The sequence below is a fragment of the Paenirhizobium naphthalenivorans genome (assembly GCF_007992095.1).
Taxonomy (GTDB): domain Bacteria; phylum Pseudomonadota; class Alphaproteobacteria; order Rhizobiales; family Rhizobiaceae; genus Allorhizobium; species Allorhizobium naphthalenivorans.
This window is the reverse complement of the sequence record NZ_BJZP01000014.1, coordinates 1-56057: the sequence shown is the minus strand read 5'-3', so window position 1 is coordinate 56057 and position 56057 is coordinate 1. Positions and strand designations below refer to the sequence as shown.

Sequence of the window (56057 nt, the reverse complement as noted above, 5' to 3'; positions counted from 1 at the left end):
GCTCGAGGTCGACGCGCCCGCGCTCATTGAGCACGACGGCGAGCGCATCGGCGGCCGAGGTGATAACCGGCGGCGCCGGCGGAGCGATAACGCGGTCGGTGAAGACCGGGCCGGGCTTGGCCGTGTCGGTGTCAAGATCGTAGTTCTCGATCGAGGCGACGAGCCAGCAATCGGGGTCGTCCACAAAAGGCTGGATATTGGGACGCCTATGCGTCTCACGGATTTCGCCGGTCTCGTCATCCTCGCTGATGGAGACGGTCGTGTGATTGATCGGGCCGAAATCGCGCACGAAGCTCGACCAGGCGATGCGGAGGCGAACCTGTGCATCTTTCCACGGCCGGTCCTGCTCCTGGCACTTCAAGACCTCGCGCACGGCGTCGCGGATGGGGATCAGCTTGCTGATGATGCGGACGTGCTTTTCGGGGATACCGTCGGCGCTGCGGCCCTTGCGCACCTTCACCGCGATCGGTTCGCCGTCGATCACCTGCTTCAGGCCTTGCGCCCGGTCGAAGAAATAGCTGCCTTCCCGGACATGGCGGTCGGACGGCAAATCAACGATGACGCTGTCGCCAGCATCATCTAGGTCGAAATCGATCGCGGTCGGCTCGCCGTCATAGAGGGCTTCCGGAAGGAGAAGCATGGCGGAAGCGAGCGCGGCTTCCAAATCGACGCCAGGCTTCGGCAGGCAGGTATACGTTTCGCCGAAGGGGCCGGATGTTAGAGCATGCGTGCCGAGCACGAAATCCGGATGGCGGGCGAACCAGCGATTGACGCGGATGGCGCCCTCGTCGGCAGTGGCGGGCCGCACCTCGTCGGTGTCGAGCCAGGACATATCGCCCTCGGGTTCGGCAACCTTGCGCTTCCGGAAAAAGAGGACGTCAACCACAACATCCGTGCCGGCGTCCGGCCGGAAACTGCCTTCAGGCAGGCGAATCGCCGCGATCAGATCGGCCGATTTGGCGATGTGTTCGCGCGCGGAAAAATCCGCCTTATCAAAAGTGCCGGAGCTGGTGACGAAGGCGGCGAAGGCGCCCGGCTTCAACAGGTCGATCGAACGCGCGATGAAATAGTCGTGCAGGCGAAAGCCTTGCGAGCGATAGGCCCGGTCGGAGCGGACGGTGCGATCGGAGAACGGCGGATTGCCGATCACGAGGTCGAAGCTCGCAGGCAGCTCCGTGCGCGCGAAATCGCCGACGACGATTCGTGCCCGCGGCTGTAACAGGCGCACGATGCGGGCCGTGACCGGATCGAGCTCGACGCCGGTGACTTGCGATGCCTCGCGCAATGCCTCTGGCATCAATGCCGGAAACAACCCCGTGCCTACGCCCGGCTCGAGCACGCGGCCGCCGCGCCAGCCGAGACGCCGGAGCCCAGCCCATATCGCGCGGATGATGAATTGCGGCGTGAAATGCGCATACTGCGTGCAGCGCGAGAGCGAGGCGTACTCGCTCTCGCTGACGGCGTCCTGCAGGTCGGCGCCGAGCGTCTCCCAGTTTTTGCGGAACTCGGCTTCGCCCGGCCGGCGAAACATGCCATTGGCAAGATCGCTCGAACCGAAGCCGATGAATTTGATCAGCCGTGCCTGCTCTTCCGCGGTTGCGGGCCGGTCCTCTGCCTCGATCTCAGCGGCCAGACGGATCGCGTCGATATTGTCGCGAGCCCGGTCCTTCCAGTTCACTGCCAGGCCCCGTTCGCCATCGAGCACGAAATTGACGCCGCGTGCGCGAGCAGACTGAGTTCGTTGCGCCGATGGTGTTCTCCGCATGGCCGGGGCCGGCTGGGTCGGATCGGGATCGTCGTCGTCATCGTTGGCCGGAAAATCTCCCGCGAAGGCGGTGACGCCGAGGCCCAGGCCAGACGAAAGCGCGGTGTTGCCGAAAAGGTCGAAGGTGAAGGGGTCGTTGCTCATGGCGTTCTCCAATGAAAGAACTCAAGGGGCATAACACCACCATTTCGCGGCTTTTCCTTGGGTTCGGTTTCGTTTTGACCGGCAATCGCGCGATCGGCAAAGTCCTTCTTTCCGCCGGACAGTTTCTTTGCCGTCCTGCGGTTCTGAACCATTCTCCAATTCGTGACCCTAACACCGGTCTGTTTCCGACTTCGGTCACACAGTGGCATTCGGCTCCCGGTTTCCCATTCTCCTTTAAGAGCGCAACCCAGGCCTGCCGGGTTCGCTAGCTTGCCATCAGGACAACCGGGATATCGTCGACACGCCTTCAGTGGTGCTGGCGCCGCGCAGCTCATAAGCGCGCTGGTCACGCAGGATCTGGAAGGCGATCGTCAAAAGCTTGCGCGCGATCGCGACGCGCGCCTTGTTGGTTCCTCTGAGCTTCAGGTGCTCATATTGGGCACGAAGCTGCGGATCGCTGGCGACAGCCGGAGCAACCGCCTCGACGAAAGCCCAGCGCAGCCACTTGTTGCCCTGCTTGATGATCTTGCCGTGATAGGTCTTGCCGCCGGAGGAATAGGTCGAGGGCACAAGACCGGCATAGGCGGCCAGCTTCTTCGGGCTACGGAAGCGGTCAATGTCGTCGATCTCTGCATCGATCAGCCTTGCAAAGAACTCGCCGACGCCGGGGATCGTCTTCAACAGCTTCACATTGGCATTCGCCTTGGTCATCGCCCGGATCGTCGCCTCCGACTGCTTGATCCGGCCATCAATGTCGCCGATGAAGTCGAGGCCCCGGTCGATCTGGATGCGGTCGATCTCCGAGACGTTGACCTGCGCCAGCTGGATGCGGCCGGCCTTACCGAACAGGTCACCGAGCTTCTTCAGCTGTGCCGTCTGCTCCGGATAACGGTCGAACACCGTGACGATCCGGTTCTTCGTCATCGTGCGCAGCCTGACGTAAAACATCCGCTCGCGTAGCGCGACGCGCAGCTCACGGGCCTTGTCGGTCGGTGCCCAGGCTTCCGGCACCAGGTCGGCTCTGAGCAGATGCGCCAGCACCGTCGCATCGATCTTGTCGGTCTTGATCTTGGCGTCGGCAATCGCCTTGACCTTGAGGGGATGGGCGAGAACGACATCATCACAAATGTCGTCGAGCCAGTCGTACATAACCATCCAGTTGCGCGTCGCCTCAACCACGGCATGTGAGTTCTCGCGGTAGCGTTCGAGAAACCCGCCAAGCGACTGGCGATCGTTCTTCACCCGACCGGATCTCAGCGTCTTGCCGCAGCTGTCCTGGACCACCAGGTGGCTGTAGGATTTGTGGTAGTCGACGCCAATATGGTAATCATAAGAGGCAGTCATGCTTCCAACTCCCTTGTTGAGATTTGCAAAACCCCAACAGGATAAGCCGAAAGGCCGGAAGTGTGACTGTCCCTCGATCATCGCCTGCATCTCAGTGATCCGTTCTCTCAGCGGGCGCGGCCTCTTTCATGCCACCTCCTTTTGAGCAGGCGCGCGCCATCGACCCCGCCGAAAGCTTGGGCGAAGACGGGCGGCGCAGGTTGTGGGATGGGTAGCGGGTGGCGCGGCCGCCGGATCAGCGGCGCATCAGGCCAAGCGACATGCTGGTGTCGGTCATCTCGATCCTGAGATGCGTGGCTGAGGGTGAGGCCGCCATCAGCCGTTCGAGCTCGACGGCGTCGAGGAAGTCAACGCCGTCGTCGCCCCCGAAATGCTGGCGCTTGTAGTGCCAGTAGTCCGGATTGGTGGACGGATCGCACTCTTCGGCGTAGCAGACGAGAGGCTTCCGCCCCGCGGCAAGGGTTCCATTGGAGCAAAGGTAGACACCCTCGTCGCCGACGAGCCAAAGCCCGGGTTTCTCGTCCTTTCCGGGGTAAAGGCCGTAGTGGGGATTGCGAAAGCCGCCGTTTGTGGCAGCGTCGGAGATCCCGCGCGCGATAATCTCGCGCACCTTTTCGAGAGGAAAGGTGAACATGACCGCACCGACCTCCCTCACGCTGCGATCGCGTCAGGCAGATAGCGCAGATGCACCGGCAGCTTCCCAGCGATCTGTGCATCGGTGAGCTGGTCGAGAAGGTCGAAATCACGATGTCCGCCCGCAGCGAAATTCATGACGAGCCGCTTGCCTCGCTGCGGGCCGGGATACCGCCAATCGGCATAGGCCCGATACTGGTCATGGGTGGCCGACCAGATGTGCTCGAGCCGCTCTTCGCGGGTCATTGCCCGGACAGGCCGCGATTCCCGTTCGACGATCGTATCCCGCATTTGCGCCGGCGAGCCCCTGTCGGAGAGGTCGCAATAGCCGTGGAAGTAACGAAACTGCCCATCGATCTTCAGGGAGAAGAAGACGCTGGTGACGTTGCCGGTGAGGAATTCGCGCAGGGCGAACATGTCGCCAGGCATCCAGAGCGGCGGCAGCACCTCGAACATGTAATCGTGCCCGGCCTGGTTGATTTCGAACCACTCACCGCGATAAAGCGCAGTGGCATCGTCCTGGAATCTGCTCGGACGCTTGGCATGGCGATCGAACATGCGGAACATCTGCCGACGATCGGCGATGCCTTGATAAACCTTGCGGATGGATAGAAGGGTCATGGGTGAGCTCCTTGTCACGCCCGTCGGGCTGGAGCGCGGCTCATCCTCTCGATGTCGCCATCTTCTCTTCAGCCCTTCCTGACCCCTCCTCCGCGGCCGCATCTCCGTTCGGCCGGGTCAAGGGCCGGCTTGAGCCGGGCGAAGCGTTACCCTTGACGCGGCCGGCGAGCATGCGGCAGGCCGCTTCTCCCTTCCCTCCTTTTCCTTTCCTCCACCCCCTTTGCCCTCCATGCGTCATTCCAGTCCTCGGCAGGCGGCTTGAGCCGTACCCAGTCGCAGCCGACGACCTGGGCGATCTCGCGCAGCCGATCGGCAAAAGCCTCCCCTTGCGGATTGTCGTCGGTCGCGGCCACAAGCTGGGCATCGGCGCGCGCGGCGAGTACCCGCACCGCGGTCTCGGTCGACGGCGACCACCCTCCACCGGTGCTGAGATAGAGGCTGCCCTCCCGCAGGCCTTCGAAGGAGGCGAGGCTCATGGCGTCGATTGCCGCTTCGGTGACGCAGAGCCGCACAGCGTCGGGCGTACCAAGACGAAAGAGCGCCTTCGCGCCCCCCGTCGAAAAACCGCGCCAGTCGGGACCTCTCTCTTCCCAGCCGGTGACGGCGCCGTCGTCGTCGACATGGGCCGCCCACATGCTGCCATATGGCCCTTCGCGCAAGCGGTCTTGTCGGATCGCCGCCTGCAGGACGCTCTCAGGGAGACATCGCTCGCCGGCAAGATAGCGCCAGGTCGCCGAACCCCGCCACGGCTTGCGTCGGATCTGCCAGCGTTCCGCCAGTGATGTGTCTCGTTCCCGATCGCGTGCGGGTCGTGTCCAGGCCGGCTCGACGGGGGTGAAGCCGACAAGTTCGGCCGCGCACGCGAGCGCCTCTGTGAAATCGAAGCCGTGAAGGTTCCGGATGAGCGAGAACACGTCACCCTTGGCGTCCGACAGCGGATCGAACCAGCCCTTGCCGTCATGGATCACGATGACGATGTCGTCGCCGCGCCGATATTTCACGGCCCGCCGGGTGCTCTCTTTCAGGTCGACTGTGTATCCGGCCTTTTCCAGGACGGCCGCGCAGAAAACGCGGCTTTTGAGCTCCTCTACTTCTTTCTTCTCCATCATACTTTCCGGCGCTTTTTGCGGCCGCCCTTCCTTTGTCTTCCTTCTGCCCGCACCTTGCGGGGCGGCTTCCGGACGCCACGAAGAGCGAAGACGGCAAGGGCGCGGCTCGCAAGGTGCCAATTTGCACCTTGGCAACGGCCGCTTGCGGCCAGCCGCGGCGCCGCTTCCCTTGCCGTCTGCCGCTCGCCAGTGGCACCTCCGGAGGCAAAAAGCCGGCTCAATGAGCCGGCCCGTACTCGAAGGGATCGAATTCGGTGATGGTCTCGACCTCGCCGTCTTCGATCTCGTCGCTCGGCAGAACTCCGAATTCGTCGCCGGAACGGAAGAGCGTGACGGGGACCATGAGGGTGCGGGCAAGGTGGAAAGCGTGGGTTCGTGCGAGGGAAAGATCGGTCGACATCTGAGGGCTCCATCTTCGGAGCGGGCCAATCCCGCTCGATGGCTCCGTCAGTGTCCGGCCCCGGTCGAGATCACCGCGAAGGCGAAGCCGTAGCGGCCGCACGCTTGCGTAGCGGACCCCCTGCGGGTTGATCGTGGAAGATCCGGGGCCGGACCAGGAAGCCATCACCAGAGAGCGGGAATTGGACTGCTCCCTTGGAGCCCTTTCGTCCGATCAGCCGTTACCGGAAATCCGTGGTTTTCATCTTGCCCGCAAACCAGGACCAGTCGCCCTCTGAGAAGCGAGAAGTTGAAATGCTTGCCATGGCTGCGACGGCGGAATTCGGAGGCCGACGCGAGTCAATAATAGGATGGGAAGGTCGACCTCGGCACGCTCGACGGTGAAAGGGGGCCGCCGAGTTCGCGAGGTTGAAGGCGCCAGCGCAGCTCCACCATCTCAACAACGCCGGCGTCGCGCTTTATGTTGGGACGGCGATCGTCGATCGATGCGTCGGAATCGAAATCTGACGCTCATCATCTTCGAACACAAAATAGAACTTGGCCGCGAGGCAAAGGCGATCGAGACGGAGGACCGATGTGCAATGACTATCGACTGAAGGTGGATGTCGCTTCGATCGGGGAGGAATTCGCCGATCTGAAGATCAAGATCCGTTTTGGCGAAGGCGCCCCGAACATCGAGGCGCGCGACGACATCAAAATCACCGATGCCGCGCCGATCATCCGCACGGTCGATGGCGTGCGCGGCGAAGGCGACCTGGTGCAGCGGCGGTGGAGCTGGCCGGGTAAGAACAAGCGCCCGGTCTACAATTTCCGGTCGGAGGGCCGCGAATTTTCCTCCAACCGCTGCCTGATCGTCGCCGACGGCTTCTACGAGTTCACCGATCCCGCCGAGAAGGGAAAGAAGCGGAAGGACAAGTGGCTGTTCACCAAGCGCCACGAGCCAATCTTCTGCATCGCCGGCATCTGGCGCGAGACGGAAGATGTGGGCGAGGCCTTCACCCTGCTGACCATGGAGCCCGGGCCCGACATCGCGCCATACCATGATCGGCAGATCGTCATCCTCGAACGCGATGCCTGGGCCGACTGGCTCGATCCGTCTGTGCCGGCGCAATCGCTGATCCGTCCGCTGCCGGCAGGTACGCTCATGGTTGAACAGATTGGGTAAAGCTGCGAGGTTTAGCTTTTTTGCTGACAAAACATGGAGGTCGGCGGGGAGAACTTAGGGTGCTGTACGCTTGGATTGATGGAGTTAAACGTCCGCCAGCTTTTAAGGGCGAGCACACAACGTGTCGCGATTGCGGTGGATCACTGACAGCAGTTATCCCGGTCGAAAACGTTCGACACTGGCGGCATAAGGCCGGCGACTGTGATCCCTGGAGCGAGCCTGAAGGCGCCTGGCACCTTGGGTGGAAAGAGAAGTTCGATATCGCCTGCCGCGAAATCGGCTTGGTCGATTCGGCGACCGGCGAGCGTCATCGGGCGGACGTCCTATGCGGGATGGGCACGAACCGCGCGACGGTGTTGGAATTGCAGCACTCATCAATCTCCGAGGACGAGCGTAACGCGCGCGAGGCGTTCTATCGCCAGGCGCATCGCATGTTCTGGCTTATCCACATTCATAGCGAGACTTCGTTCCTGGCCCACAATTTCGGCATGTCGATGGACTTCCAATCCAGGACGCATGTGCTAGACGGCAAGAAGTTCGCGGTGATGCGCTGGGTCGGCCGCAGCCAGCAGTTCATTGAAAAGTGGAAACGCGCGAAGGCTCACGTCTTCTTCGATTGGTCTGGCCATATATTCTACCTCGCCAGCAACGAAGTTTCGCAGCGCCTGGGCGGGCAGCTCAAGCGAGGACATTTTGCGCTATGTCATCTCACCAGCGAGGAGTTTCTGCGCGCCGTGCATTGGCACGACTGAAATCGGCGCTCGATCTCACGTCTTGGGCGGCCGGGTCCAGCCTTCGTTGAGTTTCTCAAGCACCTTTTCCAGCCAGTTTTCGTACCAGTACCAGGTGTTCGCGACCTTCACGCCATAGCCCTTGCCGGGGTTGCGCGCGTCGAGCTGCTGGGTGAGCTTCGTGTGATCGTACATATTGAATCCGGCGTATCCCGCCGCCTGCGCCTTCGCGACGATTTCACCGGGTAGGAATTTCGGACGCTCGACCTCCTTCAACAGAACGCGCTCGACGGCCTCTGCTTCCGGTGAGCCGGGCTTGATGAATTCGACCGCGAGATCCGCCTTGCTGGGTTTGCTCGCGATCTTGGGAACGAAGGCGACGCGGAAGCGGAATTTCGGATCTTTCTGCTCCTCCTCTGAGAGGGCCGCGTGGAAGTTGTCCATCACCGTCGCGATATGCGTCGGCAGGTCGGTCGCGATCAGGCTTTGCCGTTGGACACCGTCGAACGTCACGAATTGCAACGCGATCGGAAGCCGCTTCTCCAGGGCGAATTCGCGTCCGAAGAGGTCCTTGATGGCGTCGTTGAAGTTGATGCAGCAGGCCTGAAGCTTAGCGCTGAGGGCATCATCGATCCTGTTGGTGGATCGATGCTCGATCTCGTTCCTGATCTCGATCAGGAACTTGAGATTGTTGACAACGCCGCTCTGGAGGGGACAGGCGCCGGTGGTGATGCACTGGCTCAGTTCCCAATATCTCTCGGCTCCGGATGGCGTGCGCTCAACTACGCCGGCTTTCTTGTGGCGGTAGTCGATGCCCTCGCGCTTGTAATAGGCATGCAGCAGGTAGGTCCACGCGATGATCGCGGTGACGATGAAGAGTTCGGCCCTGAAGTGGAGGCCAGCGCTATTGAATGTGTGAACGGCCGCAATCATGGCTTCACGCGCTTTGACCAGCAGCTCGTCGCCTTGGAGATGAAGGCCGGTAGCGGGATCAATATTTGGCCAACTGTCGAGGAAGGTATCCAGCTCATCGTCGGACGCGGCCTTAATGGCCTTGTGCTTCGTGCCATCCTTTATCTCGGAGATGCGCGCATTGTTGATCGAACGGGTAGGCCGGGAGAAATATGCCTGGATATCCTGGGGCACGTATTTGCGGGATAACATCGCTTTCACGATCGCGACCTCCCACTTTTCAAGCGTATTCCCTGGTCGTCTCGCCAATTTCGTGCCCCTACTTTGTCTGCGCCGTTCGGGATGTCCCGGTTCTAGTCGTTGCCGTAGTCTGGCTCGTATTCCATTTCGCGCTCCTGCTGGTCCTCATGGACGTAGCTGAGGCCGGAGGCATCGATTTCATCGCTTCCCATCAGCGTCAGGTCGCACGTTGGGCAGCGGAACTCTTCGCCGAGAAACTCGCGGTCGACGATTTCCCAGATGGCGTGCTCGTCGCGCTCCTCGCTGATGTCCTCACCGGACTGCTCGCCGGTCATGAAAGCGCGGCATTTGCAGGCGGGGCAGCTCTCCACCCAGATCTCGTCGTAGCGACCCTTGAAAATTCCTGCCTGATGTTGTGGCTCGCGCAATTCGGCTTCGGCTGCGAGGCGCTCTCGTTCGGCTCTTTTCAACGCCTCGAACTGCTCCCTGGCGGCTTCGACGCGAAGTTTGACCGCCGCTTCGAGGGCCTTGGCGGCTTCGTCGAGCAATTGACGGGGCGCCTTTGCGTCCGCTGCGCCAAGCCACTGCTCCAGGGACGATCCCATCTGGTGCAGGATCGTATCGCATGCATGCCAATAGCGCGCCTCCCAGGCGTCAAGACGCATGGTCCGGAATGGAAGGTCGGCCGAGTGGAGCTCGGCGTTCCGACGTTCGGCGATGTCCTGGCAGAACTTTTGGACCGTCTTGTCGAAGCGAGGGACGAGATGTGCGAGGCGCTCGAACAAGGTCTTGGCGGCGATCGTCTTGACGTCGGTGGTGACGTTGATGCCGGCGGCGACGAACATCGACTGCCAGTGGGTCGGATCGACCACGAGGCTCGGATGCTTCCGGGCGAGCGCTGCCTTGCCGAGCAGCTCGAGCGCGAGCGAGGCCCAGAGCTGATACTCGTCGAGATCGCTGGCGCCTTTCCGCGCGAGGGCACGGCCGATGTAGACCTTCGACTTCGCATGAAGCGCGTCGCCGTTGATTGCGATGAAGACGTCTTCAGGCATCGATGAGAATCCTCGCTAGGCGTCGGCCGGACCCTCGGTCCGACGGGCTGCGCCCGTGCAGGACGCGCCAGTTGTCAATGATGAGGATGTCGCCCTGGCGCCAATGATGCGCCTCCGCAGGGGCGCTGGCGACCCGGTCTCCGACAAGCTTCAGGGCTTGCTTGCCGCGCTCGTCCAAGGCTTCAAGACAGCCGGGATCGTAGCGCAAGAAGGCTCCGCCCGGCGACAGGATCGTCGCGTAGAAGGAGCGCCGACCCGTGCGGACGAGGACCGGAGCGTTTTCGAGAAGGTCAAGGTCCTCGCGCGAAAAGCCGAGCGTTCGCCAGTCGAGGAGCATTGTCGCTGCAGCCGGCGATCCGCGATCGATACACCCGAGAAGGAGATAACGGCAGGGTCTGGTGCGATGGCTGAGTTCCGTATGGAACGGCAAGGCGCCCAGGCCGTAGCGCGCGCTCAAGGATCGAGGATGTGCATCATCGGCTGCACGCGGCTGGACGACCTCTTCGAGCGAGCCTGCACGGCCCGGAACGCGCGAGCCGAGCCGATCACCGAGCCGGCCCAACTCGCAGACGATCGAATCGAAGTCTGCGCCCTCGCTCCTGTGACGCGACCAGCCGCGCTCCGCCAGCGAGCCGAAAATCGGTCCGGGATCGGAGACGGCAATGTCGCGTATAGCCATCTCGCTGTCCTATCGGTCGAGGCGGACACGAAGACGCCGAGCGCGCTCGCGAAAAGCAGCTTCGCCACCTTCGAGGATGTCGCAAACCGCCTTGCGGATCGCCGCGTTCTCCAGCCCGCCCGCCGCATAGCTGATCGGCGGCAGACCGCCCGAGGGATGCGGTCCTGCTTCGGCGACGATGATCTGATCGGCGTCGGTATTGATGACGAGGTTGGCGTTGTGCGTGACCATGATCACCTGGCGCTTCGCCTTCGCGGCGATGAAGAGCGCGACAAGCTCGTCGAAGACGGACTTGGGATCGAGATTCTCTTCAGGCTGGTCGATGATCAGCGGCCGATCGTCGGAGTCGTCGAGCGCCAGATAGAGCAATAGAAGCACAATGCCTCGCGTGCCGGGCGAGAGCTTGCGGATGTCGACCCCGTCATAGGAAATCTCGTACCGAACGGTGATGTGGTCGGTGCTGAAAAGCCAGTGAGCGAACTGCTTCGACCAAGTCCGGAATTCGGCCTGCTGCGTCGGCGCGTAAGGCGCATGCGACAGCAGGTCCCGCAAATATTTCGCCATGAAGGCGGTCATTGCCGCCTGCACCTCGGCCGCCGTTCCGGTCTCCCATGCGGGCTTGAGCGCTTCCGTGGCCGCGGCGATGAGCGAGCCGCGCCCATAGAAGGGGCCGGTCTTGCGTCGGTCGAGAAGTTCTTCCTCCGCGACGGCGCCCCAAGCCTGGACATCGGCGATCCTGCGGACAGAGAAGCTGAGCTTCTTCAGCGTGCCCGAGGATGCCGCAAGACGTGCCATCAGGGGCGCATAAAGGCCGGCCAGGGCATTCTGTTCGTTGATGATTGCCTCGAACACCCGGCCGTAGGTGTCATCGCGCTCGGTCTGCAGGTCCTTCCGTCGCGCGGCGGCGCCCTGCGCATCGGTAAGGCGGGTTGTCAAGATTTGAAGGGCGGAGTTCTCCTGCGCAATGCGTCCGGTCAGTGCCGCATATTGCTCGCGCACCAGCTTGTCAGCACTGAACAACGCTTCCAGGCGCGTCATCTCTGCGGCGATCGGCGCAAGCGGTAGCGCCAAGACGTCGGCAGTGTCGGCGATCAGTGGGACGCTCGGATCGCCAGGCAGTGGCGGGACGCCGTTGAGCTTGCCAACCTCGCCGTCGGCCCAGGTGATGTAGGCCGTGAGGCTCTTATCGACGTCCCCTTTGTAAATCAGCAGGAAGTCGTCCCACTGCTTGGCGTCGAGGCCGCTATTGGTGTGTCGCGCCTGTGCCTGGCGGAGCATCTCAGGGGCGCCCGTCGCCCGCATGCTGCGGACCTCGTCTTGCAACGCGACGAAGGTGCGGCGTTGATTCCCCAGGTTCTGTATTTTGTTCCTGAGTTTTTGCGCTGCCTCGCTGAGTTGGGTGTGGCGGGCAACCTGCGCCTCGGTGCCCTTGACGACGAGCTTCGCCCGATCGGCGGTATAGTCGGCGATAAGCTTGTTCTTCTGCCCGACCTGGGTGGTCAGCGAGGCGACGAGGCTCTCTTTTTCGAACTCGGTCGCGATGCGATCCGAGATGTCGGAAATCGCCTCGGCCTCGCGCTCGCGCGCCTGCTGAAACCGTGACGTCTGCTGGTCGCGCAGCTCGGCGAAGTCGAGCGCCCATTCGCGATCGTCTTGCGAGTGGGACTCGAAGATCACGCGCTCGATTTCCTCGACCAAGCCGTCAGAGACGCCTTTTGCCGAGCAAAGCTCCTCGACGAATTGCTGGGACAAATAGCGGGCTCGTGGAAACGACATATGGCCGTTGGCGTCGGCGCCATCGAGCGCGCGCGTGACCGTCGCGCCTCCGCCCCAGGTCAGCGTTGTCGTCGCGTCCCCGATCAGCCGGCGCGCACGCGCCAGGAAGGAAGGGCTGATGTTCTCGTCCGCGTCCCACCCCGAGGGTGTGATCGCATCACAGCCCGCAGCGATGACGTCCGCCAGAGCGGTCTTTCCTGAGCCCCGTGGGCCGATGATGGCGACTAAGCCCGGGTTGAGCGGGATTTCCGGTGTGGTTGCCCAATCCGCGTCGTCGATCCTGACATGCGAGAGGACCTGAGATGGCATTGCCGAGCGCGGCGGCTGTTCGCCGACATAGGCGCGACCGTCCGGGTCGATGCATGCCTGCCGGAGAGTATCGAACTCGAGTGCGCCCTTGATCCACGAGAAGCGGTTCTCGACGGGCTGGCCCACGGACTTCTGGTCATGGGAGTCACTACCATGGAGACATGGCTTGCACCCGTCGTAGCGCGAACGCAGTTCCTCGATCGTCACACCGCGTTGGCCGAGCCAGAACTCACGCTGCGCCGGGCTGCTCGAAAAGATGATGTGCGCGAACTTTTCGATTTCCTGACGCATCGTCGCGTCGGCGGCCTGCCGCAGGCCGGACGTGCCGTCTCCAGCGCCGCCGGCGACAGCGATCAGGATGTTCTTTTTCGCCCATTCGCTCTCATGGATGACTTTGCGCAATTGGTCGAAGTTGACCTTGAATTGGGTCGCGCCATGCCGGAGCGCTGCCCCATCGTCTGTGATCGTTGTGTCGGAGCGCTTGCCGAGCTTGATCAGCTCCTCGCGCGTGCAATCGAAGCGATCGTTATGGGCGCCGAATTGCAGCCGTTTAAGGATGCGCTTGACCTCGTTGACATGATCGGGGTCCTCGGGGCTCACCAAGAGATGGATGTTCACGAAGCCGGACTTTGCAGCCACGTCGAGCCGCAGCTCGATGTTCGGGAACAGCAGCTTCACGCCGGGCAACCGGCCGGCGGCCTTGTGCTTGAGGAATTGCTCGTAGGTGTCGGTGACGTAATAGTCGGTAACGGCGATCGCTTCGATCGTTGGCGTCAGCCCTTCGAGCGACGTGAGATATTCACCCCAGGGATCGGCCGCACCGAACTGGTTGTTGAGGATGGTGCCAGGCGCATGAATATGCGGCTCCCAACGGTGCCATTCCGAACCGCGACTGATCATACGCTCCCTGGTGTCCTTCCTTCTGTTGCCCTGCTCCGTCACCGTGATGCAACTGCACGGTAGCGCAGCGCCGTGCATTCTATCGTAGGAATATTTCCTGAAACTAGCGCCGCGCAATATATTGTCGCCGTCCACTGTCTTCTCCGCGGAAAACAACACGGTGGCTGGCGGAAGTATAAGCGAGGCGGCGGACGCGCCGACTAATGAAAATTTCGCGCCTTCACCTTGATGGTGTCGATGTGCAGGTCGGGAATGTGGATCTCGCCAGTACGCAGATTCTTCGGCGGCAGATCGCGCGGATCGGAACCGGAGCCGCCATTGCGGACCTGGTCGCCCCGGCCGTGCGGGAGCGGAAACGCCGCATCGCGGCTGCCGACGCTGGCGAGGTCGGCCGAGAGGTCCGTGATGCGCTGGGCGACCAGGTGAACGACGTCGCCCTCGCGTTGGATACGGCCGCGCACCGCCATCATGCTGGCCGACAGAACCGCTCGGCGGTTCGCCTCGAACACCTTTGCCCAGACCACGAGATTGGCGATGCCGGTCTCATCCTCCAGCGTGATGAACATCACGCCTTTCGCGCTGCCCGGGCGTTGGCGGACGAGAACGATGCCCGCCGCCTCCAGCCAATGCCCGTCGCGCGTCGTCATCGCCTCGGCGCAGGTGACGATCCGCCGGCGGCGGAGATCCTCGCGGAGGAAGCTCAGGGGATGGGTCCGGAGCGTCAGACCGACATGGCCATAGTCCTCGACGACTTCGCTGCCCGCCGTCATCGGCCGCAGCACGATGGCGGGCTCGCTCACCTCGGGCACGATCTCCGCCTCGCGGGCGGACGCGGCCGCGAACAGTGGAAGCGGCTCGTCGCGCAGCGCCTTGATCGCCCATAACGCCTCGCGGCGGGCGAGAGCGAGGGCAGGGCGGAAGGTGTCGGCCTCGGCGAGTTGGACCAAGGCCGCTGATGGCACGCCCGCGCGTCGCCAGAGATCGTCAATCGAGGCGAAGGCCTAGTCGGCCCGCGCGGCGACGATCGCGGCCGCATGTACATTGGCAAGGCCTTTGACCATGCGCAGACCGAGGCGCACCGCGAAGCGGCCGTCGTCGTCGGTTGGTTCCAACGTGCAGTCCCAGCGTGAGGCGTTGGCGCAGACGGGCCGAATCTCGACAGCGTGGTCACGCGCGTCGCGCACGATCTGCGCCGGCGCGTAGAAACCCATGGGCTGTGAATTGAGAAGGGCCGCGCAAAAAACGTCGGGATGCCAGCATTTGAGCCAAGCCGACGCGTAGGCGATCAGCGCGAAGGAGGCGGCGTGGCTTTCCGGAAATCCGTAAGAGCCGAAGCCTTCGAGCTGCTTGAAGGTCTGCTCGGCAAAGTCCGGCGCGTAGCCGTTCGCTACCATGCCGTCGATCAGCTTTGCCTTGAAGGAGGAGACGCCGCCCGTATGTTTGAATGTGGCCATCGACTTGCGCAGCATGTCGGCTTCGCCGGGCGTGAAGCCGGCGCATTCGATGGCGACGCGCATCGCCTGCTCCTGAAAGAGTGGCACGCCGAGCGTTTTGCCCAGCACCTTCTCCAGCTCGGGCTTGGGATAGTGGACCGGCTCCAGCCCTTCCCGGCACCGCAGATAAGGATGCACCATGTCGCCCTGGATCGGGCCCGGCCGCACGATCGCGACCTGAACGACGAGGTCGTAATAGGTCCGGGGCTTCAGCCTCGGCAGCATCGACATCTGCGCGCGTGACTCGATTTGAAAGGTGCCGAGCGTGTCGGCCTTGCGGATCATCGCATAGGTGCGAGGATCTTCGGCCGGGATGGTGGCGAGGTCGAGCGCGACGCCCTTGTGCTCGGCGAGGAGGTCCAGGCCCTTCTTCATGCAGGTCAGCATGCCGAGCGCCAGCACGTCGACTTTCATGAAGCGCAGGGCGTCGATGTCGTCCTTGTCCCATTCAATAACTTGCCGATCGGCCATCGCCGCCGGCTCGATGGGCACGAGATCATCGAGCCGGTCATGGGTGAGCACGAAACCGCCGGGATGCTGGGAAAGATGACGCGGTGCGCCGTGAAGCTGGCGCGCAAGGTCGAGCGTCAGGCGCAGGCGCCGATCGGCGGTGTTGAGGTTGAGCTGCTCGGCCTGAGCTTCCGAGACGCCTTCCTCGGACCAGCCCCAGACTTGGCCGGAGAGCGTCTTGATGAGGTCTTCCGGCAGCCCAAGCGCCTTCCCGACATCACGCAGCGCGCCTTTGGTGCGATAGCGAATGACGGTCGAACACAGTGCCGAACGGTCGCGGCCATAGGTCTCGAACACCCACTGCATGACGATCTCGCGCCGCTCATGCTCGAAATCGACATCGATGTCCGGCGGCTCCCGGCGCTCCTCCGAGACGAAGCGCTCGAACAGGAGATCGTTGCGGCCGGGATCGATCGAGGTGATACCGAGGACATAGCAGACGGCCGAGTTCGCCGCCGAGCCGCGGCCCTGACAGAGGATGTCTCGCGAACGGGCGAAGCGCACGATCGAGTTCACCGTCAGGAAATATGGGGCGTAGTCGAGCTTCTCGATCAGCCGCAACTCATGACGCAACGTTGAGACGACATGATCGGGCACGCCTTCAGGATAGCGCTGCGCAGCACCCTCCCAGGTCAGCTTCTCCAGCGTCTGTTGCGGCGTCAGCGACGGGTCGTCGCGTTCCTCGGGATACTGGTACTTCAGCTCGTCGAGGGAGAAGCGGCAACGGGACGCAATCTCAACGGTGCGCGCCAAGGCCTCGGGGTAACGGGCAAACAGCCGGTGCATTTCCTCGGGCGGCTTCAGATAGCGGTCGGCGTGGCGCTCGCGCCGCTCGCCCAGTTGGGGCCGGCGACGGCGGCAAAGATGGAGCGGCTCGGCATTTTGACCGGAGCGGACCTGAAGGCGAAGCCGCTGGCGTTCCTGCAGGAGCATTTCGGCAAGGCCGGTGCCTGGTATTACAGGATTGCGCGCGGGATCGACGATCGCCCCGTCCAGCCCGATCGACCGCGAAAGTCGGTCGGAGCGGAGGACACCTTCGCCGTCGACATACACGATCTTCAGGCCGCGCGTGCCGAAGTGACGCCGCTCGTCGATAAGGTCTGGCGCCACTGCGAGGCGAAGAACCTGCTCGGCCGGACGGTCACGCTGAAGATCAAGTTTGCCGACTTCCGGCAGATCACCCGTAGCCGGACCGTGGGCACGTCGCTGCGTGCAGCATCCGACGTGGAAAGCATCGCGTGCAGCTTGCTCGAGCCGCTATTTCCGACCGAGAAGGGAATTCGCCTGATCGGTGTGACGATCTCGTCCTTTGATGAAGACCGGGAGATCGGTCAGGACCAGCTTAGCCTTATCTAGAGGCCGAGTGCGGCCATCCAGGCCTGCACCTGACCGAAGGCATCCCGCTGCCACTGCTCCGGGGTCCTATCACCGATGGCCGGCGTTCCCTCGACGAACTGGCGGACCCACACCGGTCCGATCATGTCTTCGGCAGAGAATTTCTCGGCAATTCCCAGATAGCCCTCGCGCGCCTCCTTGATCTCAAGCAGAGGGCGGCAGAGCTCCGCCAGCGCCTCGGGCCCGCCTTCGTAGTTGCGAATGCAGTAGTAGACGTCATAGGCGTCCTTGCGTTTCTTCCGCCGCAGAAGCGCCTGTCCCTTCATGGCAAGCAGGGCCGGGATGGAAGCGACCGCGATCTCGACGCGGTTGCGGCCGCCGCCGGGCATTACTCCTTCAACTGCCGTCAGCTGGTGGAAGCGAATTGCGAGCTCGGCGCCGGATGCACGCTGGACCGCGAACTCCGACAGGATCGGCGGAATGTTCTTCTCGATCTCAGCATCGCGCGGCATCAGAAAGTCGACGATCACCTCGATAGGCGGGCCGCCATCCGCGGCCTCGACCGTACGCACAAGCTGAAAGCGTTTGTGGTCGGCGCTTTGCGCGTATCCGTTTTTCATCAAGGCATCGACGAGCCGAACATACTCGCCATCGCCGAGCGCTTCCGCATTGAGCGTCAAATCCACGTCGATCGTGCCGACATGCCGCATGTCGTCGGCCTGAAGGAGCAGCCAAGGAACCGCGCCGCCGACAACGGCAAATTTGCCCTCGAAGCTGCCAAGGATCTGGCCAATCTCGAGGAGCGCGGATTTGACCGCTTCGGTGACGCGATCGGTATAGTCGGCAGCAGATTGTGGGTCAGGCGCTAATGCCATTTTAGCAGCTTCTCTCTCAGATGATCGGCGGCCTCTCGCCCTCGATCGTCGAGCTGCGAAAGGTCTAGATACGTCAGAACCGGTGACGACACGGGTGGGGCGCCGGGAATCTCCACGCGCTCCTTCAGGATAGCTGGATCATCGGGCTCGATAATCTCGACATTGGCGCCGCTTTTGGTTGACTTCAACTTGAGTGTTTCGATCAGCTCCGGCACCACGGAGGTATCGGCGTAGAGTGTCGTGGTATTGCCGCGCATGTAGGGCGCAAGCCACTGCGCGGCCGAAAGCCCGCCAAGCATGGCATGCCCTTCGGTTTGCGGCCTCCACAATGCCTCACGCAGCGTCTCTTCCCACTGCCGCCCATGGAGAATGCTGTACCAGGACGTTCGCTTGCCCCGGACCGGCTCATAGGAATCACGCCATGCGTCGAGCAGAGCGTCGGGCGCAGTCAGGTGGAGACCCTCCTCACCGACGGTCCCCCATTCACGATCGCGCAGGGCTGAACGGACGTTACTGACGTGGCCAAGGCTGACGTCCGATGCCTCCGCAAGCTCGGTCACTCTCCAGGTCCGCGCCGGATCGCGCAGAAGCGTGCGTAGAACCTGGCCAGCCTTTGGCGAGAACACGGCGCGATAGTTGCGGGCGGCCGGCTTCGGGCGCTCTGCCGTTTCCCGTTCAATGAAGACGCCGTCGAACGCGATGCGGCAGTTGCCGGCCAGGTCGAGCCACCCCATTCCGGCCCCCGCGCAGATCTCGCGCGATTCGGGCGAAAGCCACGAGGCAGCAACGAGCGGAACCATGCTCTCGTGAAGGGCCTTGTTTTCGCTCCTGGCTATGTAGAGGGATAGCGTATCGATGGCCTGTCTGATCTGTCGCGGGTATGCCGGCTCCTTCACCTCGCAGACCAATGTGACTTCGTGATTGTGGATACGAACTTGGGCCAGCACATCGGGGCGCTGCGCTCGCATGGAGCCGTTCGTCCGCAACTCTGCCTCTGCCACGATCGAGCGGATTTCGAGCGAAGGAATCCTTTCCAATTGCTGGCGCAGGGCGCCCGCAAGCTGGAGTTCGATCTCTTTCATTCGTTCATAGGCTTTCATTGGCTAGTGAAATAACTCGTTCTGGTGAAATTGGCAAGGCATTTCACCAGAACGCAGGCTTTCACTGAATAGTGAAAGAGCCAATCTTATTGAAAGAGGAGCCTGGTACGTCATGTCGCGAAGGTCAGGGATCGCCGCTTTGCGCGGCACAGCGTCACAAATCATGTTGCGATCTCCGCGCTACACTCGGACTTTCTGACATGATTTATTGATCTGCTGGGCCCCTGGCCTCTCAGGTTCGTCGCAAATAAAGGCTTTCCGGCGCGTGGGTGCCCGCGACCGAGGTCAAAGACGTCGCTGTTGTTCTCGAAATGGAGAGAACACCGCGATCATCCCGCTCCGCGTCATTCGAGGGAAACCGCCCTTCAACAAAGGCATTCTGCCCGTCGAGATCGAGGTCTGCCCAGAATCCGTCGGTCGCGACAAACAACGTCTGATCCCGCAGGTCGATCATCGTCAGATCGGGAGCGATGAAGCTCCGAGAGCGGAAACTTCGTGTGAGAACGTGCCGAGCGTCCGACTTCGCGAGAACGTCGTGCGGAACAGCCGTGAGCGCATTCGCGAGCGTATGAGGCTGCAAGAGCCATGATATCCGTCCATCGGCATCGCGATGGCCAAGCAGGCAATCGCCTGCGTGCAGCACGATAGCAGGCAGCGCGGCTGCCGCATACACCAAGACATAGCTTGCCGAGTCCTTCTTGAAGTCCGCGGCAAGGACGGCATGTGTCATGCGAAGCTGTTCAGTCACGGTCTCGGCGGTGATCTCGGCGACCGTGGTCACGAACCAGTCGACCACGCGCCGCGCAATTTCGCGCGCAAACAGACCGCTGGCCGATCCTGCCGTCGATCCATCGAGAACGATTGACAGGATTGAATCGCCGCGAATGCCGATACCAACGTGGTCGCGATTGTCCGCGGTTCTCGTTCCCTGCTGACAGTGCCATTGGATCGCGAACGCCATGTCAGCGACCGTCCAACCGGCTGATCTCGACGAGGCGCTCGTAGACGATGTCGGCACGGCCTGCAGGTCCCCGAACATTTCCTTGAAGGAAATGCTCGAAGTTGGGATCTGCCAGCAGGCCCGTTATCTGCTCGGCGATATAGATTCGGATCTCGGGATCAGCCGCAGCGATCTCCTCCACGAGCTCCTCGCGGCCGTCAACGAGCAAGAGGATGTCCTCCGTGTCGCGACTGCCGATGAGGTCGCCTCCGCCACGGCCGCGATAGGCCTCCAGTTTCGTCGCGACGAAGAGAGGAGGCGTGAGGTGCCGGATCTCGAGCGCTTTCTCCAGCATTGCCGGGACCGCCGTCTCAACCCCTTTGGCATACCAGCGATTGCTGAAGCCGAGGATCGTCGCATCGTCCGGCATGAAGTCGACCTTGAGCTCGCCAAGCCTCATGCGGCAGATGACATTGTCGTCCGCTGCCTCTGCGAAACCGCGCTCTCGTAGCCGATCCATCAGTTCCGCCCATTCCGCAAAACCGGCGAGATCCACGATCAAGTCGACATCGTCGGTCGCCCTGACGCCTTCCAATGTGATCGGATCGGTAATGTAGAGAGCGGTCGTACAGCCACCGACAAAGACGAGGCGCGCCCGAAGCTCGTCGCCGAGCGCCACGGCGACGGCCTTCAGCATTTCCTTCAATTGGCCCTGTACCGTCATCCCAACCTCTCCGTCAGCAGGTTGGCGGCTACACTAGCTTCGCGTTGATTGCCGATGCGGATGGCGTCGGTGAGCGCGAGATAGGCGTACAGGCGCTCGTCCTTTTCCGCGGCTTCCGGGACCGTTTTGAAGAGCGGCTCGATCGATTGCCCCATTTCCTGGCCACGCGCATAGGCCCACACACTGATGAGGCTGCCGGCGCTATGAAGGGATTCCCGAAGCACAGGCGCGGCAAATGCAGTAGGTACACCGCGCTGCATTGGGCCTGGCTTGGCGGGAAAGACGAACTTCAGACCATGGACGATGAACTCGCGGAGCTGGCGCCGGTTCGGCTTCGGCCGCCCGAACTTCCTATCCTTGATGGCAAGGCCTGAACCGAGACTGCGCTTGATCGAAGCACTGACCTCGGTCTTGCTGATTCCGAGCGCCGCCTCGAGGCCGCGCACGGAATAGGGATCTTCTCCCGTCGCCACGCCATGCCGTGCGGGTTGCTGACCGATCTCTTGCTCGCCGTCCTCCAAGCTCGCCAGCTTGAGCAGGACGACCACATCCTGGCTCTTCATCATCGAAAGCGCTCCTGTCCTCTGTCCTCTGTCCTCTGTCCTCTGTCCTCTGACCAAGGACAGGTAAACATGTGGTTCATTGCAATGTCAACGCCGTGAACTCGGACCTGCGATCGAGGAGCGTAAAATCCCTCAATTCGTCATCGCGTGGCTCGAATATCATCGCAGCATCTCACCCGTCCTTGGTCCCAGGACACCGGACACGCAGACGTGACAAATTTCATCCTCGAAAAGTGCGTCCACCTCAAATTAAACCCCAGGCGCGGAAACTACCTCGCCCCGTCACTTCACGGACGCCAAGCTCGGCGACGAGATTGAGAGCTGCTCGATGGCTCACCTTCAATTCCTTGGTAATCATCGACGAGGACACGATCGGCCGCGCAATGAAAAGTTCGATGACGCCGGGCAAGCTACTCGACGAGCGTTTTCCTTGCAGCTTTGGTTCGAAGCGGTCCGCACCTGGCCGAGCCGGATGATCTCCTTCATCACCAGATCGGCGCCTAGGGCTATCGCTTCCCGAGAACGTCGCCAAGCGTCTGGATGTAGCCCGCCTGTCCGTTCCTGCAACCTGCCCTCCCGCTCGCCGCGCGCAAGTGAGGTAATAAGGTCGGCCAGGGTGCAGAAGTAGACGCTCTTTCCGGCTGTGATTAGGCATGGAATAAGAGGGACGATCGGCCTCCATAAAGAGGGCGTTTTGCGGAAGGGGGCGAAGTCCTACGCTCTCATGATCGTCATGGATGTGAGGAAGGTGCCTTCGCCGAGTTTACATCGACAACCTGACCGGTGTGCCGCGAGGCGATCTGACCACGATTGATCATGCTTACAGCCACGTCGACGCACTATATGGACGTAGCCAAGAACCAAGCGTCAAGGCTTCATGGCTGTTGAAGAAGGTCTCGAACTCAAACATGTGCCGATCGCCATTGAGGTCTTGCAGCAGGACTTCGCTCCGGCCGAGAAACCCGCCCCTCTGTGCTCCACAATAGCCGACGATGGCAGCAAACAGATCGATCTCGCGCAAGGCACCAAAGCGTTCACGAAAGGGGGGCGATTCAACACAATAGCGGCAGGGATTTGCCGCGTCGAAATCGGCCTTTCGGCGTGTGGGATGCGGATGTCCGGTCACAAGGGCAACGATCGGTCGACCGCCATGCGCCTGTTCGACGAACCGCCAAAGCGTTGACGTCATAGTATTGCCGAAGCTCTTGCTAAGGCTTTTTACAAGCTCCAAGCTCGGCGCCGAGGAGATGGCCTCCTCAGCAAAGCGATCGGACAGAAAGAGCAATTGCCCGGCCGCGAAGTTCGCCTCGGCTTCCATGACTGCGTGGCAGGAAGGCGTGAGGGTTTGCTCGGTATCGCCCAACATCATCCCCGCATGCCAGGGAATGATATCGTGACCGATCTCGTGCGCCTCATTCCAGCGGTGCTTGAGCGGTGGGAGATCCTTGTCGAGAAGGATGCGCTTCTGATCGGGAAGATAGAGAGCCTTGAGGCTGAGGGTCTGTACGGCCTCGCGCAGGATTGTCGGGCGCTTGAGGACCTGCAGGCCAGCGACCTTCATGCGTGAGAACATCTCTCGCAGGAGACTGTCGTCGGTCGTGCTGTAGTAGCCTCGATCGAGTTTCAGGAGATCGCGAACGATGCGCAGGTCTATGGGCGGCGCGGGGTTGCCAAGACCGCGCAGGACCTTGGCAACCTGTCCGTTGATGTCGGCGATAGTGCGATGTCCGAGACTGACGTTCTTCACTTCACTCGCTTGGGCTGCTGCTCGCTCAGAACGGCGACGAACGCCTCCAGAGCCGAGCTTTCCTCGGGGGTCAGTTTATGCACGGCCTCGGAGCGCGCGGCAAAACGCACCGCTTCCTGACGGAAGCCAGCATCGTTCGCTGCGGCCAATCCCGCAAGCTGCATGAGCCGCTGCTGGGAAACCTCGAAGGTCTCCGCCAGCTTGAACACCGTGCGTGGTTCCGGGACGTAATGAAGATCGTCCTCGATCACCAGAAGCTCGCTGGCATCGAGGTCCGCGACCTGGGCCAGCCGCTCCATCGAGAAACCGCAACGCCGGCGCATCAGATTCACGAACCGGCCAAACGCAATGCGGGTTTCCTCGACGACCGCCGCCGACGCGCCGGCAGGGCGCTCCTCCGGCATCGGATCGAACGCGAGCAAGCCGGCGCCGATGACGGCGTCGCCTTCACGACGTGCCCGAGCCATCCACCACTCTTTGCTCCGTTCCAGTTTCATCGTCCTTCCTCCTTTTCGAAGAATGCGCGAGCCTGCTCGACGGTCATCTCGAAATATCTCAAATTCTGACAGGCAGGATCCGGCCCGAGGTCGGTCATGCCGGTCTTGCGGTAGAAGGCGTCGGCTTGAGGCAGGGAATGCAGGCCGATCCGCCCCTTGAACCCTTCTTCGTGACTCAGCGCGACGGCGGCCGTGAGCAGCACGGTCCCGACGCCGCGCAGACGAGGAGCCGCCCCGAGTTCGGAGCGATTCCAGGGCGCGACCTCGAGATACTCGACATAAACGAGAGGCTTGCCCTTCTGGCTCGGCTCCTGGCAGGCCCTCGTCAGGTCGAGTTGCGCGAGCCCTTGGGTGATCCCCTGCGCGATAACGCTGAACCCGGGAAAGGCCAGCATACCCTGCACGCGAGCAATCTTCTTCGGCCAGTTCCAATGCAAGCTCTGAGGCCAATCCGCGCGCGGCACCTGCCGTGCGACCAGATCCTGGATCGCTGCGAGTATCGCGGGAATCCAGTGTTTTGCCCAATCATCGGTCTGCGCCTGCTCGATGGCATCCCGCAGTTCGGCTTCGACGCCGTCACCCGTTGACACGTCGAGAAGATAGACCTTCGATACCTCGACCGTCATAGAAGCATCAGCTCCGCCTTTTCCTTGGTCGCGTCATTCTCGAACAGGAGCTTTTCACCCCTTTCGACCCTAGCATCGATCGTCTGGTAAAGGCGCAAGGCCTGCCGGAGCACGGCGGTCTTGGTGATGTCCTTCCGGGCCGAAAGATCGTCCAGAACACGCATCTCGGCGTCGGTGAGGTTCAGCGTCATGGTTCGCTTCGCCGTCATCTCATCCTCCGTCGTTATATGCAACATATAGAGAATCAAGGGGAATTTGTCAACGAGAAATAGCTATTGCTACACCTCTTGAATAGCTATTTTTTAGCTACTATATCCATGCGACAGCTGGGCCCAAGGCGCCCGGAAACAGGAGCGGGATATGGGGCGACAGCACGTCGATCATAATGAGATCGCCGCCTTCGCGCAGGACAAGGTGAACCTGCCGAAGGACAAGGCGGATGAATACCGGGCCCAAGCCCGGCGGCTTCGCGAGAAGCTCGAGGGTTATCTGTCTGAGCACCCCGACTTCACGCTCAGGAAGATGATGCTCTCCGGCAGCCTGGCGAAAGGCACGGCGCTTCGTTCGCTCAACGATATCGATGTCGCCTGCTACATCAGCGGCGCGGCGGCGCCGAAGGACGTCAAGGCGCTGCTCGATTATCTGGCCGAACGGCTGCGCAAGGCATTCCCGAACTTCAGCCCGGACCAGGTCCAGCCGCAGACCTACTCGGTCACTGTCTCCTTCCGGGGCAGCGGGCTCGATGTCGACGTGGTGCCGATCCTCTATGACGGCGACGCGCAGTGGTACGGGAACCTCGTCAGCCAGGATGACGGCTCGTTCCTGAAGACGAGCATTCCTTTGCACTTGGAGTTCGCGGGCAAGCGCAAGCGTGCCCAGGAGAAGCATTTTGCACAGGTGGTGCGTCTCGCGAAATTCTGGTCAAGGCGCATGAAGCAGGAGCGCGATGGCTTCCGCTTCAAGTCCTTCATGATCGAGATGATCCTCGCCAAGCTTTGCGATGACGGGCTGGATTTCTCCGACTATCCGGAGGCGCTACAGCATTTCTTCACCTATATCGCCCGCACCGATTTCCGGGAGAAGATCGTTTTCGGAGACTACTATCCCGCCTCTTCGGTCGGAACATTCACCGACCCGGTCCAGATCGTCGACCCGGTGAACGCCGTCAACAACGTCGCGCGTCTCTACACGGCCGCGAATGCCGATTCGATCGTCGAGGCCGCCCTCGATGCTGGCGACGCCATCGACGCAGCGCTCGCCGCTCCCAACAAGCAGTTGACCGTCGCCTATTGGCAAAAGGTCTTCGGCTCTTCGTTCCAGGTATGAGGTCGCCCATGTCCACGAGCTACAGCTACACGGAAACCGCAACCTTCACGGTCACCCATGCGCGGCACATGGCCGCCAAGGTCGCGGCCGATCTCAAGCGCATGCAGCGCTTTTACGGCAGCCCTTCAGATGAGCGCATCGAGCAGTTTGAGGCCGAGGTCACCGAGTTGATCCGGGCCGGCTATCTCGGCACGGTCACCTATGGCTTTCAGAGGAACGGCAACTGGATCGAGCCGACGCTGCGCTACACCGCGAAGGATCTCGCCGGCGCCTCTGCGAATGACGACGATCCCGGCCGCGTTCGCCACAACGCCAATGTCAGCGGTGCGGTTTTCAAGAGCTACCTCACCTACAGCGCGGCCTGGAGCCAGCTCACGCAAGCGGAGCGCGACGCCTTCGAGAAGACGCTCCCGATTTCGCGTGGCGGAGCGGCAGAACCTGGCATCACCGGCTATCTCGCCAGCGACCGGACCTATTCGTCTGGTGGCAAGGCCCTCGATCGCGCGACCGTGAGGAGCTTCTGATGAATACGAAGCCGACACTGGACGAACTCTTCGAACGGCGCATCACATATCCCGACTTCGACCCGCAGGCTCGGCTCGCGCGGTTGATCGGCCTAGATGATCAGAAGAGCCGTCTGGCGAAAATTCTCGGTCTGCTCGTTAACCCGGCGGGCCTTGCAGCCTGGGCGCGCCAGCATCATCCCGATGCTGACGCTCTTCTCGACACGGTGTTGCGGCGTCCGCCGCTTGTTGTTCTCGCCGGCGACGTCGGCTCGGGAAAGACGGAGCTTGCCGAGACGATCGGCGACGCCGTCGCTCGGCAGGAGAAGATCGATATCACGCTCCTGCCGCTCAGTCTCTCGACCCGCGGCCAGGGGCGTGTGGGCGAGATGACGCAACTCATCTCTGCCGCCTTCGACTACACCGTGGCAGAGGCGAGCAAGCTAAAATCCGCCTCGGGCAAAGCTCGTGGCGCCGTCATTCTGCTCGTCGATGAGGCGGATGCCCTCGCCCAATCGCGCGAGGCAGCGCAGATGCATCATGAGGACAAGGCGGGCGTGAATGCCTTTATCCGGGGCATCGACCGTATTGCCAACGCGAAACTGCCAGCGGCGGTTCTCATGTGCACCAACCGCATCAGCGCGCTCGACCCGGCGGTGCGCCGCAGGGCGGCCGACGTGCTGACTTTCGCGCGTCCTGGCGACGAGCAGCGCCGATTCGTCCTCGCCGCCCGCCTGCAGCCGATCGGCCTCGCTCGCCAGCAGATCGACGCGCTGGTGGCAGCAACCGGACCACAGCGCGGCGGCCGCGACTATGGTTTCACCTTTTCTGACCTGACCCAAAGGCTTCTCCCTGCGATCGTGCTCGACGCCTATCCGTCGAAACCGATCGATGGTGCTCGCGCCGTGGAGATCGCCCGAACCATGGTTCCAACACCGCCCTTCCGGGACGGCGAAGCGGCGGCGTGAGGTGAAGGCATGACACAGGCCGTAACTGTCCGGCGCGACGGCGACACCTTCCAGGCCCGGCTTTTCTGGTGGCACGCCGCTCGCCTGCTGGATCCGCTAAGCCCCGTCATGAAAGTCGGGTTCGAGAGCGGGCCAAAGAGCTTCGATGACATCTGGGTCGAGTATGACCCCGTTCGCTGCGCTTCCGATCAGTATGGTGAGCCGCTGCTGCGCGAACACATGCAGTGCAAATGGCACGTGACGCCCGACAACTACGGCTACGCTCATCTCGTCGATCCGGAGTTCATCAACGCCAATGCCCGCTCATTGCTGCAGCGGGCACGAGAGGCGCAGCTCAGCTATGCTCCATCCGGGAGCGGCGTGCGCTTCAAGCTGGTGACGAACTGGCGACTCGATCGCGCCGACCCATTGCGCCAGATGGTCGGAATGCGTTCAGGCGCTGTGCGTCTCGATCGCCTTTATGGCTCCGTCACCGACAACAGCAAGGCGGGCTCCGTGCGCAAGGCATGGCGGGAGCATCTCGGTATCGACGAGGCGGAGCTGCGCATCCTGGCGCGCACGCTCGCGTTCGGCGAGGCAACCGACACCCTGGATGGCCTCCGTGATCAGCTCGACATTCTGTTCGGATTGGTGGGCCTGCAACGCATCCCGGCGAACCAGAGCGCGTTTCCCTATGACGACATCATCTTCCAGTGGATGGCACAGGGACGCCTCGAATTTGATCGCGCAAGCTTCCGCGCGGTTTGCGCTCGGGAGGATATTCTTGGATCGACACAGAGCGGGCCCAGGGTCTATGGCGTCAAATCCTTTGAGCACGCCTTCGACAGGCTCGAGGAACGCTGCCACCTCGTCCTCGACCTGATCCCGTCCTTCGACGAGCGTTATATCCGTAGCGACGCGGACTGGGAGGCGAAGCTCTATCCCGAATTGAGAGCCTTCCTCCTTGCTGCGGCGAAGGATCAGCCGCGCCTACGGCTCGCCCTCGATGCACACGCTACGCTCGCCTTTGCCGCGGGATCGGTGATCAACATCAAGTCGGGGCGTCAGGTCGAGCTGGAGCAGCGAGGGACTGGCCGTCGCATCTGGTCGGCCGACGACTCGATCCCGGATCCCGAATGGCCTACCCTCGATTCAGAGATCGTCGAATTGCGGCCGGACGAACCGGACCTTGCCGTAGCGATCGGGCTGACGCATGACGTGGCGGCCGATGTCCGGCGTTTTTGCGAAACCACGCTCTCGACAGTCGGCCGGCTCCTCATCCTCAAACCCAGAACGGGGCCAGGCGCGCAATCGGTGAGGTGCGGACGGCACGCATTTGAGCTCGCGGATGCGGCAAGCGGAGCGGTGCGCGATGCAAAGGCGGGCGGCAGCGGATTGGCGCATCTCTTCGTTGCGGCGCCGAACGCCTTCACCTTTTTCCTCGGCCAGCGCCAGACGGCGCTCGGCACGGTTCGGCTCTACGAATTTGATTTCGACGGGGCGCGCGGACGATCCTACGCGGCCGCCCTCACCTTGCCCATGTCGAAGCCGAACAGCGGAATGCTGACTGTGCAGCCACAGTAGAGCGGGAGAAACCAAACAGGCGCCGATCGGCTCTGACACGTCCGGGTCCCGCCATAGCCTTCCGCGGCATCGAATCGATGCCCCGCGGGCTCTACAACTACCACACGCCCCACGCCCGAAAGCTTCCCCGCCCCGTCACTTCCCGGACGCCAAGTTCGGCGACCAGATCGAGCGCAGCGCGATGGCTCACTTTCAGTTGTTTCACGATCATCGATGACGAGACGATCGGCCGGGTTAAAAGCAAATCCACGACACCGGGAAGGCTGCTTGACGACCGCTTTCCTTGCAGCTTTCGCTCGAGGCGATCCCGCGCCTGGCCGAGCCGAATGATCTCCTTCATCCCCAACGCTGCTCCCTCCGCCATGGCCTCAAGCCCGGCGAGCAGTCGCGACGTCCGGTCCCGAGACCGGCGCCGTTCGCGCGAAATAGTCTTCAGGCCAAAATTGAGGCCGAACAGGTGCGATGCGAGCTTGCCGCGCGCGCGAAGATAGGAACTCACGAGCTGCGCACCGAGCCAATGTTGTCTTTGCAGCGGTTCCAGAATTTCCCACGCATCCCAAAGGATCGCAGCGCCGAGCGTCGGCGGCATTGCCGCAACCTGCTGCATGACGGCTTTCCATTCCGAAAGCCGGCCGCCTTCGTCCCAGTCCGGATCCCGGATGATCAGTTCACCGACTGCCAACGACCCTGCCTTGTGTTCCCGGTCCTTCCCCGCGGCAGCGAGCGTGCGAGCCGAACGGTCAAGAAGCGCGTCGATTTCGGCCATCTCCGCAGCGAAGGCATCATGGTCCTCATCCAACGCCGCCTCTGCGAACGACGCCCGCGCGCCCTCCCCTAACCCCTCGCACCCGGGCGGGATAGAAGCCCGGCTAATCAGGTTTTCGATCCCCGATGGGTTGGTCGCCCAATCCGCCTCCGCCCCGGCTATGCGCCGCCGTGTCCGGAGGATAGAATGCGCGATGGTGATGTCGTGCGTTGGAGCCCGAACATCCCGCTCAGCATCGTGGAGAACCAGGTCTTCGACGTGCACGAGCTCGCCGGCGATCCACATGCTGGCGGCGGCGTCATGGAAGTGTGCCCGCTCGATGAACCCCGGTCCGACTGGGCTGCGCCGTACAATTTCATCGAGGCGCGCCAGTTGATCCTCGGCGTGAGCGACCGCCGGAAAAAGGGTCGCCAGAGGCAAATCACCTATTTCATAGGCCATTGTTATATCTCGGTAAATTGTTTGATCCTGAAGCTATCATAGCATTAGCTTCAACCGTCTGTGATACAATTTTCGCCCGCATTATATATAGAGCGGACTGACGCTCCGGACTGTACAACGGGCCCGCCGGCGGGCCTTGCAGCGCCCAAAAACGTTGTTTTTCAACGCATTTTCAAGCCAAGGCGACCGCGAACTCACCTCAAGAGACGTTTACAAATGATCAGTTATCCGTATCTTCTATAATTGGAAAACCATCCCGATTCAGCTTGATGGTAATGAACATTTCAATTACAATGTGGAGCAATCTCAACGTAAGGAACTTCCAATGACGTCACTAGCCGTAACAATGAAAGGGCAGGTCACGCTGAAGCGGGATCTCCTGCAGCATCTGGGCATCAAGCCCGGAGAACGGATCGACTTCGACAAGCTCCCGGGGGGTGAGCTTCGGGTAAAGGCGGCCCGGCCAACCGGGACCATTGATAATTTCATCGGCCGGCATGCTGGTAAGGTCAAAAAGCCGCTGACGATCGAAGAAATGAACGAGATTGCCGCTTCTGGTTGGGCGGGAGACGAATGAAAATCTCCGTCGATACGAATGTCCTGGTTCGCGCCGTTTTGCAGGACGATGCAAAGCAAGCGGAGACTGCCAGCAAACTGCTGAAAGAGGCATCACTGATCGCGGTTTCCTTGCCCTGCCTATGCGAACTCGTTTGGATACTGCGCCGCGGCGCCAAGCTGCCAAAAGCAGATGTAGCCGTAACAATTCGCGACTTGCTGGATGCAGGCAATGTCGTCATGAACCGTCCTGCGGTTGAAGCCGGGCTTGCCATCCTCGAAGCCGGCGGTGATTTTGCGGATGGTATCATGGCCTATGAGGGCAATTGGCTGGGCGGCGAAACGTTTGTCTCGTTTGATAAGCAGGCCGTCGAACTGTTGACGGAACAAGGACAAGCAGCGCGGCTCGTGTCCTGAACGACCAGATATTCCGGCTTAGAGAGCTTTGCGAAGCTGGTTCAACGGAAGCTCAGGCCTGCCTATCCTACAGAGCACGCGCCGAGGGGAATATGTCGCCATTTTTCGATTTCATTGACACGTTTTCGCGAAATGTCGCTCACGTCGTCATATCGGGTCTGCTCGATCTTCAAACGAGACCGGCATGAAACAGGTGAGGGGCCAGCTTATCGGCTACGCACGAGTCTCCACTGAAGAGCAGGCGACAGAGGCTCAGGAGATCGAGCTCCGCTCGGCCGGCTGTGACGTCATCGTCCAAGAGCACGGTTCCGGCGCATCGCGGGCGCGTCCTGCCCTTGCCAAGCTGCTACGAGAGATCAGCGCCGGCGACACGCTCGTGGTCGTGCGGCTCGACCGTCTCGCGCGCTCCGTCAGCCATCTGCTCGAAGTAATCGAGGATCTGACGGCGAAGAATGCGCATTTTCGTTCGCTGCGCGATCCGATCGATACGGCCACGCCGCAGGGAATGTTTTCGCTCCAGGTGCTCGGCGCCGTGGCGCAGCTCGAACGCGCGCTGATCTCCGAGCGAACCAAGGCAGGCATCAAGGCCGCAAAAGCGAAGGGCCGGCTGCCCGGCAACCCCGGCATCCGGGAAAAGCGCCCCGAGGCGCTGGCCAAAATGACCGCGGTGCAGAAAGCGGCTTACGGCGATCGCATCCAGGCTTCCGCCAACCAATGGCTTCCAACGGTTCGGCGCATGCGACCGGATCATACCTGGGACGACATCGCCCGAGTGCTCAAGCAGCGCGGCCTCGACTGGACGCCGGAACGCCTTCGTCGCGCCGTGAAGTGGATGGTCGCGCAGCGCATGGCCGATCCGGCTCTGCTTCGCAAGTCCCCTCCCCGTCTGCCCGAGGATCGGTTGATGACGCTGGTCGCCGGCATTCATTCGTCGAACCCGGACCTGACGCTGCGCGAAATCGCGGGGCAGCTCGAAAGGTTGCACGAGCGAACCCCGCGCGGTGGCTCGAAATGGTCGCCCTCTTCCGTGAAGAACCTGATCGACCGTGCCCGCCGATCGGGACTGATTTCCAGCACCGGATAGCCGCACGGCCTTCATCGCGATTTCGGCCTCTGCAGGCTCTTCAACAGCGAATCCGACACCTGCAGCCGATCTCCGGCTTCGGCCGCATCATTCGATCGGCCCCTATCCAGGGTGTCCGCCGCCTTCTGCGCATCAAGCTTAGCCCGAAGCAAGGCCATGACCATCGGCCAGGTCGAGAACTTCCCATCTCTGGCGCGGTCTGTCAGGCTGCGCAAATAGCCACCGGCGTTGTTGATCTGGCCGGCCCTCTGGTAGATCCCGGCCAGCGTAATCGCGGCATGCTGCTCGCCGATGACCTCGCAAGCTTCCCGCCAGGCGCTCGGGCTGATCCCCAGCATCGGCCGGGCGACCTCCGCCGCGGCCAGCAAGTCGCGCCAGTGCCGGATTACCCCTCCTTGCGCCAGCTCGCGGATTTCCGGGCAGGCATCCAGCACGATCCCCAATGGTAGATCCCGCCTCGGCAGGCTCCGCACGTTGTCGGTTTCGGCAGCGTTGCCGCCCGCTTCATCTTCTTTTCCAAAGCTGTATTCAGATTCAGATATAGAGTCTGGATTTGAATTCTGTATGTGACGTCCGAAATGGGACTCATTGGCGTCCAGATTCTGTGTTTTTGCAAAAGATTCCAATACGTCTCGAATTTCCGAGCATAACCCATGGAGGTCCATGCAAACCTCCTCGACGGTCTGTCTGGGTGCAGACCGCGGAAGGCGGCCGACGATAGCCTGATAGCTCTGCTGCACCCTGCCCCAGTTGCCGGGAACACGCTCCTCAATGCCAACGTCGATAAGCTTGACAATATCCCGACGCAGGAGAGTCAATTGCTCCTTGGCGACCCGGAAAGCCTTCTTCTCGTCCCGAACAGCCTCAGCCAGATCCTTAAACTCTTCCGCGCGGGCGACGATCGGGGAGAGGTCGAAGCCATAAGCCTGCTCAATCTCTCCGCTCCTACCCTTGCGGGCGAAGCGCTTCCCGTTGGGGCTGTCGCGGCGGATGATAAGACCGCAGTCGACCAGCACTGCGAGATGTCGGCGTAGCGTCGTTGCCGGCATGCCGTTCGCCCGCGCCATAAGCTGCTCGTTCGACGGCCAGACGACAAGCTCAGCGTCGCCTGCAAGGGTTGTTTCCGGATGGAAGGTGAGCAGCGCGTTGAGGATCGCCAGCCCACGATCTGTAGCGCCAATAAGTTCCCGCGCCTCTCGGATATCCTTGAACACGTGCCATTTGTGGGCCGCGGTGTCCGGCTTGATCGCTTTCGCTGCCATCTGCCTAGAAATCTGGCTAAGCGTCATCGGCCGCCGCCCAAAGGGCGTCGCTACAATAGTCTCTCTCATACCTTCGCCTTTGAGCGAGGGGCAAAACGAAATGCACCGCAGTCAACGATGTTCGGATTTGACAGCCGAATCAGAGAGGGCTATTGTCTCTTTGCTACAAGGAACAAGGCTCTCGGATGGTTCGCCGCTCGGGGGCCTTTCTTTTTACCTTTCTTCGCTTCCGCTCCTCTTTCCACACCGATCGGGCGGATCGGCAACGCATTAAACCTTGGCAGCTGCCAAGGTTTATGAATCTCGTGTCGTTTTGTACCGCTCCACCAGCGCAGGCAATTCGCTCTGCATGAAGTCGGCAAACCCGGGCGCAACGGACGGATTGAATGTTATCTTTACTTCCGTCGGCTTGAAGCTGGCTATTCCAAGCTTGCGGCCGCTATCATCTGCGACCGTCACCGTTTCCGCCTTTCTGCGCGTCTTTGCAGCAGCGGCGTTCAATGCCAGAACAAACCGATCATCGGATTTTGAAACCTTGGCAGCTGCCAAGGTTTCTCGAACTCGGGCGATAGCATCTCCATCCGAGCAGGATTTTGCCAATGCGGTCCAGCGTGTACGCCCAGCTTTCGGTGCTCGCCCGATTGCCCTCATCACATCTTCCGGCACGGCTCGGCAAACCGATCTGAACCTCGCCAGTTCGGGATCATCAACCGCCAGAGCCGCCCGGATATCGCGTGCCTTTACACCAGCGGAGTCCATTCCAGTGACGAATAGTGCCTTCTCTGCCCAGCTAAGGTCTTGGCGCGCAGAATTCTCTATGCCTTGGGCAATAACGAGTTGACGGTCGTCGAGACTTTCGATCTTCGCTCTAACCTTCAGCCCCAGCTCCCGCGCGGCACGCAGTCGCCGGTGACCATAGCTCACCTGATATCGAGCCGGATCTGCGGGATGCCGCCGCACCAGGATGGGCATTACCTGCCCTTCAGAGGCAATAAGCGCCTTGAACGCTTCGAATTCCGCATCGTCGTCGTCATTTAGGCGGTCAGGAAAAGGCGAGGGATCGACCGTTTCCGGATCAAGCTCCACCTCGCCGCTGGCCGCGACGAGCGCCTTGAGTTCATCTCTCTCTTCCCGCAACTCTGCAAGCGTGCGCTGCGTGGCCCCAATCACCCCTGCAACACGCGACGACGATGTCGTCGCCTCGCCTGCGGCGTTCGGGGCCTCTGCCTCATTTTGCTGTGGCGTGTAAGACGCGAAGCTTGCGAGGATCGATTTTCGGCCCGTTTGCTTGCTCATGGCCTACCCCAGCTTCGCTCGATCAGCTCGACAATTCGTTGATTGACAGCGTCAATCGATTCCCGCGCCCGCTTAACAGTGTTAGCGCCAATGTTCCCCGGTTCGAGTTCATAGAGCGTCCGCTTCGCTAGACCCGCAGTCTCAACCGCGCTGCTTTCCACGGCGGTCGGTGTCAGTACGTCATCCCCGAACAGGCTGCGCATCATTCCGACGACGTGCACTTGTGACTGGTCGTTAGGATCGTGACGAGTAACGAGATAGCGAAGGAAGTCCTGTTGCATCTTTGCGCCGGCATCTCGAATGACACCGATCAGGTCCCCCATCATCAATAGAAACTGGCTCATCGACATCACGTCCAGCATTGCGGGATGCACGGTAACGATAAGCCCGGTGGCCGCATAGATTGCCCCAAGCGTGAGGAAGCCGAGGGAAGGGGGGGTATCCAGCACTACGATATCGTAATCGTTTTCCACCTCGGCGATTGCAAGCCGAAGGCGCTCAAAGAAGATTTCGCCGGTTCCAATTCGTCGATCGGCAAGAGCCCGCGGCGTTTCGTGCTCGTATTCCATAACCTCAATATTGCCGGGAATTAGATCAATCCCGGAGAAGTATGTTGGCCGAATGATGTCGCGCATCGCCCGACGGTCTCCGTCGTACCGCAACGCTCCATAAATCGTCTCATTGTCGCCGACATCCATTTCTGGCTGCGCGCCAAACATAGCTGAAAGAGATGCTTGCGGATCCAGGTCAATGGCTAAAACCCTGAAGCCGTGCAGCGCGAGATAGTGCGCAAGGTGCGCACTCGTTGTTGTTTTCGCGCTACCCCCTTTGAAATTTGCGACAGCCAACACCTGCAAGTGCTCGCCACTCCGTCGGCGCGGTAAGAATCTGCGGGCGTCGGATGGCCGAGCCTCTGCGAATATCTCGCGTAGCTCATTGATCTGTTCTAAAGTGTAGGCACGATGGTTGTTCTCAAGTCGCGCCGGGACAGGACCCTTACCCTCTATTGACATAGTCCGCAGCGTCGACTCTGGAATGTTCGTGAGCTTGGAGACTTCATTCGTGAGGAAGTACCGAAGCTGTTTCTGCGCGTTGGGTGGATACATTTGCTCGCGCCGCGCTTGCAATTCGCCTGACAGGGTCCTCGCGTGACGAATGATCTTGTCGGCCGGATCCTCACTGATCTGTGCTCTAGCTAGATTCGACATTGTTGCTACTAGACCTTCCTGACGGCCAATGGCCGATCTAATGCCCTTTTGCCGTCAAGGATAACGCATGATTCCAGCCACGCGTCCAGCGGTTTAAGGTTAACGAAAGGTTAATGCGTCTGAACCAAATACTCTCATAACGCATATTTACCTATATGAACCAGCATCTTAGCGCCATTGGCGAGGCTAGCCGGGCCGGGCCCGAAATGCAGATCTGCATATCTCATCCACACATTCATTGATCTCCTCCGCCGCAATAGATGCTGATTCTGCAGAATCACTGAGGTGCAAATCTGCACATAGCCACACGTGAGTCGTGATGGTCTTGGTATGCGCAGTTCGATTCTCATGGAGTGGATCATGCGCATACTTGCCGTCTCTCCCGACCTCTACCAGAGGCATTCCAGCTTACTCACACAGATGCGCCGCCTTCGCGCGACCGTCTTTGGATCACGTCTGGGCTGGGACGTGACGATCTCAGCCGGCGAGGAGCGAGATCAGTATGACGAGGTCAGTCCGACCTATGTCCTGGCAGTCGACGCGACCGACCGGATCGCCGGCTGCGCCCGCCTACTTCCTGCGTCCGGTCCGACCATGCTCGATCAAACCTTTCCCGGACTGCTGGCCAACGGCTCGCTTGATGCGCACCCAGGGATGGTCGAGAGCTCACGCTTCTGCGTCGATACTTCCCTTGAAGCTGGCAGGGGAGGGGGCCAGTTGCATCTGGCGACGCTCACGATGTTCGCGGGCATCATCGAGTGGTCGATAGCGAACGGCTACACCGAAATCGTCACCGCCACAGACCTTCGCTTCGAACGCATCCTGAACCGCGCCGGATGGCCGATGAAGCGGCTCGGCGAACCTGCCGCGATCGGCAACACGATGGCGGTAGCCGGAAGCCTTCCGGCTGACCACGCGAGCTTCGAGCGTGTCTGCCCGGCAGGCTACCATTCGGCGATCACACGAAGCGACACCGCTTCGATCAGGAGTGCGGCGTGACCCAGCTCCGCTCCCATCCCCGCCTGGTCCGCAAGCTGCAGGATGCCCTCGGAGACGAACTCTGCGTCGCCCTCGACGATGCGAGCGTTGTCGAGATCATGCTGAACCCTGACGGACGGCTGTTCATCGAGCGACTTGGCCATGGCGTAGCTCCGGCCGGAGGAATGACCCGGGCCGCGGCGGAAGTCGTCATCGGCAGTGTCGCCCATTCGCTTCAGTCCGAGGCCGACCACGAGCAGCCGATCATATCCGGGGAGCTGCCGATCGGCGGCCACCGGTTCGAGGGTCTTCTTCCCCCGGTGGTCTCTGCGCCGACCTTCACGATCCGCCGTCGCGCGTCGCGCCTCATTCCACTCGACGACTATGTGAAGAACAAGGTGATGACCGAAGCGCAGGCCTCGGTCATCAGGAGCGCGATCTCGTCACGCATGAACATCGTCATCTCGGGCGGCACAGGTTCCGGCAAGACGACGCTCGCGAACTCCGTCATCGCGGAGATCGTCGAGACCGCGCCGGAGGATCGTATGGTGATCCTGGAGGATACCGCCGAGATCCAATGCGCGGCCGAAAACGCGGTCTCTCTCCATACGAGCGACAGCGTCGACATGGCACGACTCCTTAAGAGCACCATGCGTTTGCGTCCGGACAGGATCATTGTCGGCGAAGTCCGCGACGGCGCCGCCCTCACACTACTCAAAGCGTGGAACACCGGCCACCCCGGCGGTGTCACGACCGTGCATTCCAACACGGCGATGTCCGCCTTGCGTCGCCTCGAACAGCTCACGGCGGAAGCCAGCCAGCAGCCCATGCGCGAGGTGATCGGCGAAGCCGTCGACCTCGTCGTCTCCATCGAGCGGACCGGCCGCGGCCGGCGTGTCCGCGACGTGATCCATGTCGAAGGCTTCAAGGGCTCGACGTACCAGACTGAACACTATGCCCAGATCGATGAGGATAGTCATGCAGCGTAAGCATCATCACGCAGTGGCCGGCGGCGCGGTTGCTCTGCTGGCATTGATCGCCATGGCCCCGCCGGCACTTGCATCATCGGGTGGCGGCGGCCTGCCCTGGGAGTCGCCGCTGCAACAGATCCAGCAATCGATCACGGGTCCTGTCGCCGGCTTCATTGCGCTCGCTGCCGTCGCGATCGCGGGCGGGATGCTGATCTTCGGCGGTGAGCTCAACGACTTTGCCAGACGGCTTTGCTACATCGCACTCGTCGGCGGCGTTCTGCTGGGTGCAACCCAGATCGTCGGCCTGTTCGGAGCAACCGGTGCGACGATCAGCAGCCTCGAGCCACAGATGCGCGACAGTCTGACAAAGCAGGTTGGGTTCGCGCAGAGGCAAGGGGAGGGGGCTCATGGCTGAGTCCGGCTCCGCTCTCATTCGCTCGCGCATCCATCGCGCACTGTCGCGGCCCAATCTGCTGATGGGCGCGGATCGGGAACTTGTGCTGCTGAGCGGGCTGGCGGCCGTCATTCTGATCTTCGTCGTCCTTACCTGGTATGCAGCGATTTTCGGAGTGGCGCTCTGGCTCGTCGCCGTCGCCGCCCTTCGAATGATGGCGAAAGCCGATCCCCTGATGCGCCGCGTTTACCTCCGGCATGTCTCATACAAATCCTTGTACAGGGCCACATCGACGCCCTGGCGGCGCTATTGAGGGCGGCGCAATGGTAGCTTTGAAGCCTTTCCGGCATTCCGGCCCTTCGTTTGCCGATCTCGTTCCTTATGCCGCTCTCGTCGACAACGGCATCATGCTCCTGAAGGACGGTAGCCTCATAGCCGGCTGGTATTTTGCCGGTCCGGATAGCGAGAGTTCGACCGACGCCGAGCGCAACGAGATCAGCCGCCAGATCAACGCAATCCTGGCACGCCTCGGCTCCGGCTGGATGATCCAGGTCGAGGCAGCACGCGTTCCGACGACCGACTATCCGGCCGAAGCGGACTGCCACTTCCCGGATCCCGTCACGCGCGCGATCGACGCCGAGCGACGGGCACATTTCGAGCGGGAGAGCGGGCATTTCGAAAGCCGGCAGGCTCTGATCCTGACATGGCGGCCGCCGGAGCGTCGGCGTTCGGGGCTGACGCGATACGTCTATTCGGATGCCGGCAGTCGCTCCACGACCTATGCCGACAGCGCACTCGACGCCTTCCGCACATCTATCCGCGAGGTCGAACAGTATCTCGCCAATGTCGTCTCCGTCCGCCGGATGCTGACGCAGGAGACGGAGGACCGCGGCGGCTTTCGGATCGCGCGATACGACGAACTCTTCCAATTCATCCGCTTCTGCATCACGGGCGAAAACCATCCAATTCGCCTCCCCGAAATCCCGATGTATCTCGACTGGCTGGTCACGGCCGAACTGCAGCATGGCCTGACGCCGACTGTCGAAAACCGCTTCCTTGGCGTCGTGGCGATCGACGGCCTGCCGGCGGAGAGCTGGCCAGGAATTCTCAACGCGCTCGACCTCATGCCACTGACCTATCGCTGGTCGAGCCGCTTCGTCTTTCTCGATGAACAGGAAGCGCGGGCGAGGCTCGAGCGCACGCGCAAGAAATGGCAGCAAAAGGTGCGGCCGTTCTTCGATCAGCTCTTCCAGACGCAAAGTCGTTCGCTCGACCAGGACGCGATGATGATGGTGGCGGAAACCGAGGATGCCATCGCGCAAGCGGCCTCCCAACTCGTCGCCTATGGCTACTACACGCCGGTCATCGTCCTCTTCGACGAGCAACCACGCCTGCAGGAAAAATGCGAGGCAATCCGCCGGCTGATCCAGGCGGAAGGTTTTGGCGCTCGGATCGAGACGCTCAATGCAACGGATGCCTTTCTCGGCAGCCTGCCGGGTGTCTCCTACGCCAATATCCGCGAGCCGCTGATCAATACCCGCAATCTCGCCGATCTCGTGCCGCTCAATTCCGTCTGGTCGGGAAGTCCGACAGCGCCTTGCCCGTTTTACCCGCCCGGTTCGCCACCGCTCATGCAGGTCGCAAGCGGCTCGACTCCGTTCCGGCTGAACCTCCATGTCGACGACGTTGGCCATACGTTGGTCTTCGGCCCGACCGGGTCCGGCAAGTCGACGCTTCTTTCGCTGATCGCGGCGCAGTTCCGCCGTTACAGGGACGCGCAGATCTTCGCCTTTGATAAGGGACGGTCGATGCTGCCGTTGACCTTGGCCGTTGGCGGCGACCACTACGAGATTGGCGGCGACGCGACGATAGACGGGGAGGGGACGTCACCGCGGCTGGCCTTCTGCCCGCTGGCGGAACTCTCGAGCGACGGCGATCGCGCCTGGGCGGCAGAGTGGCTGGAAACGCTTGTGGCTTTGCAGGGTGTCACGGTGACCCCGGATCATCGCAACGCCATCTCGCGGCAGATCGCTCTGATGGCGGAGTCCCGTGGGCGATCGCTGTCGGACTTCGTGAGCGGCGTGCAGATGCGCGAAATCAAGGATGCGCTCCATCACTACACGGTCGACGGACCGATGGGTCAGCTTCTCGACGCGGAAGAGGACGGGCTGACGCTCGGCGCCTTCCAGTGCTTCGAAGTGGAAGAGCTGATGAACATGGGCGAGCGCAATCTCGTGCCGGTCCTCACCTATCTGTTCCGCCGTGTCGAGAAGCGACTCACCGGGAACCCAAGCCTCATCATTCTCGACGAAGCCTGGCTGATGCTCGGCCATCCGCTGTTCCGCGACAAGATCCGAGAATGGCTGAAGGTGCTGCGCAAGGCCAATTGTGCGGTGGTGCTCGCCACCCAATCGATCTCAGACGCGGAGCGTTCCGGCATCATCGATGTGCTGAAGGAGAGCTGCCCGACAAAAATCTGCCTGCCGAATGGGGCGGCGCGGGAGCCTGGCACGCGGGAGTTCTACGAGCGGATCGGCTTCAACCAACGGCAGATCGAGATCGTCGCGACGGCTCTTCCGAAGCGGGAATATTACGTCGCGTCGCCCGACGGCCGCCGCCTCTTCGACATGGCGCTCGGGCCTGTCGCGCTCTCCTTCGTCGGGGCATCCGGCAAGGAGGATCTGAAACGCATTCGGACGCTTCGGTCCGAACACGGCGACAAATGGCCGCTTCACTGGCTGCAACAGAGAGGGATTGCTCATGCGGAATCGTATTTACGCGCCTGATCGCCGCTGCATCGCTGGCGTTCTTGTGGTCGTGGTAGCAATGGCGCTGCCTGAAACGGGCATGGCTGGCGGCGTGACCGGCGAGGCGACAGAGTTCACACAGCTCGCCAACAATGCCGAACTCGTCTCGCTTGTGGGCAAATCGGCCGAGCAGGTGAACAACCAGATCACCCAGATCAACCAGTTGGCCGAGCAGATCCAGAACCAGTTGAGGATCTACGAAAACATGCTGCAGAACACCGCGCAATTGCCGGAGCACGTCTGGGGCCAGGTCGAAAGCGATCTCAACAGGCTGCAGAGCATCGTCGGGCAAGGGCAGGGCATCGCGTTTTCGATGGGCAATATCGACGACCAGCTTCAGCAGCGGTTCCAGAGCTATGCCGAGATGAAAAGCAACCTGCCTGATGAGGCGAGTTTTTCGACGACCTATCAGAGCTGGTCTGACACGAACCGCGACACGATCGCCGGCACGCTGAAAGCCGCAAACCTGACGGCCGAGCAGTTTTCCAGCGAGGAATCCACCATGTCGTCGTTGCGCTCGATGTCGGAAAGTGCCGACGGCCAGATGAAAGCTTTGCAGGTGGGTCATGAGATCGCGTCACAAGAGGTGGCGCAAATTCAGAAGCTGCGCGGGTTGGTCTCGCAGCAGATGACCATGATGGGCACCTGGTATCAGTCGGAACAGGCGCAAAAAGACCTTGCGCAGGCCCGGCGCGAAAAGTTCTTCAACGCGCCGGAGCACGGTATCCGCGGCGGTCAGACGATGGAGCCGCGCTGGTGAGCCCGCGTCTGATCATCGCCGTTGCACTGGCGGGAATTGTCGTTGTCGGTGCCGGCGTGAGCTGGATGCTGATGCAGCCGCGCCCCGCGGCTTCAGGAGCAGGATCTATGCATCCGGCATCCGACGCCGCACGCCGCGAGCACCAGGAGAAATTCTTCAGCGGCGATCCGGAGCGCAACATCCGCGGCGGCCAGGAGATGAAGCCGAGATGGTGATCGTTCGCCCCTCACGGAAACTAGAGCTCATCTTCATCGCAATCGGCATGGTTCTGCTGGCGAGCGCGCCGGCCCTTGCGCAGCAGGGAGCCGTGCTCACCACACTGGAGAATCAGGTCGTCACCGCGGCCAAGGGATGGGAAACGACCATCACCAATGCGGCGCGGTCGCTGTTCTGGATCCTGGCGGGAATCGAGATCGGCATTGCCGCCGTATGGCTTGCGATCAATGCCGCCTCGCTTGACGCCTGGTTCGCCGAACTCGTCCGCCGCATCCTGTTCATCGGGCTGTTCGCCTTTATTCTCGACCGCGGCCCGGCGCTTGGCAAGGCGATCGTCGACAGCCTCTATCAGATCGGCGCCGGCGGCGGGTCCGCCTCGCCGGCCAATATCTTCGACGCCGGTATCCGCGTCGCGTCCAAAATGTCGGAGCAGGCGAAGTTCGGGCTTTGGGAGGACAACGCTCTGGCGATTGCCGCGGTCTTCGCCATGGTCGTCGTGGTCGTTGCCTTCAGCCTTGTCGCCGCGATCTTCGTCGCAGTGATGGTGGAAATGTATATTGGCCTGCTCGCCGGCATGATCATGCTCGGCCTCGGCGGTTCCTCCTACACGAAGGACTTCGCGATCCGTTATCTGGTCTACGCCTTCAGTGTCGGCATGAAGCTGATGGCGCTGGTAATGATCTCGAAAATCGGCTCCGACATCCTGTTGGGGCTCGCGGAGGCACCCTCCGCCGACACTGACCAGTTCATCACGACGCTGGCGATCGCCGGCATCTCCGTGGTCGTCTTCGTCATCGCCATGTATGTACCGCCGATCATCCAGGGCGTGGTGCAGGGTGCTTCGGTTTCGGGCGGCATGGAAGCGATCCGCCACGGCGGACAGACGGCGACCTTTGCCGCCGGCGGCGCGTTCCTCGGCGCCAGTGCGGCGAGAGCGGGAGCCGAGACCGCAAGCGCCGCCAGGGCAGGGGGGTCATCCATCGCCGGTGCTGCATTGCGCGGCATGGCGTCCAGCATCGGCAATGCCGGGTGGGCGGCAGGCTCCGCGGCGAAGGAAAAAGCGATCGCCTCACCCGGCGCCTACGCGGGCTCGTTGCTCGGCCTCGCCAACGCCAAGCTCGACCAGACGCGCAATCCCGGCAAGGCGGCGACACCACCACCCCTCAAAGACAATACATAATCGAAAGCTGAGCCTCGCATGTCTGGACGAACACCGCCCGGCAATCCCTACATTGCCGCTAGAAATGAATGGAACGAACGCTACGGCTCTTATGTGAAGGCAGCCGCCGCATGGCGCATCGTCGGCATCACCGGCATGGTCATGGCGGTCGTCGGCTTTTCCTATGCGCTTTATCAGAGCACGCAAGTCAAGCTCGTTCCCTATATTGTCGAAGTCGACAAGCTCGGCACGGCGGCGACCGCCGGCTTCCCGCAACAGATCGAATATGCCGACGCCAGAGTGGTGCGCGCCACCCTTGGCGGCTTCGTCTCGAACTTCCGATCGGTCACACCGGATGCTGTGGTCCAGAAGCAGTATATCGACCGCACATACGCGCTGCTCAGGACTTCGGACCCGGCGACCGAGAAGGTCAATGCATGGTTCAGAACAAGTTCGCCGTTCGAGAAGGCGAAGAGCGCGACTGTCGCCATCGAGGTCAACAACATCGTGGCACTGTCCAACCAGTCCTATCAGATCGACTGGACCGAGTTCGAACGCGACCGGAAGGGCAAGGAGACCGCTCTTCGTCGGTTCCGCGGCATCGCCACCGTGACGCTGACCCCGCCTCAGGACGAGGGCGTGATCCGCCTCAACCCGATCGGCCTTTACCTCAAGGACTTCGACTGGACTGCACAGCTTTGAAAGGCATGGCCACGACATGAATACGAGCATACTACCCTACCGCGCCAAGTTGGTCCTTACCTTGGCATGCAGCTTGATCGCAGGAACCGCTCTCGCATCGCATGCGTGGGCTCAAGATGTTTCCGCAAACGAACGAAAGGGCATCGACATCTCCGGCAAGTGGCGCGGCACCCGCGGCCTGGTGACCAGGGGCGATGACGGCAAGGTCGTCTTCCTCTATGGCGAGGTGCAGCCTTCCGTCGTCTGCTCGCCGCTGCAGGTCTGCGATATCGAGCTGCAGCCCGGCGAGGTGGTGCGCGACGTGCTCGTCGGCGACACCGTGCGGTGGAAGGTCGAGCCCGCGACTTCCGGGGCCGCCGGCGGGCAGGCGATCCATCTGATCGTCAAGCCGTCCGAGCCGGGCCTTATCACCTCGATGGTGGTGACGACCTCGCGACGCACCTATCATATCCAGCTCAAATCCCATCCCACCCAATATATGGCGCGCGTCGGCTTTGAATATCCGGAGGATGTGTCAGCCAAGCTCGCCGACATCAACGCCAGGCTAGAGGCAAGCACGATCCCGGGCGCCAACGTGACCGCCGAGCAGCTCAGTTTCTCCTACGCGATCTCCGGCCGCGCCGGCTGGCGGCCGACACGCGTCTATAGCGACGGCCAGAAGACCTACATCCAGTTCCCACGCACGATCTCGGGCCAGGATGCGCCGGTGCTGTTCGTCGTTTCCGGTGGCCAGAACCGGATCGTCAATTACCGCATGAAGAACGACATGATGATCGTCGACTACAATGTCGACCGCGCCGTTCTCGTATCCGGCGTCGGCTGGAAGCAGGAGAAGGTGACGATCAAGCGGGGAGGGCGGTGATGAAAGCTTCAGCCACGCCCATCACACGTCGGCTCGCTACCGCCGGTTTCGTCGTCCTCCTCCTTTCCGGTTGCCAGTCGCTTGAGACCGATGCTCTTGTCGCCAGCAAGGCGCCGCCGGAGATATCCGGTGCGGCCGCAGGCGCGGTCGCCGGCGACATGGTCAGCCGTCTCGCCGAGCAGATCGGGCCCGGCAAGGCGACGATAGCCCTCAAACCCGATGCCTCTCCCTACGGCCAAGCGCTCGAGGCCGCCCTCAAGGGGTGGGGCTATGCCGTCGTGACAGACCAGAAGACAGATGGCGGCAAGAGCGTCATCCCGCTCGCCTATATGGTCATGCCGTTCGAGGGGCAGGTGCTGGCCCGACTGTCGACCAGCACTGTCGAACTCGGACGCGCCTACACTGTGACCGCGAGTGGCGCGACGCCGGCAAGCGCGCTCTCGCTGCTCAAGCGCGGGTGAGGGGAGAAAACGATGATACAATCTCTCAAGCTTGGCGGGGCCACGAACGAGGAGGCCCAATCCGGCATGCGCCGGATCAACCGCCTGCCGATCATCATCGTGATCGTGCTGGTGATCGCCTTTCTCGGGGTGATCTTTTACGGGCTCACCTCACGCGGGCTCTTTTTCAAACAGGACCCCGGCCTGGAAACCAACACCGGAACGCCTGCCTCGACTTTCGCCGATCAGATCAAGCGCGGTATCAGCGATGGCATTATTGGCGACACCGAGCAGCGGGTTGCGTTCCAGCCGACGCCGGTCGAGAAAAAAGAAGACAAGGCACCGAATCCCTTTACGGCGCAGCCGGCAAGGGAGGAACAAAAAACGCAGGTACTGGAGCCAGATACGGTTTGGCGTGCGCGTCTGCAGCGTGAGCAACAAGAGCAATATCTGCGCGAGCGGCAGCGCCAGAGAATGGCGCGGCTGCAGGCCAACGACGCGGCCTATGACGCGCCGCTTGCCATCGACCGCAGCAAACTGGAGGCGAGCGCCAAAACCAGCGACCAAACGCCGGCTGATACGTCCACGGCATCGCCAACGGCAACCGCAACGATGCCGGACCTTTATGCCGCGGCTCTGCGGGCAGGGCTCGCGGAGCAGAATGTCGACCAGAATGGCCAGAAGTCCAAGGAGGATTTCTTCAACGCCGATCTCAAGGACCTGGGATATCTGCCGAACCGCGTCGTGCCGCAGCAGTCCCTCTATGAGCTGAAGCGCGGTTCGGTCATCCCGGCGACGATGATAACCGGCATCAATTCGGACCTTCCCGGGCGTATTACCGCTCAAGTCGGCCAGAACGTCTATGATAGCGCCACGGGCCACCGGCTTCTGATCCCGCAAGGGGCGAAACTATTCGGCCGCTATGACAGCAAGGTGTCGTTCGGGCAAAGCCGCGTTCTCGTTGTCTGGACGGACCTCATTTTCCCGAACGGCTCAACGCTCCAGATCGGCGGCATGGCCGGCACCGATGCTCAGGGCTATGCCGGATTCCACGACAAGGTGAACAACCACTATTGGAGAACGTTCGGCTCGGCCGCACTGATCGCGCTGATCGGGACCGGGATCGATGCGTCGCTGCCGGAAAGCTCGACGCTCGCCACGCAGGAGACGGCTTCTGATGCGGCAAGGCGGAATTTCGCGGAGAGCTTCGGCCGCGTCGCCGAGCAAACCATCAGCCGGAATCTCAACGTCCAGCCGACGCTTGAAATGAGGCCGGGATATAAGTTCAACGTCCTCGTGGATCAGGACATCGTGTTTCCAGGGGCGTACCGAAACTAGGCAACTGACAGCAAGCAATGCGATCGTCAAGGCGACCTATACCGTCGTCGATCGCTCCTACAAGACCAATGCGAAGGAGCCGGAATGTACCCAGCTATTCGAGGCTGTACCTTCTCGCGTGCCAATGATGCTGCATCGCGAGACGAAGGCGTCCCAGGATCGAAGGCACGCAGGTCACGAGTGTCGCCGGTGCTGCCGGCGAGGAGATCCATCCCGACCAATATGGCCGGTCGACTAACTGGCCTGCTTTGCTGCGTTCTTCCACTCGTCCGCGAACTTCGCCGGCCTGGACCTGGACCGGCCGGACCGGTTCTACTGGGGCGCCCCTCAATGGTCTCGTCGGCCGCCCCGTCGAGCGGCGGCGGAAGGCGAGGGGGATGTTCTATCCGGTCACGGAGGCGCTGAAGGTGGAGCGGGACAGATGCCGCTATGCAGCGGGTGTCGTTTCGGACACAGGTGGTTTGCGCAGCGACGAGAGGCGGTATGCTTCAGGGCCCGTCCTGGCGGTTTATACTTCGTATAGACAAACAAGTCCGTCGAACATGTAGGGCGCTTCGCCCTCGGACTTCTGGATAATGCAGGAGAAGAAAGGGGCGAAGCGATTGGCAGAAAGTCATAGACCGAAGTGCCCGGCCATTGGCCGTATATTGCGTCGAAACAGGAGCAGTCCAAAATCGTTCCTACAGGTCTCGCCCGGCGTGCTCTTCATAGAGCGGATGGGTCCTCACCGAAGCGATGATCCGGCTGAGTTCGCGGTTCGCCACTTCACGGGCAGCGCCCGTCAGCGGAACCCATTTTATTTGCCTCTCATTATTCTCCGGAAAATAGGGCGCGATCGTTTGGACAAACAGGAGATGGACGGAGACGCTATACCGCAACAGGCGTCCTTCCTTGTAATACGAGAACTGGCCTATCGCCGGTTCTAAAGTGACGCCCTTTGCGCCCGCCTCTTCAAAAGCTTCGCGTTCGGCAGCCTGCCGAAGACTCTCGCCGAGTTCGACATGTCCCTTCGGAATGCCCCAGGTACCATTGGTGCGGCTGGCAACAAGGGCGATTTCGTCCTCGTCTGGTCGATCTCCCATGCGCAAACAGATTGCCCCGGCTTGTGCAATTGCCAGCGGCGACCCCTGTTCGATCCCTGTGCTACCAACGCTATACGCAGCTCTCATCGTTGCTTCCACGCTGTATTGAAAGGCGCCCGGAGACGTTGCCACTCTCCCGGTTATCTGCGATCTTGTTTATGACAGTTTAGCCCGTCTTATGCACGATGACAGGTCTGAAGGGTTGGCGGATGTAGCTTAAGCGATTGATTTGGCGTAGGATTCGGTTGTCTGAGCCACTCCTTTCGACCACATCTCGCGAGCCACACCCGCCATGACCGACGATATGTTGCTGCCGTTCTCATTTCCAGCCGTTGGACGCAAGAAGATCCGAGCCGCGTTCGACGGCGGACGCATCAGCTCGGATGGTGGCGTCATGTTGTTGGCGGCGGCCGAGCGGCGCCTACAGCTGGCCGACCGGCTTGCCGCGGCGATCCACGATCCGCGTGATCCACAGCGGGTGACGCATGCGATGGCCGATATCCTGCGTGCCCGCATCTTCGCCATCGCCTGTGGCTATGAAGATGCCAATGATCTCGACCGACTGCGCACCGATCCGGCCTTCAAGCTCGCCTGCGGGCGGCTGCCCGACAGTGGAACGGACCTGTGCTCGCAGCCGACCTGCTCGCGATTGGAGAACCTGCCGGACCTCAGGACCGTCATCCGCCTGGGCGGGGTGCTGGTCGATCTGTGGCTATCGAGCTATGCTTCGCCGCCCAAAAGCATCACGCTCGACATCGACGACACGCTCGACGTCGTGCACGGCCATCAGCAGCTCTCGCTCTTCAACGCTCATTACGACGAGCGCTGCTTCCTGCCGATCCACATCTACGACGCCGCCACCGGCCGCCCCGTCGCCATGATCCTGCGTCCGGGAAAGACGCCGACGGGCAAGGAGATCCGCGGCCATCTGCGTCGCCTTGTCCGGCGCATCCGCGCCCGCTGGCCGACCACCGGCATCCTGATCCGCGGCGACGGCCACTATGGCCGGGCCGAAGTCATGCAATGGTGCGAGGGCAACGGCGTCGACTACGTCTTCGGGCTCGCCGGCAATACGGTTTTGAGGCGGCTCGTCGATGAAACCGCCGATGACATCCGCACCCGCCGCGCGCTCGAACACAAGCCGGCGCTGCGCGGCTATACCGAAACCCAATACAAGGCGAAATCCTGGAAGGCGAAACGCCACGTGTGCGCCCGCATCGAGGCCACGACGATGGGCCTCGACATCCGCTTCGTCGTCACCAACCTCGCCAACGGCTCGGCCGAGCACATCTACGACGTGGTCTACTGCGCCCGCGGCCAGGCCGAAAATCTGATCAAGATGCACAAGAGCCAGCTCGCCTCCGACCGCACCTCCTGCCGATCACCGATCGCCAATCAGGTTCGTCTCGTCCTGCATACCGCCGCTTATTGGCTCATGCTCACGCTGCGCGACGCAGTGCCGAAAACACATCAGCTCAGCAAAGCCGAGTTCGCCACTTTGCGCCTCAGGCTCCTCAAGCTCGGCGCCCGCGTCAGCGAAACCGTCTCGCGCATCCGGCTGGCCTTCGCCGCCGCCTGTCCCGAAGCCAGCTTGTTCCGCGCAATCGCCATCGCCCTGCAGCCGGCACCACCATGAGCGCCGGGGCAGTGAAGCCCCGCTGAGCCCGACACCTTGACCCTCCAGCGCGTTCAACAAGTCCAGCCCAAGCCGCGGTGAAATAGACGCCGCAACCATCTGCGCCGCCGCAATGCGCGCCATCCGCCCAATCACCCTCATGAATAGGACGGGTTAGTGACTATCCTTCCAGAGGAAAAGAAGGTGGAATCCGATGAGTGAAAAACGCAAGAAGATCTACCACGCTCTCGTTGATGGGGCGACGGAAGGGCTATCCGACAAGGCGCTGTATGAGTTTGTCGTTCAACGCTGCCGGAAGGCGTCGAGCAAGAAGATTGTTCGCGCGGCCATGCTGGCTTTGACCGATCCGGATGTGACCGATCGTCATGTACTGAACACAATCTTCGCCCTTGCGATCAAGCACCGCATCGACGAAATCGGTCGCGGCGATTTGGAACAGGACGATGGAGAAAACGAACATCCTGGACCTGTTCCGTCGCGGAAGCGTGTGAAGAAAGAACCAGATGCATCAGTGCTTGCATCGCCGGCCGCGCCTAACCTAACCGCCGCGTAGGCGAATTCGCAGCTCTGGTCGATGGGCTCGCCAATTCGCAGAAAGCTGATGGGCATCATCACTGGTCCGTGATGACGTTCATGGTCGCTCGACCTTAGCGTACGAGGCCTTTATCGACCCAATGCAGCGACGGCCGATTTGATGGTGATGCCGCCATCTGCGCATCTGGCGTCCGGTGGCGAAACGGAAGACCTGCATCAATTGCAGTGCCGGCGGCACACGCGACCAAATGGTCTTGATGGCTTGGCGACCACTGCGGGTCTTGCGAACAGCCTGACCATCAACGACACGCTGGGACCAGCGAAAGCCCATCTCGTGGAAATAGAGATCGACGTGCTGCGGACTGATGTGATGAAACACGCCGGCGATGGTGCGGCGGATCCGGGAATTGAAGCCTTCCACCGAATTGACGTGAACCGCATCGCGAACATACTCGCGACTGGAATGGTTCACCGTCTCATGATCTGCAAAGCTTTCACCGATCGCCATGAATGCCTTCGCTTCATCGCTCATCAATCGCGCATCCGGGTCGATCTGCGCTTCGATAGCACGCTCTGCCGCCCGCAATGAGAGACCGGTGACGACCGCGGCGCGCGCATCGCCAGCAGGTGTGCCAAGTGCGGCGTCCGCCGGTCGTTGCACCATCCCGAGGACCGGCGTTGTATCCGTGTTTGCCTGACCTTTGCGGCCGCGTCCCGGCGGCGGTTCATCTGGCCGCTTTCTCGGCCTGCCGCCGCGATGGAAGTGGTCGATCTCCACTGTGCCGGCCAACATGGTCTCCCGCGCCCCCATAAGCCGCAACGCATGACCTATCCGCCAGGCGGTCGGTCGGCTCACCCCAAGGATCTCCGCCAACGTACCGAGGAGTTGATAAAGGTCGCGTACGATTTTGCGCGGATCTTGTTCCGACCCCTTGCGACCGCGCCGGCGTGCCGCCGCCAGACCAGCGTTGACCCGCTCCGTGATCAGCACTCTCTCGTATTCGGCAAGCGTACCAAACAGGTTGAACAGGAATGCGCCGTGCGAATTCGTCGTATCGATTGCTTCCGTCAACGAGCGGAAGGCGACCCCGCGTGTCTTCAGATCCTCAACGATCCGAATCAGGTGGGAGAGTGACCGGTCCAGACGGTCGAGCTTCCAAACAACCAGCACGTCACCTTCGCACAATTCTGCAAGGCAAGCCTTCAGCCCCGGCCGATCGTCGCGTGCGCCCGAAGCGCGATCTTGATGCAGGTGACGCTGATCGACCCCGGCCGCGAGCAGGGCATCGCGCTGCAAGGCAACCGACTGCCGCTCATCACTGCTCGATACCCGCATGTAGCCAATCAACATGCACGACAAACCTCAAATTGGGATTTGCCGCACAGTCTCACATTCCGACAGCGTTTGTCGCGTAAAAAGTCGCCGGCTCTTCCTATCGATTTCCACCAGCCGAACCGCTACGCGGAAATCATCTGTTTTCCGTTGTGGGACCTATGACGCAGGCGATCTGGCGCGCCACATGAACCAGGTAGGTAACAATGCGAGAAGGAATATCCCGAAAACAACAAGGAAGCCGTCCTGGAATGCGGCATTCGTTGCCTGAGCCACCACGCTCTGCCCCAGAAAAGAGGCCGCAGTAGGCAAGAGCTGGTTCTCCGGCAGCCCGGATGCCCGCACCAGACCGGCCACCTCGCGAAGAAACTCCATGGTGGTAGAATTGTCGCTGGTCTGCGTCGCTGCGAACGCATCCGCGTGCATGATCGTTCGCCGCTCGATAAACACTGTCAGCAGGTTCACACCGAAGGCGCCACCGAGCTGCCGGATGAAGTTCACCGCCCCCGATCCCTGCCCGAGAAGATGGCGCGGCAGGACTTTCAGCGAACCGGACGAGATCGCCGGGAACACAAGGCCCAATCCGACGCGCGAGATTACAGTCCACCATGCCAGGGTCCAGAAGGCTGTGTTCACATCCGATGCGGACATGAGCCACGAGGACCAGGCAAAGATTGCCATACCGACAGCGATCATGATCGCAGGCGCCATCCTGTCGGACAAACGGCCAGCAATCGGGAAGACAAAGAGCATGGCAAACCCTGACGGCATCAGCAGAAGGCCGGCCTGGGTCGGGGTCATTCCTTGTATTTGCTGCACGAAAACCGGCAGGAGGTATGTCGAGCCGAAGAGGCCGGCTCCCATGATGAAGGAGACAAGGGAGGCGGAGGAAAAGGCGAAATTGGCGAAGAGCCGCATGTCCAGCATGGGCTTTTTCGTGTGCATTTCCCATCCGATGAAAGCCAAAGCGGCCACTATCGAAACGACGAACCCAAGCAAAATCGTATTGGAATCCCATCCCAGACGCTGCGCGCTCGACAGCGTGCTCAGCAGGACAGCGAGAAAGACGGAGAGGATGGCAACTCCAACGAAATCGAACGCCGGCAAGGGGCCTTTTTCCTCCCGGCCGGGAAGAAAGAGGTTCGAAAGAAGTATGGCAATGCCCGCAAAGGGCAGGCCCAGATAAAAGACGAACCGCCAGTTGAACGCGTCCATAAGCACGCCGCCGATCCAAGGTCCGAGCGCCGGGGCAAGAACGACGCCCACGCCGTAAATTCCCATTGCGGCTCCGCGTTTGTCGGGCGGGAAAACCTTGAACAGCATGATCATCGCCAGGGGCTGCACGATGCCGGCCGCCGCGCCCTGCACGACGCGTGCAAGGGTTAGGATCGTTTCATTCGGCGCAAATCCCCCGACAACCGAACCGAAAAGAAAGATCGCCATCGACACGTTCATGGTCAGCCGCATGCCAAACGCACGATCCGCCCAATCCGCAAGGAGCATCGTCGCCGTCATGGCTGCCAGAAAGCCGGTCGAAATCCATTGCGCCTGAACCGAGCTGATCCCGAATGCACCCATGACAGCAGGAATAGCGACATTCACGATCGTGGTGGACAGCACCACGGAAATGGTCGCAACCATGATCGTCCCGGTCGCATACCATTTGTAGGCAGGGCCGTGGTGCTCGAAATAGCGGTCAATCTGCGACATCGACATAGACTTCGACCATCATGCCGGGACGCAGTTGCACCCCGTCGGGATTGATGGAGATCCGGAGCGGCAGGCGCTGGGTGACTTTTGTGAAGTTACCCGAGGGATTGGGGCTTGGCAGAAGCGCGAGTTGGCTGGTCGCTGCGCCGCCCATTGCGGTCACCTCACCTGCGAATTCCCGGCCAGGGAAGGCATCGACGGTAATGCGGGCCTTCGACCCCATCTGGATGCTGCCGAAACTGGTCTCCTTAACGTTGGCATCGATCCATACCTCATCAGGGGCGTGATACATGACCAGCCGCGTTCCCGGTGTCACATATTCGCCGACATCAACGAAAGTGGCATCGACAATACCGGGGAAGGCCGCGCTGATCGTGCGGTTTGCAAGGTCGATCTCCTTGAGACTGCGCTCCGCCTCAGTTCCTGTCCGTCCGGCCAGTACCGAAGCGACCTGGGAGTCCAACACATCCATCTGCGCTGCGTCCGCCTCAACAATGGCCAGATCGGCTCTTGCGCTCTCGATCGCGGCGGCGGCCGCACGTTCCTGTTGCACGGCTGCGTCAAGCGTCGCACGGGCATCTTCGAGATTTTGCTGCGAGGAGACGTTTTGACCAGCCAGTTTGGTCACCCGGTCGTGTCGACTCTGTGCGTTCCTGAAAGCGGCCAATGCTGCTTCATGGTTCGCATTGGCAGCCGCAATGCTGGCTGCCGCGGCTTCACGACGTGCAGCAAGTTGCTTCTCAAGCATCATCTTGCGCGTTCTAATCTCAGCCAGTTGTGCGTCTGTTGCATCAAGCTTCGAAAGAACCGCCGAAAGCTGGGGTTCGGAGGACTCCCGATCGATGGTGGCGAGCATATCGCCCGCGTTGACAGAATCGCCGACAACGACCGGTAAGGCCGTCACACGTCCGGCGACCTCGCTTGATACCGTCACGATGTTGGCCGCGATCCGGGCGTCATCGATGTGGATTTGCGTGAACCGCGCCCGTAGCCAAGGTGCGCTCAACCAGATGGTGCCTCCGACCAGAACCCCGATAATAAGCAGTTTGAGCCATTTCACCCGGCTGCGCCTGGGTGGGGAGAAATCTTCTGCCCTTTCGGAGGGAGTATTGCCAATATTAGGACTATTCGCCTTCATATTATCCATTCTGGTCACTTCTCAACAGTTCAAGCCGGGTCTCGATCTGGCTCAGGACCCGTGTGGCGGTTCGCAGGTCGTCGGGTGACACTTCCGCGAGGAGTTCAGCCCGGCTGGCAGCTGCAATCTTCTTCATTTTGTCGATCAGTGGCTTGGTGCCGTCGGTCAGGTGAAGCCTCTTGGCCCGTCGGTCGTCTTCACACGGATGTCGCTCCACAAGGCCGTCGGCCTCCAGCCTGTCCAGCAGACGCACCAAGGTGGCCCCTTCGATCCCGAGCGAATGAGCCAATTCAATCTGCGTCACATCCTGACGTCTGGAGAGTTCAAAAAGCACTCTCCAGCGAGCCTGTGACAAGCCGAGTTCACGAAACTGTAGATCGACATGCCTCGTCCACTGGCGCAACACCGTCGCCAGTGAACGGGTGAAGGACTCATTCAGATCCGGGGCACCAGCCATCGATCCTCACTACAAGGTAGCTTGAAAATAACTAGTCACCTAATTAATGTAGAGCAAATTATCTGGCAAGCACCATTTCGAGGACAGGAGTCGCCGATGTACACAAACATCCTCCTCTGCTACGACGGATCACGCGAAGGACGGTTGGCACTCCGTGAAGGGGCGCGTTTGGCCCAAATCACGGGCGCCGGGGTGACCCTTTTGGCTGTCGTTGAAACCGTATCGGGAAATGCGTTGGCGCAGGCGGCCGATGCCAGCGTGTTGAGCTATCAGCAAGATGAATTGCGGTCGATCCTGGACGAGGGGCGACAAAGGCTCACAGCCATGGGACTAGCCCCCCGCATTCGGATGCAGTTTGGCGATCCTGTGGCCAGCATCAGTAAGGTGGCCGCTGAGACAGGGGCGGATCTCGTCGTTGTCGGACACCACCGTCACGGGTTCTGGACTCGTTGGCTGAGCCGGTCCGTTGCTGCCGAGCTGAGCGACAGCCTTGGATGCAGCCTGCTGTTGGCGCAAAAGGTCGTGGAGGATAAGGACCTTTTTCCAAAGACCTAAGGGCTTTGAACCCAGCGCATCGCTTCCGTAACAGTATGTCCAGACCACTGCCGTGTCTGCTACTTGCACGAATTTGCCGACCATCAATCGCTTCAATCCAAGCGCTTTCGATGTCCCCTAGCGGGTACTATTGCAGAAATGCCCACGGAACCTCAACAACGCGCGCGAGAGCAGCGCGGTCTTCGGATGATTGCTTTGTCGTCGATCTGCGGTATCGAACTATTCCAGTGGCTTGCCGCCGCTTGCTCTTCATCGATGGGGTGATAACCTCTCCCAAACCGTTCATTCAGGACGATGTGCAGGGTCGATGGCCATAGCCGGCGGGACGAATTGCGCGGGGCTGGATGAGAGTCCCTGTCATCGTCCCTGGTGTTGCAATATGAGGATGAGCAGCGGCCCTCCGAGCAGGGCGGCGAGAAGGATGACTGGTATTGCAATTTGCATCGCAAGCCGGGACCATTTTTTCAGCATTGTCCGGCTCCGGAAAAGCCCGGACACTCTGACGCGGGATGTCCAGCTTCCCGGCCGCCTCAAGGCCACTCCTGGCGTGTCCGGGACACCGGTGAATGTGTTGCGAATCCAGGCCACAACGGCCCCATGCCGCGATATGTGAGACGTGCGCGCATCTGCCCGATCAGGCCTTACGAGATGAAAGCAGCCGGCGCAGGGCCGACAGGATGCCGATGCCGAGCGAAAGGCTGCTGCCGAGGTTCTCGATACGGTGGCCCGCGGCAGTGGCCATCTGCACCATGCCTTGCGTTTCCGCCGCGATTGTTTCCGATGCTGCCGCCTCCATGTCCTCGAGCGCCTGCAATTCCGGCGAACGCGGTTCTCGCAACGAGTAGGCGAGGAGGATCAGCGCTGCGACGAGATAAATTCCGGCGATTGCCATCGCAGCACCGAGGTCGCCGAGCGGAACCCTGATCGCGAGGAACAGGGCATAGGTCGCAAGCCCGGCGGTAACGACGAAGGCAGCAACCGCGAGCGCGCCGGCGATGGCGCGCCGGATGATTTGCCTGAGAAGAACCTGGCGGCGCAGCAGCGCCACGCGGCCGTAGAGTTTTGCGGAACTGAGAGTGGACATGGTTGACCTTTCGGGCGAGGCGGAAAACGGCTAGCGGAAACGGCGGCTGATGACGACGCCGGCGGCAAGGCCGACACCGAGCGCGACAAGCGCTGTCAGCCGGGGAAACCTGTCCAGTTCACCGGCAAACTCATCGACAGTTTCGTTCACCAGCTTCAGCAAGGTTTCGACGTCGTGCGGTTCCGTGACATTGCCTGCCGGCGGCTCATCTTCGCTTCTGTCGTCGGACGGTACCTTGCGGGCATGGGCTTCGATTTCCGAGCGCAAAGCCAGGATTTCGCTCATCAGGTTCATTCGCCTTCTCCTTGAATCTGCGCCGGAGG

General features: G+C 61.4%; 56 protein-coding genes and 4 pseudogenes (1 of these 60 running past the window's edge). 25 read left to right on the top strand and 35 right to left on the bottom strand.

Translation table 11 applies throughout. The features are described 5' to 3' along the window. From RNA01_RS14465 to RNA01_RS14440, 7 genes are all read right to left on the bottom strand, one after another. On the bottom strand, positions 1-1909 hold the 5' portion of the coding sequence (locus RNA01_RS14465) for a helicase-like domain-containing protein (RefSeq protein WP_147180926.1). The gene continues 3188 nt to the left of window position 1, outside the view; 1909 of the gene's 5097 nt are visible here — the first part of the coding sequence; its start codon is at positions 1907-1909; its stop codon lies off the left edge, out of view. Next, the gene (locus RNA01_RS23695; protein ID WP_170253453.1) at positions 1906-2061 is read right to left on the bottom strand and encodes a hypothetical protein; all 156 of its coding nucleotides are present in this window, start codon (positions 2059-2061) and stop codon (positions 1906-1908) included. The genes RNA01_RS14465 and RNA01_RS23695 overlap by 4 nt, the downstream gene beginning before the upstream one ends. 124 nt (positions 2062-2185) lie before the next feature. After that, positions 2186-3253: an IS110 family RNA-guided transposase gene (locus RNA01_RS14460; protein ID WP_147180925.1), complete on the bottom strand. Its 1068-nt coding sequence runs from the start codon at positions 3251-3253 to the stop codon at positions 2186-2188. A 235-nt stretch (positions 3254-3488) separates the two neighbouring features. Beyond that, complete coding sequence (locus tag RNA01_RS14455) at positions 3489-3887, bottom strand: DUF3085 domain-containing protein (RefSeq protein WP_147180924.1); 399 nt, start codon at positions 3885-3887, stop codon at positions 3489-3491. Positions 3888-3904: 17 nt separating this feature from the next. Continuing rightward, positions 3905-4507: a DUF1419 domain-containing protein gene (locus RNA01_RS14450; protein WP_147180923.1), complete on the bottom strand. Its 603-nt coding sequence runs from the start codon at positions 4505-4507 to the stop codon at positions 3905-3907. A gap of 146 nt (positions 4508-4653) precedes the next feature. After that, positions 4654-5613: a DUF3991 domain-containing protein gene (locus tag RNA01_RS14445; RefSeq protein WP_147180922.1), complete on the bottom strand. Its 960-nt coding sequence runs from the start codon at positions 5611-5613 to the stop codon at positions 4654-4656. A gap of 220 nt (positions 5614-5833) precedes the next feature. Then, the gene (locus tag RNA01_RS14440; protein WP_147180921.1) at positions 5834-6016 is read right to left on the bottom strand and encodes a hypothetical protein; all 183 of its coding nucleotides are present in this window, start codon (positions 6014-6016) and stop codon (positions 5834-5836) included. Positions 6017-6589: 573 nt separating this feature from the next. Here RNA01_RS14440 and RNA01_RS14435 point away from each other — a divergent pair. Both RNA01_RS14435 and RNA01_RS14430 read left to right on the top strand, forming a co-directional pair. After that, positions 6590-7180: an SOS response-associated peptidase gene (locus tag RNA01_RS14435; RefSeq protein WP_147180920.1), complete on the top strand. Its 591-nt coding sequence runs from the start codon at positions 6590-6592 to the stop codon at positions 7178-7180. Between the two features lie 59 nt (positions 7181-7239). Continuing rightward, positions 7240-7932: a competence protein CoiA family protein gene (locus tag RNA01_RS14430; protein ID WP_147180919.1), complete on the top strand. Its 693-nt coding sequence runs from the start codon at positions 7240-7242 to the stop codon at positions 7930-7932. Between the two features lie 15 nt (positions 7933-7947). Here RNA01_RS14430 and RNA01_RS14425 read toward each other — a convergent pair whose 3' ends face one another. From RNA01_RS14425 to RNA01_RS24080, 5 genes and pseudogenes are all read right to left on the bottom strand, one after another. Continuing rightward, complete coding sequence (locus RNA01_RS14425; protein WP_235916653.1) at positions 7948-9075, bottom strand: DUF3644 domain-containing protein; 1128 nt, start codon at positions 9073-9075, stop codon at positions 7948-7950. A 101-nt stretch (positions 9076-9176) separates the two neighbouring features. Next, complete coding sequence (locus tag RNA01_RS14420; RefSeq protein ID WP_147180917.1) at positions 9177-10115, bottom strand: hypothetical protein; 939 nt, start codon at positions 10113-10115, stop codon at positions 9177-9179. Continuing rightward, on the bottom strand, positions 10108-10794 hold the full coding sequence (locus tag RNA01_RS14415) for a TauD/TfdA family dioxygenase (RefSeq protein WP_147180916.1): 687 nt from the start codon (positions 10792-10794) through the stop codon (positions 10108-10110). The genes RNA01_RS14420 and RNA01_RS14415 overlap by 8 nt, the downstream gene beginning before the upstream one ends. A gap of 9 nt (positions 10795-10803) precedes the next feature. Continuing rightward, positions 10804-13779: a TrlF family AAA-like ATPase gene (locus RNA01_RS14410; RefSeq protein WP_147180915.1), complete on the bottom strand. Its 2976-nt coding sequence runs from the start codon at positions 13777-13779 to the stop codon at positions 10804-10806. 200 nt (positions 13780-13979) lie between these two features. Continuing rightward, a pseudogene (locus RNA01_RS24080) lies at positions 13980-16622 on the bottom strand (error-prone DNA polymerase); the annotation flags it as partial. 24 nt (positions 16623-16646) lie between these two features. Here RNA01_RS24080 and RNA01_RS14400 point away from each other — a divergent pair. Beyond that, positions 16647-17138 carry a DinB/UmuC family translesion DNA polymerase gene (locus tag RNA01_RS14400; protein WP_284727943.1) on the top strand — a complete coding sequence of 164 codons (492 nt, stop codon included), beginning with the start codon at positions 16647-16649 and terminating at the stop codon, positions 17136-17138. Here the strand turns inward: RNA01_RS14400 and RNA01_RS14395 are convergent. The 11 genes and pseudogenes from RNA01_RS14395 to RNA01_RS14345 all read right to left on the bottom strand — a co-directional run bounded on the left by RNA01_RS14395 (position 17135) and on the right by RNA01_RS14345 (position 24398). Next, positions 17135-17992 carry a nucleotidyl transferase AbiEii/AbiGii toxin family protein gene (locus RNA01_RS14395; protein ID WP_147180913.1) on the bottom strand — a complete coding sequence of 286 codons (858 nt, stop codon included), beginning with the start codon at positions 17990-17992 and terminating at the stop codon, positions 17135-17137. The two genes, RNA01_RS14400 and RNA01_RS14395, sit on opposite strands and share 4 nt — an antisense overlap. Next, entirely contained in the window at positions 17983-19074 is a 1092-nt protein-coding gene (locus RNA01_RS14390; RefSeq protein WP_170253455.1) for a type IV toxin-antitoxin system AbiEi family antitoxin, read from the bottom strand. The genes RNA01_RS14395 and RNA01_RS14390 overlap by 10 nt, the downstream gene beginning before the upstream one ends. 250 nt (positions 19075-19324) lie before the next feature. Next, positions 19325-19873, bottom strand: a complete 549-nt coding sequence (locus RNA01_RS14385) for a hypothetical protein (protein WP_147180911.1) — start codon at positions 19871-19873, stop codon at positions 19325-19327. Between the two features lie 181 nt (positions 19874-20054). Beyond that, entirely contained in the window at positions 20055-20756 is a 702-nt protein-coding gene (locus RNA01_RS14380; protein WP_147180910.1) for a hypothetical protein, read from the bottom strand. After that, complete coding sequence (locus RNA01_RS14375; protein ID WP_147180975.1) at positions 20753-21319, bottom strand: hypothetical protein; 567 nt, start codon at positions 21317-21319, stop codon at positions 20753-20755. Before RNA01_RS14375 ends, RNA01_RS14380 begins: the two co-directional genes overlap by 4 nt. A 244-nt stretch (positions 21320-21563) precedes the next feature. Then, complete coding sequence (locus tag RNA01_RS24365; protein ID WP_235916651.1) at positions 21564-21677, bottom strand: helix-turn-helix domain-containing protein; 114 nt, start codon at positions 21675-21677, stop codon at positions 21564-21566. A 197-nt stretch (positions 21678-21874) separates the two neighbouring features. Continuing rightward, positions 21875-21967 (bottom strand): annotated as a pseudogene (locus tag RNA01_RS24525) (AAA family ATPase); the annotation flags it as partial. A 172-nt stretch (positions 21968-22139) separates the two neighbouring features. Next, on the bottom strand, positions 22140-23066 hold the full coding sequence (locus RNA01_RS14360; protein ID WP_147180909.1) for an ImmA/IrrE family metallo-endopeptidase: 927 nt from the start codon (positions 23064-23066) through the stop codon (positions 22140-22142). Further along, positions 23063-23563, bottom strand: coding sequence for a helix-turn-helix domain-containing protein (locus RNA01_RS14355; RefSeq protein ID WP_235916642.1), 501 nt, complete (start codon positions 23561-23563; stop codon positions 23063-23065). The genes RNA01_RS14360 and RNA01_RS14355 overlap by 4 nt, the downstream gene beginning before the upstream one ends. After that, on the bottom strand, positions 23560-24189 hold the full coding sequence (locus tag RNA01_RS14350) for a GNAT family protein (RefSeq protein WP_147180908.1): 630 nt from the start codon (positions 24187-24189) through the stop codon (positions 23560-23562). The genes RNA01_RS14355 and RNA01_RS14350 overlap by 4 nt, the downstream gene beginning before the upstream one ends. Next, a complete protein-coding gene (locus RNA01_RS14345) occupies positions 24186-24398 on the bottom strand; it encodes a transcriptional regulator (RefSeq protein ID WP_147180907.1) in 213 nt (70 codons plus the stop codon). The genes RNA01_RS14350 and RNA01_RS14345 overlap by 4 nt, the downstream gene beginning before the upstream one ends. 151 nt (positions 24399-24549) lie before the next feature. Here RNA01_RS14345 and RNA01_RS14340 point away from each other — a divergent pair, with 151 nt between their 5' ends. The 4 genes from RNA01_RS14340 to RNA01_RS14325 are packed head-to-tail and all read left to right on the top strand — an operon-like array spanning position 24550 to position 28549. After that, positions 24550-25515 carry a CBASS oligonucleotide cyclase gene (locus RNA01_RS14340; RefSeq protein ID WP_147180906.1) on the top strand — a complete coding sequence of 322 codons (966 nt, stop codon included), beginning with the start codon at positions 24550-24552 and terminating at the stop codon, positions 25513-25515. Positions 25516-25523: 8 nt separating this feature from the next. Beyond that, positions 25524-26039: an HORMA-1 domain-containing protein gene (locus RNA01_RS14335; protein ID WP_147180905.1), complete on the top strand. Its 516-nt coding sequence runs from the start codon at positions 25524-25526 to the stop codon at positions 26037-26039. Continuing rightward, positions 26039-26986, top strand: a complete 948-nt coding sequence (locus RNA01_RS14330) for an AAA family ATPase (RefSeq protein WP_147180904.1) — start codon at positions 26039-26041, stop codon at positions 26984-26986. Before RNA01_RS14335 ends, RNA01_RS14330 begins: the two co-directional genes overlap by 1 nt. Positions 26987-26995: 9 nt before the next feature. Beyond that, a complete protein-coding gene (locus tag RNA01_RS14325; RefSeq protein WP_147180903.1) occupies positions 26996-28549 on the top strand; it encodes an SAVED domain-containing protein in 1554 nt (517 codons plus the stop codon). 97 nt (positions 28550-28646) lie between these two features. Here the strand turns inward: RNA01_RS14325 and RNA01_RS14320 are convergent, their stop codons facing one another. After that, positions 28647-29756: an RHE_PE00001 family protein gene (locus tag RNA01_RS14320; RefSeq protein WP_147180902.1), complete on the bottom strand. Its 1110-nt coding sequence runs from the start codon at positions 29754-29756 to the stop codon at positions 28647-28649. Positions 29757-30081: 325 nt separating this feature from the next. On the opposite strand from RNA01_RS14320, the gene RNA01_RS14315 reads away from it, so the two are divergent. From RNA01_RS14315 to RNA01_RS14305, 3 genes are all read left to right on the top strand, one after another. Beyond that, positions 30082-30333: an AbrB/MazE/SpoVT family DNA-binding domain-containing protein gene (locus RNA01_RS14315; protein ID WP_147180901.1), complete on the top strand. Its 252-nt coding sequence runs from the start codon at positions 30082-30084 to the stop codon at positions 30331-30333. Continuing rightward, positions 30330-30728 (top strand): type II toxin-antitoxin system VapC family toxin, encoded by a 399-nt coding sequence (locus tag RNA01_RS14310; protein ID WP_147180900.1) that lies wholly within the window; start codon positions 30330-30332, stop codon positions 30726-30728. Before RNA01_RS14315 ends, RNA01_RS14310 begins: the two co-directional genes overlap by 4 nt. A 184-nt stretch (positions 30729-30912) precedes the next feature. After that, positions 30913-31812, top strand: coding sequence for a recombinase family protein (locus RNA01_RS14305; protein ID WP_147180899.1), 900 nt, complete (start codon positions 30913-30915; stop codon positions 31810-31812). An 11-nt stretch (positions 31813-31823) separates the two neighbouring features. Here the strand turns inward: RNA01_RS14305 and repC are convergent, their stop codons facing one another. The 3 genes from repC to repA form a co-directional block, all read right to left on the bottom strand. Beyond that, positions 31824-33143 carry a plasmid replication protein RepC gene (gene repC / locus RNA01_RS14300; protein WP_147180898.1) on the bottom strand — a complete coding sequence of 440 codons (1320 nt, stop codon included), beginning with the start codon at positions 33141-33143 and terminating at the stop codon, positions 31824-31826. Positions 33144-33368: 225 nt separating this feature from the next. Then, on the bottom strand, positions 33369-34370 hold the full coding sequence (repB, locus tag RNA01_RS14295) for a plasmid partitioning protein RepB (RefSeq protein ID WP_147180897.1): 1002 nt from the start codon (positions 34368-34370) through the stop codon (positions 33369-33371). Continuing rightward, the gene (repA, locus tag RNA01_RS14290) at positions 34367-35578 is read right to left on the bottom strand and encodes a plasmid partitioning protein RepA (protein ID WP_147180896.1); all 1212 of its coding nucleotides are present in this window, start codon (positions 35576-35578) and stop codon (positions 34367-34369) included. Before repA ends, repB begins: the two co-directional genes overlap by 4 nt. Before the next feature lie 360 nt (positions 35579-35938). Between repA and traI the strand changes: the two genes are divergently transcribed. Genes traI through trbI form a run of 12 tightly spaced genes read left to right on the top strand, consistent with a single transcriptional unit; the run spans position 35939 to position 46205 of the window. Continuing rightward, on the top strand, positions 35939-36577 hold the full coding sequence (gene traI / locus RNA01_RS14285) for an acyl-homoserine-lactone synthase (protein ID WP_147180895.1): 639 nt from the start codon (positions 35939-35941) through the stop codon (positions 36575-36577). After that, on the top strand, positions 36574-37545 hold the full coding sequence (gene trbB / locus RNA01_RS14280; protein ID WP_147180894.1) for a P-type conjugative transfer ATPase TrbB: 972 nt from the start codon (positions 36574-36576) through the stop codon (positions 37543-37545). The genes traI and trbB overlap by 4 nt, the downstream gene beginning before the upstream one ends. Next, the gene (gene trbC, locus RNA01_RS14275) at positions 37535-37942 is read left to right on the top strand and encodes a conjugal transfer pilin TrbC (RefSeq protein ID WP_147180893.1); all 408 of its coding nucleotides are present in this window, start codon (positions 37535-37537) and stop codon (positions 37940-37942) included. Before trbB ends, trbC begins: the two co-directional genes overlap by 11 nt. Next, positions 37935-38234 carry a conjugal transfer protein TrbD gene (locus tag RNA01_RS14270; RefSeq protein ID WP_147180892.1) on the top strand — a complete coding sequence of 100 codons (300 nt, stop codon included), beginning with the start codon at positions 37935-37937 and terminating at the stop codon, positions 38232-38234. The genes trbC and RNA01_RS14270 overlap by 8 nt, the downstream gene beginning before the upstream one ends. 10 nt (positions 38235-38244) lie before the next feature. Beyond that, complete coding sequence (locus tag RNA01_RS14265; protein WP_147180891.1) at positions 38245-40707, top strand: conjugal transfer protein TrbE; 2463 nt, start codon at positions 38245-38247, stop codon at positions 40705-40707. A 40-nt stretch (positions 40708-40747) separates the two neighbouring features. Then, positions 40748-41488 carry a P-type conjugative transfer protein TrbJ gene (gene trbJ / locus RNA01_RS14260; protein ID WP_235916649.1) on the top strand — a complete coding sequence of 247 codons (741 nt, stop codon included), beginning with the start codon at positions 40748-40750 and terminating at the stop codon, positions 41486-41488. Next, positions 41485-41703: an entry exclusion protein TrbK gene (gene trbK, locus RNA01_RS14255; RefSeq protein ID WP_147180889.1), complete on the top strand. Its 219-nt coding sequence runs from the start codon at positions 41485-41487 to the stop codon at positions 41701-41703. Before trbJ ends, trbK begins: the two co-directional genes overlap by 4 nt. Next, complete coding sequence (trbL, locus tag RNA01_RS14250; protein WP_147180888.1) at positions 41697-42884, top strand: P-type conjugative transfer protein TrbL; 1188 nt, start codon at positions 41697-41699, stop codon at positions 42882-42884. The genes trbK and trbL overlap by 7 nt, the downstream gene beginning before the upstream one ends. A gap of 18 nt (positions 42885-42902) precedes the next feature. After that, complete coding sequence (locus RNA01_RS14245; RefSeq protein ID WP_147180887.1) at positions 42903-43565, top strand: conjugal transfer protein TrbF; 663 nt, start codon at positions 42903-42905, stop codon at positions 43563-43565. Between the two features lie 16 nt (positions 43566-43581). Then, on the top strand, positions 43582-44427 hold the full coding sequence (gene trbG / locus RNA01_RS14240) for a P-type conjugative transfer protein TrbG (RefSeq protein ID WP_147180886.1): 846 nt from the start codon (positions 43582-43584) through the stop codon (positions 44425-44427). Then, complete coding sequence (trbH, locus tag RNA01_RS14235; RefSeq protein ID WP_147180885.1) at positions 44427-44888, top strand: conjugal transfer protein TrbH; 462 nt, start codon at positions 44427-44429, stop codon at positions 44886-44888. The genes trbG and trbH overlap by 1 nt, the downstream gene beginning before the upstream one ends. Before the next feature lie 12 nt (positions 44889-44900). Then, complete coding sequence (gene trbI / locus RNA01_RS14230; RefSeq protein WP_147180884.1) at positions 44901-46205, top strand: IncP-type conjugal transfer protein TrbI; 1305 nt, start codon at positions 44901-44903, stop codon at positions 46203-46205. A gap of 680 nt (positions 46206-46885) precedes the next feature. Here trbI and RNA01_RS14220 read toward each other — a convergent pair. After that, positions 46886-47287, bottom strand: a complete 402-nt coding sequence (locus RNA01_RS14220; RefSeq protein ID WP_235916640.1) for an NUDIX domain-containing protein — start codon at positions 47285-47287, stop codon at positions 46886-46888. Between the two features lie 292 nt (positions 47288-47579). Here RNA01_RS14220 and RNA01_RS14215 point away from each other — a divergent pair, with 292 nt between their 5' ends. Together RNA01_RS14215 and RNA01_RS14210 are read left to right on the top strand one after the other, a co-directional pair. Then, positions 47580-48923: an IS1380 family transposase gene (locus tag RNA01_RS14215; RefSeq protein WP_147180882.1), complete on the top strand. Its 1344-nt coding sequence runs from the start codon at positions 47580-47582 to the stop codon at positions 48921-48923. Positions 48924-49116: 193 nt separating this feature from the next. Then, on the top strand, positions 49117-49476 hold the full coding sequence (locus tag RNA01_RS14210; protein WP_147180881.1) for a hypothetical protein: 360 nt from the start codon (positions 49117-49119) through the stop codon (positions 49474-49476). A 110-nt stretch (positions 49477-49586) separates the two neighbouring features. Here the strand turns inward: RNA01_RS14210 and RNA01_RS14205 are convergent. From RNA01_RS14205 to RNA01_RS14185, 5 genes and pseudogenes are all read right to left on the bottom strand, one after another. After that, a pseudogene (locus RNA01_RS14205) lies at positions 49587-50331 on the bottom strand (IS1595 family transposase); the annotation flags it as partial. A 72-nt stretch (positions 50332-50403) separates the two neighbouring features. Further along, a pseudogene (locus tag RNA01_RS14200) lies at positions 50404-50793 on the bottom strand (recombinase family protein); the annotation flags it as partial. Positions 50794-50949: 156 nt separating this feature from the next. Beyond that, entirely contained in the window at positions 50950-52500 is a 1551-nt protein-coding gene (locus RNA01_RS14195) for a DHA2 family efflux MFS transporter permease subunit (RefSeq protein WP_210245758.1), read from the bottom strand. Next, the gene (locus RNA01_RS14190) at positions 52487-53647 is read right to left on the bottom strand and encodes an HlyD family secretion protein (RefSeq protein WP_147180879.1); all 1161 of its coding nucleotides are present in this window, start codon (positions 53645-53647) and stop codon (positions 52487-52489) included. The genes RNA01_RS14195 and RNA01_RS14190 overlap by 14 nt, the downstream gene beginning before the upstream one ends. After that, the gene (locus RNA01_RS14185; RefSeq protein WP_147180878.1) at positions 53640-54095 is read right to left on the bottom strand and encodes a MarR family winged helix-turn-helix transcriptional regulator; all 456 of its coding nucleotides are present in this window, start codon (positions 54093-54095) and stop codon (positions 53640-53642) included. Before RNA01_RS14185 ends, RNA01_RS14190 begins: the two co-directional genes overlap by 8 nt. Before the next feature lie 96 nt (positions 54096-54191). On the opposite strand from RNA01_RS14185, the gene RNA01_RS14180 reads away from it, so the two are divergent. Beyond that, positions 54192-54650, top strand: a complete 459-nt coding sequence (locus RNA01_RS14180; protein WP_147180877.1) for a universal stress protein — start codon at positions 54192-54194, stop codon at positions 54648-54650. A gap of 634 nt (positions 54651-55284) precedes the next feature. On the opposite strand, the gene RNA01_RS14175 is transcribed toward RNA01_RS14180, so the two are convergent. Continuing rightward, the gene (locus RNA01_RS14175) at positions 55285-55734 is read right to left on the bottom strand and encodes a hypothetical protein (protein WP_147180876.1); all 450 of its coding nucleotides are present in this window, start codon (positions 55732-55734) and stop codon (positions 55285-55287) included. 30 nt (positions 55735-55764) lie between these two features. Beyond that, on the bottom strand, positions 55765-56028 hold the full coding sequence (locus RNA01_RS14170; RefSeq protein ID WP_147180875.1) for a hypothetical protein: 264 nt from the start codon (positions 56026-56028) through the stop codon (positions 55765-55767). Positions 56029-56057 lie beyond the last annotated feature (29 nt).

Coding starts and splice junctions, on each gene's coding strand:
- RNA01_RS23695 (WP_170253453.1), bottom strand. CDS start 2,061: ATGGTTCAGAACCGCAGGACGGCAAAGAAACTGTCCGGCGGAAAGAAG.
- RNA01_RS14460 (WP_147180925.1), bottom strand. CDS start 3,253: ATGACTGCCTCTTATGATTACCATATTGGCGTCGACTACCACAAATCC.
- RNA01_RS14455 (WP_147180924.1), bottom strand. CDS start 3,887: ATGTTCACCTTTCCTCTCGAAAAGGTGCGCGAGATTATCGCGCGCGGG.
- RNA01_RS14450 (WP_147180923.1), bottom strand. CDS start 4,507: ATGACCCTTCTATCCATCCGCAAGGTTTATCAAGGCATCGCCGATCGT.
- RNA01_RS14445 (WP_147180922.1), bottom strand. CDS start 5,613: ATGGAGAAGAAAGAAGTAGAGGAGCTCAAAAGCCGCGTTTTCTGCGCG.
- RNA01_RS14440 (WP_147180921.1), bottom strand. CDS start 6,016: ATGTCGACCGATCTTTCCCTCGCACGAACCCACGCTTTCCACCTTGCC.
- RNA01_RS14435 (WP_147180920.1), top strand. CDS start 6,590: ATGTGCAATGACTATCGACTGAAGGTGGATGTCGCTTCGATCGGGGAG.
- RNA01_RS14425 (WP_235916653.1), bottom strand. CDS start 9,075: ATGTTATCCCGCAAATACGTGCCCCAGGATATCCAGGCATATTTCTCC.
- RNA01_RS14420 (WP_147180917.1), bottom strand. CDS start 10,115: ATGCCTGAAGACGTCTTCATCGCAATCAACGGCGACGCGCTTCATGCG.
- RNA01_RS14415 (WP_147180916.1), bottom strand. CDS start 10,794: ATGGCTATACGCGACATTGCCGTCTCCGATCCCGGACCGATTTTCGGC.
- RNA01_RS14410 (WP_147180915.1), bottom strand. CDS start 13,779: ATGATCAGTCGCGGTTCGGAATGGCACCGTTGGGAGCCGCATATTCAT.
- RNA01_RS14400 (WP_284727943.1), top strand. CDS start 16,647: ATGGAGCGGCTCGGCATTTTGACCGGAGCGGACCTGAAGGCGAAGCCG.
- RNA01_RS14395 (WP_147180913.1), bottom strand. CDS start 17,992: ATGGCATTAGCGCCTGACCCACAATCTGCTGCCGACTATACCGATCGC.
- RNA01_RS14390 (WP_170253455.1), bottom strand. CDS start 19,074: ATGAAAGAGATCGAACTCCAGCTTGCGGGCGCCCTGCGCCAGCAATTG.
- RNA01_RS14380 (WP_147180910.1), bottom strand. CDS start 20,756: ATGACGGTACAGGGCCAATTGAAGGAAATGCTGAAGGCCGTCGCCGTG.
- RNA01_RS14375 (WP_147180975.1), bottom strand. CDS start 21,319: ATGAAGAGCCAGGATGTGGTCGTCCTGCTCAAGCTGGCGAGCTTGGAG.
- RNA01_RS24365 (WP_235916651.1), bottom strand. CDS start 21,677: ATGATTACCAAGGAATTGAAGGTGAGCCATCGAGCAGCTCTCAATCTC.
- RNA01_RS14355 (WP_235916642.1), bottom strand. CDS start 23,563: ATGAAACTGGAACGGAGCAAAGAGTGGTGGATGGCTCGGGCACGTCGT.
- RNA01_RS14350 (WP_147180908.1), bottom strand. CDS start 24,189: ATGACGGTCGAGGTATCGAAGGTCTATCTTCTCGACGTGTCAACGGGT.
- RNA01_RS14345 (WP_147180907.1), bottom strand. CDS start 24,398: ATGACGGCGAAGCGAACCATGACGCTGAACCTCACCGACGCCGAGATG.
- RNA01_RS14340 (WP_147180906.1), top strand. CDS start 24,550: ATGGGGCGACAGCACGTCGATCATAATGAGATCGCCGCCTTCGCGCAG.
- RNA01_RS14335 (WP_147180905.1), top strand. CDS start 25,524: ATGTCCACGAGCTACAGCTACACGGAAACCGCAACCTTCACGGTCACC.
- RNA01_RS14330 (WP_147180904.1), top strand. CDS start 26,039: ATGAATACGAAGCCGACACTGGACGAACTCTTCGAACGGCGCATCACA.
- RNA01_RS14325 (WP_147180903.1), top strand. CDS start 26,996: ATGACACAGGCCGTAACTGTCCGGCGCGACGGCGACACCTTCCAGGCC.
- RNA01_RS14320 (WP_147180902.1), bottom strand. CDS start 29,756: ATGGCCTATGAAATAGGTGATTTGCCTCTGGCGACCCTTTTTCCGGCG.
- RNA01_RS14315 (WP_147180901.1), top strand. CDS start 30,082: ATGACGTCACTAGCCGTAACAATGAAAGGGCAGGTCACGCTGAAGCGG.
- RNA01_RS14310 (WP_147180900.1), top strand. CDS start 30,330: ATGAAAATCTCCGTCGATACGAATGTCCTGGTTCGCGCCGTTTTGCAG.
- RNA01_RS14305 (WP_147180899.1), top strand. CDS start 30,913: ATGAAACAGGTGAGGGGCCAGCTTATCGGCTACGCACGAGTCTCCACT.
- repC (WP_147180898.1), bottom strand. CDS start 33,143: ATGAGAGAGACTATTGTAGCGACGCCCTTTGGGCGGCGGCCGATGACG.
- repB (WP_147180897.1), bottom strand. CDS start 34,370: ATGAGCAAGCAAACGGGCCGAAAATCGATCCTCGCAAGCTTCGCGTCT.
- repA (WP_147180896.1), bottom strand. CDS start 35,578: ATGTCGAATCTAGCTAGAGCACAGATCAGTGAGGATCCGGCCGACAAG.
- traI (WP_147180895.1), top strand. CDS start 35,939: ATGCGCATACTTGCCGTCTCTCCCGACCTCTACCAGAGGCATTCCAGC.
- trbC (WP_147180893.1), top strand. CDS start 37,535: ATGCAGCGTAAGCATCATCACGCAGTGGCCGGCGGCGCGGTTGCTCTG.
- RNA01_RS14270 (WP_147180892.1), top strand. CDS start 37,935: ATGGCTGAGTCCGGCTCCGCTCTCATTCGCTCGCGCATCCATCGCGCA.
- RNA01_RS14265 (WP_147180891.1), top strand. CDS start 38,245: ATGGTAGCTTTGAAGCCTTTCCGGCATTCCGGCCCTTCGTTTGCCGAT.
- trbJ (WP_235916649.1), top strand. CDS start 40,748: ATGGCGCTGCCTGAAACGGGCATGGCTGGCGGCGTGACCGGCGAGGCG.
- trbL (WP_147180888.1), top strand. CDS start 41,697: ATGGTGATCGTTCGCCCCTCACGGAAACTAGAGCTCATCTTCATCGCA.
- RNA01_RS14245 (WP_147180887.1), top strand. CDS start 42,903: ATGTCTGGACGAACACCGCCCGGCAATCCCTACATTGCCGCTAGAAAT.
- trbG (WP_147180886.1), top strand. CDS start 43,582: ATGAATACGAGCATACTACCCTACCGCGCCAAGTTGGTCCTTACCTTG.
- trbH (WP_147180885.1), top strand. CDS start 44,427: ATGAAAGCTTCAGCCACGCCCATCACACGTCGGCTCGCTACCGCCGGT.
- trbI (WP_147180884.1), top strand. CDS start 44,901: ATGATACAATCTCTCAAGCTTGGCGGGGCCACGAACGAGGAGGCCCAA.
- RNA01_RS14220 (WP_235916640.1), bottom strand. CDS start 47,287: ATGGGAGATCGACCAGACGAGGACGAAATCGCCCTTGTTGCCAGCCGC.
- RNA01_RS14215 (WP_147180882.1), top strand. CDS start 47,580: ATGACCGACGATATGTTGCTGCCGTTCTCATTTCCAGCCGTTGGACGC.
- RNA01_RS14210 (WP_147180881.1), top strand. CDS start 49,117: ATGAGTGAAAAACGCAAGAAGATCTACCACGCTCTCGTTGATGGGGCG.
- RNA01_RS14195 (WP_210245758.1), bottom strand. CDS start 52,500: ATGTCGCAGATTGACCGCTATTTCGAGCACCACGGCCCTGCCTACAAA.
- RNA01_RS14190 (WP_147180879.1), bottom strand. CDS start 53,647: ATGGATAATATGAAGGCGAATAGTCCTAATATTGGCAATACTCCCTCC.
- RNA01_RS14185 (WP_147180878.1), bottom strand. CDS start 54,095: ATGGCTGGTGCCCCGGATCTGAATGAGTCCTTCACCCGTTCACTGGCG.
- RNA01_RS14180 (WP_147180877.1), top strand. CDS start 54,192: ATGTACACAAACATCCTCCTCTGCTACGACGGATCACGCGAAGGACGG.
- RNA01_RS14175 (WP_147180876.1), bottom strand. CDS start 55,734: ATGTCCACTCTCAGTTCCGCAAAACTCTACGGCCGCGTGGCGCTGCTG.
- RNA01_RS14170 (WP_147180875.1), bottom strand. CDS start 56,028: ATGAACCTGATGAGCGAAATCCTGGCTTTGCGCTCGGAAATCGAAGCC.